The following is a 57,671-nucleotide window of genomic DNA, read 5'->3' as shown; positions in this document are numbered from 1 at the left end:
AATTCTAATGGGAATGAGGTAAAAAATGAAAAATAATGAGGTGGATTTAGATAACTTAGTATTAAGAGATTTACAATGGGATACAGAATATTTTGGTGTAAAATGCGGAAGAATTGATTTAATAAAAAATATAAATGAAAAAGATTCGGAGTATATATCTAAATTTTTAAATAGTAAAGATTTTGTTATATTAACAAATTCAAAGAAACTTCCGCATAATAGTGAGTATATAGGAAAAAATTTAAAAACGTTTATTACAGATATTAATGTTCAACTTAAAAAGAAACAAATTAAAGTATATGATGATTTTGATGATAGTAATATTGAAATATCTAATAATATTAATTTTGAAAATGAAATAGTTGAATTAGCTAAAAATGCATTTGAAAATTCTAGGTTTTTAAATGATAGTAATATTACAAAAGAAAAAGCAGAAGGAGTATATGCGAATTGGGTTAGCAATTCATTTAAAAAAGAAAGTAAGTATTTTATTACATATAAATTAGAAGAAAAAATTATTGGATTTATATTGTTTTCAATAAATAAATTAAATGAATTAGTTATTGAATTAATATGTGTTTCAAATAAGTTTAAAGGTAAAGGAATAGGAACAGTATTAATGAAAAAGCTAGATATGTTTGCTTTAGAAAATAAAATTAAATTAATTAAAGTAGGAACTCAAATTGAAAATATAAATGCTTTAAATTTTTATACATCTTGTGGCTATAAGATAGATGATATTAAGTATATATATCATTGGTGGAATAAATGCTAATAAGGGGGAATAGCATGAAAGTTTTATATATATCAACTTCATTTCCCAAGCCGGAAAAGGGAAGCACCATATATACAGATTTAGCAGAGGAAATGGCTAAAAATGGGCATGAAATAACTGTTATGGTAACAGAGGAAAGAAAAAATACTAATAAAACAGTATGGTATGAAGAACGTGGATGTAAAGTTTTGAGAGTTCGTACTGGAAACATATATGATGTGAATTTCATAGAAAAGGGAATATCTATTCTTACAATGGAGTATATTATGAAATTTGCTATAAAGAAATATTTAAAAGAAATGCAGTTTGATATGATTCTTTATGAATCACCACCAGTAACGAATGGTGGGATTGTTAAATATGCAAAAAAAATGTTTAATGCAAAGTCATATCTAATGCTTAAAGATATATTTCCACAAAATGCTTTAGATATTGGAATAATAAATAAAAATAGCTTATCATATAAAATGTTTAAAAGAAAAGAAGAGTTATTATATAGTATTTCAGATACTATAGGATGTATGTCAGAAGGAAATAGAGATTATATCTTGAAACATAATCCCAATATAAATTCTTCTAAGGTGGAAATATTTCCTAACACGAAAAAAGTACAACCTATTGTAGATCAAGAAATAGATTATTCAATAAGAGATAAATATAAAATACCTCAAAAAAGCACAGTGTTTTTATTTGGTGGAAATATGGGTAAACCTCAAGGTGTAAAATTTTTATGTAATGCTATTAAGAGGTTAAAAGATAATAGAAATGTATTTTTCTTATTAGTCGGAAGAGGAACAGAGAGAAATAATATAAAAAAGTTTTTACAGGATAATAATTGTAATAATGTATTGCAAATTGATAATTTACCTAGAAATGAATATGAAAAATTAGTAAGAGCATCTGATGTAGGTTTAGTTTTACTTGACTATAGATTTACTATTCCAAATTATCCTTCTAGGATTTTAGCATATATGGAGTGTGGAATTCCAGTGTTAGCTGCTACAGATAAAAATACAGATTTTAAAGAGTTAATAAAAGAATCAAACTGTGGTTTATGGAGTTATTCAAATGATATTGAAAGTTTTTGTTCAAATGTTAAGTTTTTAGCAGAAAATAATGAAGTTAGAATCAATATGGGTAAGAATGGAAGAAAATATATTGAAAATAATTTCGCAATATCAGTTGACTTATTAGAAAGAAATATGAATAAATTTAAGTAGGTGGATTAAATGGGAATATTTAAAGATAAAGTTTTATTAATAACTGGTGGAACAGGATCATTTGGACATACTGTTCTAAAGAGATTTATAGATACGGATATTAAAGAAATAAGAGTTTTTTCAAGAGATGAGAAAAAACAAGATGAAATGAGAAACAAGCTTAAAAATGATAAAGTTAAGTATTACATAGGCGATGTTAGAGATATTGAAAGTTTAAATTATGCAATGAAAGGGGTAGACTATGTTTTCCATGCTGCGGCTTTAAAGCAAGTTCCATCATGTGAATTCTATCCTATGGAAGCCGTTAAAACTAATATTGAAGGTTCTGATAATGTTTTTAAAGCTGCAACTGCTAATGGAGTAAAAAAAGTTATTCTTTTAAGTACAGATAAAGCGGTTTATCCAGTAAATGCAATGGGAATTTCAAAAGCAATGGCTGAAAAGTGTATGATTGCAAGAGCAAGAGCCGCAAGAGAAGGAGAAACTGTTTTCTGTGGAACTAGATATGGTAATGTTATGGCTTCAAGAGGTTCAGTTATTCCGCTATTTGTAGATTTAATGAAACAAGGAAAAGATTTAACAGTAACAGATCCTGAAATGACAAGATATATGATGACTTTAGAAGAATCTGTTGATTTAGTTTTATATGCCTTTGAACATGGAGAGCAAGGAGATATATTTGTTCAAAAAGCACCAGCATGTACTGTTTTAGAATTAGCTACTGCGTTAAAAGAACTTTTTGAATCAAATGTAGGAATAAAAATAATTGGAGCAAAACATGGAGAAAAAGCATACGAAACTTTATTAACTAAAGAAGAGTTTGTTAAGGCAGAAGATAGAGGAAATTATTTTAGAATACCAGCTGATAATAGAGATTTAAATTATGCTAAATACTTTACTGAGGGTGAAGGATCAAGAAGAAACCAAGAAGAGTATAATTCAGATAATACAAATAGAATAAATGTTGAACAAGTAAAAGAATTATTATTAAGAATTCCATATATACAACATGAGTTAGAAAATTTTAAAAATAATTCTAATGAAGTTTTTGAACTTGTTTAATAAAGGAGTATTTTATGAAAGTATTAATTACAGGAGCTAAAGGATTTATAGGAAAAAATTTAGTTTCAACTCTTGAGAGAGAAGATAAATATGAAATAATTTGTATAGATAGAGAAAATTCAAAAGAGGAATTAGAAAATGGTATTTTGAATTCTGATTTTATAGTTCATCTTGCAGGGATAAATAGACCTAAAAATGAAGAAGAATTTTTTGAAGGAAATACTGGATTAACTGAAGAGATAATAGAAATCTTAAAGAAAAATAATAAAAACACTTCAATACTAATTACATCTTCCATACAAGCAGATTTAGATAATGCTTATGGACAAAGTAAAAAAGGAGCTGAAGAAGCTTTAATTAGATATATGGCAGATACAAAGGGAAATGTTTTTATATTTAGATTACCAAATGTATTTGGTAAGTGGTGTAGACCTAACTATAATTCAGCAATAGCAACTTTCTGTCATAATATTTCTAGGGGAGAAGAAGTTTGGATTTCTGATCCAAGTAAAGAAATGACTTTAGTTTACATAGATGATGTAGTAAGAAATATAAAAAATGTTATAGACAATGAAGAAAACTACATTCCTGGATATCAGAATGTTGATATTGAACATAAAGCGACTTTAGGAGAAATTGTTGATTTAATAAATTCTTTTAAAGAAAGTAGAAAAAGTTTAATGATACCTAATATGGAAAATGAACTTACTAAAAAGCTTTATAGTACTTATTTAAGTTATTTACCAGAAAATGATTTTAGTTATCCATTAAAGATGAATGTAGATAATAGAGGATCATTTACTGAGTTTATAAAAAGTAAGGATAGAGGACAAGTTTCAGTAAATATATCTAAACCAGGAATAACTAAAGGAAATCACTGGCATGATACTAAAAATGAGAAGTTCTTAGTTGTTAGTGGAGAAGGTGTTATAAGGTTTAGAAAAGTAGATTCAGAAGAAATAATAGAGTACAAGGTCAGTGGAGAAAAATTAGAAGTTGTTGATATACCAGTAGGATATACTCATAGCATTATAAATACTGGAGAAAGAGACATGGTAACAATAATGTGGGTTAATGAAATTTTTAATCCGGAAAAGCCAGATACTATTTACTTGGAGGTAGAAAATGAGAAAGCTTAAAGTAATGACTATTGTTGGGACAAGACCAGAGATAATAAGACTTGCAGAAACAATAAAAAAATGTGATTTATATTTTGAACATATATTAGTTCATACAGGACAAAACTGGGATTATACATTAAATGATGTATTTTTTAAAGAGTTAGAGTTAAGAGAACCTAATCATTTCTTAGGGGTTGTTGGTAATAATCTTGGAGAAACAATGGGTAACATAATTGCAAAAAGTTATGAAATATTAGTACAAGAACAACCTGATGCATTACTTATATTAGGTGATACAAATAGTTGCTTAAGTGCAATTGCTGCTAAGAGATTAAAAATTCCAGTATTCCATATGGAAGCAGGGAATAGATGTTTCGATCAAAATGTTCCAGAAGAAATTAATAGAAGAATAGTTGATGTAACAAGTGATGTTAATTTAGCTTATACAGAGCATGCTAGAAGATATTTATTATCAGAAGGGATGAGAAAAGAATACACATTTGTAACAGGTTCACCATTACCAGAAGTATTTGCAAGATATATGACTAAGATAGATGAAAGTGATGTTTTAGAAAGATTAGGATTAGAAAAAGGTAAATTTATATTAGTAAGTGCGCATAGAGAAGAAAACATTGATAATGATGAAAACTTTAAAAGTTTAACAGATGCATTAAATGCAATTGCTGAAACTTATAATATGCCTGTAATATATTCAACTCATCCAAGAAGTTGGAAGAGAATAGAAGAGAAAGGTATTAAGTTCCATGAAAATATTAAACAATTAAAGCCTTTTGGATTCTATGATTATAATAAGCTTCAAAAAGATTCATTCTGTGTTTTATCAGATTCAGGATCATTAGCAGAAGAATCAAATATAATGGGATTTCCAGCAGTATCAATAAGAACAAGTACAGAAAGACCAGAAGCAGTTGATAAAGGATCAGTAATTCTTGGAGGAATAACTTTCGATTCAATAACTCAAGCGATAGAAGTTATAACTAAGGAAAAAGAATTAGGCGAAGAATTAGTTAAAGTACATGACTATACTGATATAAATGTTTCAACTAAGGTTGTTAATATTATTCAAGGATATACTTCAGTAATAAATAAATTTATATGGAGAAAGTAAAATGAAGGTATTACAGATAAACTCTGTTTGTGGAGTAGGAAGTACAGGAAGAATAGCAACTGATTTATATAAAGTTTTAGAAGAACAAGGTCATGAATGTGTAATTGCTTATGGAAGAGGAACTGCTCCAGAAGGAATAAAAACAATAAAAATAGGAACAGATTTTGATAACTATATGCATGTAGCAAAAACAAGACTTTTTGATAAACATGGCTTTGGTTCTACTAAAGCTACAAAAGAATTTATAAAAAAAGTAAAAGAATATGATCCAGATGTAATACACTTACATAATATTCATGGTTATTATATAAATATTGAAATTTTATTTAACTATTTAAAAGAAGCTAATAAAAAAGTTGTTTGGACATTACATGATTGTTGGGCATTTACAGGACATTGTGCTTACTTTGATTATGTAAGATGTAGTAAGTGGAAGAGTGTATGTGAAGAATGTCCGCAAAAAAAAGAATATCCAACAAGCAATATATTAGATAACTCTAAAGATAACTTTAAAAAGAAAAAAGAAATATTTACTGGAGTAAATGATTTAACTATAGTAACACCATCTAAATGGTTAGCGGGGTTAGTAAAAGAATCTTTCTTATCTGAATATAAGGTTGAAGTAATAAATAATGGAATAGATTTAGAGATATTTAAACCAACAAAAAGTAATTTTAGAGAAAAACATAATTTACAAGATAAAATTATTATATTGGGAGTTGCTAGTGCTTGGGATAGGCGTAAAGGATTAAAGTTTTTTTTAGAATTATCTCAAATGCTAGATGAAAACTATAAAATTATAATTGTAGGAGTTAATAAAAAACAAAAAAAACAATTACCAAAAAATATATTAGGAATAATAAGAACAAATAATTTAGATGAACTTGTAAAAATTTATTCAGTAGCAGATATATTTGTAAATCCAACATTAGAAGATAATTTTCCAACTACAAATTTAGAGGCTTTAGCTTGTGGAGTTAACGTAATAACTTTTGATACAGGTGGTAGTCCTGAGTCTTTAAAAAAAATTGTTGGTAGCAAAATTGTGGATCAAGGAAATTTAAATAAGTTATATAATGAGATTGTAAATTTTAAATGTGATCCAATAGATTTAGAAGAAATAAGTAAATTAGATAAATATAGAAGATTAAATTTGTATATAAATACTTATAAGATAGGTGAATAGAATTGAAAATAATACATGTTGAAGATAGATTTGAACCACAAGCAGGGTATCAAATTAATGAGTTGATAAAGGTGCAAGCTAAACAGGGAGATAAAGTTATAGTAATAACATCTCAAAATCCTATTTTTTCAGACAAATCCAAATTAAAGGAAGGTGATTTGGTTTTAAAGAATAAATATGACATAGATGTTATTAGACTTGATTATTATGCAGTTATATCATCTAGATATTTATTTAAAGGATTATTTAAAACCATAGATAATTTAAATCCAGACGTTGTATTTTTACATGGGATTGGTGACTTTAAAGATTTAATTTTATTTGGTAAAGCTCCTAAATATACTATAGTAAGAGATTGTCACATGTCATGGGTTGCATCAAAAAATAAATTTGCAAATATATATTATAAATTTTTTAAATTATTTTTTTCAAAGATTATAAATAAAAAGGATATATATAGTAAGGTATTTGCATTAGGGGTAGAGGAAGCAGAATACTTAGATGTTTTAGGGATAAATTCAGAAAAAGTAGATTTTCTATATCATGGATACAATAGTGATGTTATGTATTATGATTTTAAAGGGAGAAATGAAGTTAGATCTGAATATGGTTTTAATGAGGATGATATAGTAATAAGTTATATTGGTAAGTTTGATTTTAATAAAAGACCAGATTTAATTATTGACATATTGAATGAATTGTCTGGAAGTTTAATTGAGAAAAAAAACATAAAATTACTATTAATCGGTGGTAAAAACTTAAAATTTATGAGCTTATTTGATGAAAAGATAAATAACTTAAAAAAAGAAATAAAATTTATTATAGATGACAGCAAAAAGTTTGAGAGTCTTAGAAAATATTTTTCTGCTAGCGATATATGTATTTTTCCAAAAGAAACTACATTAAGTTCTATTCATGCTCAAGTTTGTAGATGCCCAGTTATAATGGAAAATCATTATTCAAATAAAGAAAGAGTAATAGAAAATAAGAATTTATATGATATAGACAATATAAAAGAAGCTTCAAATATATTAGAAAGAATAATTGTAAATCGAGAATATGATAAAGAAAACAATGCAAAATACGATAATATTTTGAGAAATAGAGACTATAAGGTTCAAATTTCTAAATTATATAACAGTGTAAAAATGGAGAAAAGATGAAAAATATAATTTTAGCAATTTCAATATGTACGACTAATTTATTTTTTATTGTTAGTTCTATAATTGGATATAGATTTACTGGAAGCGAGAGTAATCCAATATATAAAATATATAATATTATAATTTTTATATCAGTTTTATATATTTTTTTTAGTGAGTTTATTCGAAATAAATTAATTTTATTAAAAAAAGATATGTTTTTGATAATTATTTTACCTATATTCTTGATAAGTAATTTAATTACAACAAAAATCTTTAAAGGTTATATAAGTATTTTTGCATTAAATTATTATTTTAAATATTTTTTTCTATGGTCATATCCCGCTATATTGTCAGGAATTTATTTTGCTAGAAAAGAAAAATCTTTAAAAATTCTTTATAAATACATAGATATATTTATATTTATTTCTACAATTTCAATAATGAAAAGCACTATTGGACAATTTGTTTTAGCAGAAAATTTTAATGGCATAGCAGGAGCTTCATATCAAACATTATCATATATTTCAGCTTTTTCATATGGAATTAATTTGTATATGATTATTAATGGGAAAAATAATTTAAGATATAGTGTTTTTACTGGAAAGTTATATAAATGTATTGAGTATATATTTTTATTTATTCAAGTTTTTTGTGCTTTAATGTCTGGGGGAAGAGGCGGAATTGTATTAATCTTTATTTATACAATATATTATATATTTCTTTATACAGATTTTAGAGATATATATAAGTTTTTTAAGTTATTAATATTAATATTAATTTCGATAATTTTTATTATTTTTGCATTAGAATTACTTTTAAAAAATGATGTATTTAAAACATCATTTGATAGAGTTTTTCAATTTATATCGCCTGCTGGAGGAATAAATTGGAAGGGTACATCTGGAAGAGATATTATTTATTCAGAGGCTATTAAAGAAATTAACGAAAATCTTATGTTTGGAATAGGATTGTTTAATATGGAAGGATATTATCACAATATTTTTATAGATATTTTAAGAAGTGGTGGACTAATTTACTTAATTTTTGTATTTATATTTGCAATTATAACTTTAATGAAATTAAATTTAATAAACAAATATGAAGATAAAAATAAAGTTTTTTCAGTTATTTTAATATATCCATTGGTAATGTTAATGTTTAGTGGCTCATATACAACAGTAAGTGAGTTATGGTTTTGTATTTCATTTATAATTTCTTATAGAGTTAGGGGGGACTTAAAGAATGAAAAAGATAGCATTTGTAGTAAGTGATATTAATAATTTTGGAGGTGTTCAAAAAGTTACTAATATTATAGCGAATGAACTAGCGAAAGAAACTGACCTAAATATCAGTATTATCTCGCTTTTTAATTCTAAAAATAAAAATAATTTGATGTTTAATAAAAATATAGAATTAGATAATATATTTTATGAAAAAAAGGATATAAAAAAAAATTATATTTTTATTATGAAAGGAATTAGAGAGTATTTTAAGAATAATAAAATAGATATATTGATAGTATCTGGATCAGGATTAGTAACTTTATTTTTCACAGCACTTATAGGAGTTGATATAAAATTAATAGCATGGGATCATCAAGCTTTTAATTTTGGAAAAGTATTAGGGCTAGAGTGGTTTGGAAAAAGAATAGCATCTAAGTATTGTGAAAAAACTGTTGTTATTACAGAAGATTCACTGAATCAATATACACTTAACTTGAAAAGTAAAAATATAAATTTAATATATAATCCTTTAGAATGGAATTATAAAAAAGATAATATATATAATGAAAAGTCAAATAAAATAATAAGTTGTGGAAGATTAGAACATCAAAAGGGATTTGATATTTTAATAGATGTGGCTAATATTGTGCTTAAAAGAAATCCTAATTTTGAATGGCATATTTGGGGAGAAGGAAGTCAGAGAGAAATACTTCAAAACAAAATAGATTCATTAGGTTTAACAAATAAACTAAAGCTTTGTGGATATTCTGATAATATTAATGAAAAATATAAAGATTATTCATTATACGTTATGACATCAAGGCATGAAGGGTTACCAGTTGTTTTAATTGAAGCTATGAGTAATAAATTACCAGTGGTTAGTTTTAATTGTAAAACTGGACCAAATGAAATTATAGATGATATGAAAAATGGATTTTTAATAGATTGTTTTGATATTGATAAAATGGCTAGTTGTATAGATAAAATACTTAACGATAAAGAATTAAGACTAAACTTATCCAAAAATTCGTCTATGATTTTACATAAATTTAATTTAGGAAATATAGTTGAAAAATGGAAAAAAATTTTGGAGTAATTTTATGAAAAATTTAATTATTATATCACCGGGAATATTACCAGTTCCAGCTACTGAAGGTGGAGCTATAGAGAATCTTATACAAAATTTTATTAATCAGAATGAATATGAAAAAAGAGTTAAAATACACTTATTTAGTATTTATTCTAAAGAGGCATATAAAAAAAGTCTTAAATATAAATATTGTAAATTTTATTTTATAGAAATAGATAGGTATAAATATAAGTTAAGTAGATATACGAGATATTTAATAAATAGATTTTCTAAAAATTATTATGGAAATGCTTATATAAATGAAGTAGTTAAGAAGTTACGAAATATAAAAAAAATAGATAGAATATTGATTGAAAATAAACCAGAATATTCAATTATATTAATGAAATATGGATTTGAAAATATAAATTTACATTTACATAATGATTTAATAAATTCAGATACAAAACATTCTGATAAAATTTTGAGTTATAATAACAAAATTATAACTGTAAGTAAATTTATTGCTAATAGAGTTAATTCAGTAAAAGAATATACTAATATTGATGTAGTTTATAATGGTATTAATTTAGAAACTTTTACTAAGAATATTGAAGTAAAGAAAAAAATAGATATAATGAACAAGTATAATATTAGTGAAGAAGATAGAATAATAATATATTCTGGAAGAATAACAAAAGAAAAAGGGGTTAAGGAATTAATATTAGCATTTAATAAATTGAATGAAAAATTTAAAAATATAAAATTACTTATAATTGGGGGAATAAGCTATAGTAATAATTCAAGTAATAAATTTTTTGAGGAAATTAAAGGGATTAGTAATAATAATGTGATTTTTACTGGATATATAGATTATGATGAAATAAATAAATTATACTCTTTAGGATATTTTGGAGTTGTACCATCAATAGGAATAGATGCAGCACCATTATCAACTATTGAATTATTAGTAAGTAAAATGCCTGTGATAGTAAGTAGTTCGGGTGGTATTAAAGAATTGATAGATGAAAAATGTGGATTGGTGGTTAATATTGATGATGAATATATAGAAAATTTAGCTAAGAATATGACTAAATTGTTATTAGATAATGAGTTAAGGAGTAATATGTCATATTTTGCATATAAAAGAGGACAAAGATACTCGATATTAAACTATTATAATAACTTAATATCAAAGTTAATTTATTAATGGAGGGTAGTGGAGGATTGAGGACAAAGAAATCTATTATTAATGCAAGTGTTGGTAGTATCGGATTAATTATAACAACAATATTTAGTTTTATTACTAGAACTATATTTATAAAGAACTTGGGAGAAGTTTATGTTGGGTTGATGGGATTGTTTTCTAATATAATAGTTATACTATCATTAGCTGAATTAGGTATAGGAAGTGCAATTATTTTTAGTCTTTACAAACCAATAGCAGAAAATAATAAAGAAAAAATAAAATCATTAATGGATACTTACAAAAAATATTATCGGATAATAGGTTTATCTGTGCTTATTATAGGAAGTGCTGTGATTCCGTTTTTGGGGATTTTAGTAAATAGCAATGAAAAAATAGATAATTTAACTTTTTTATATATTTTAAGTTTGTTAAATACGGTATTTTCATATATGTTTTTTGCTTATAAAAGGTCATTATTGATTGCTGATCAAAGAGCATATATTGTAAATATAATTTCAAATTCGTTCACTGTTATCATGTATATAGTACAAATAATTGTGTTAATTTTATATAAAAGTTTTATAGGTTATCTTATAGTTCAACTATTAAGTAATGTATTTCAAAATATAATTATAGGAATAAAAGTAAATAAGGATTATCCATTTATAAAAGACAGTAATATAATAAAATTAGATAACTATGAAAAAATGAATTTATTCAAAAATATAAAAGCTATATTTATAAGTAGATTATCTTGGTCTATTTTAGTTGCAAGCGATAATATTGTGCTTTCTATGATTAAAGGTGTAAATTTAGTAGGTATATATTCAAATTATATAATGATAACTGTAACTATTGATAGAATAATAGCAAATATATTTAATTCAATTAAAGGAAGTATTGGAAATTTAAATACAATTAATGATAAAGAAAAAAAAGAAGAAATATTTAAGAAAACTTTTTTCCTTAATATATGGATATATGGAATTTGTAGTATATGTTTATATATATTGTTTAATGATTTAATAAATATTTGGATAGGAAATAGATTTTTATTAGATAATGGTACAGTTTTAGCAATAGTAATAATTTTCTTTTTAAATGGTACACAAATAACATGTTCTATTTATAGAGAAACAATGGGACTATTTAATCAGTATAAATATATTCCTATAATTTCTGTAATTCTAAATTTATTAATCTCAACAATTCTGTGTTTTAAGTTGGGAGTATTGGGGGTTTGTCTTGGTACTATAATATCTAAAGTACTAACTCAATTTTGGATAGATCCTTTTGTAATATATAAATTTGGATTTAATAAGCAAACTAAGGAGTATTTTATTAATTATTTTAAAATCTCTATAGTATTAATTTTTATTACAAGAGTAGTGAACTTTTTATTTAATTATATTGAAGTTGTTAATTGTGAGCAGTTAATACTTAAATCAGTTTTAGTTTTTTGTACATCAAATATAATATTTTATGCTATCTTTAGAAAAAATGAAGGGTTTTTATTTATTAAACATATATTAAAAAATTTAATTTTAAAAGTTAGGAGAATAAAATGAGTAAATTAAATATTATTGGATTAGGATATATAGGATTACCAACAGCTTTAATGTTTGCATCAAATGGGCTAGAAGTAGTTGGAACAGATTTAAATGAGAATTTAGTAAATACTTTAAACAAAGGAAGTTTAACTTTTGAAGAGGAAGGATTAGAAAAAGTTTTTAAAAAAGCTTTAAATAATGGAATTGAATTTAAAACTGAATATGAAAAAACAAATAAATATATAATTACAGTACCAACACCATATGTAAAAGAATCAAAGAAAATAGATGCAAGATATATAGAGAGTGCTACTAAGCAAATTTTAGAGGTTTGTGAACCTAATACGATATTAGTTATAGAATCAACTGTTTCACCAGGTACTATAGATAAATTTGTTAGACCTATAATTGAAGAAAAAGGTTTTGAAATTGGAAAAGATATACAGTTAGTACATGCACCTGAAAGAATAATACCTGGCAATATGGTTTATGAATTAGAACATAATTCAAGAACAATAGGAGCTGATTCAAAAGATATTGGAAAAGAAGTTAAATCATGGTATAAGTCATTTTGCAAAGGAGATATAGTTGTAACTGATATAAAAGTAGCTGAAATGAGTAAAGTTGTTGAAAATACTTTTAGAGATATAAATATAGCTTTTGCAAATGAACTTACTAAAATGTGTAATAGAGAAGGTATGGATGTTTACGAATTAATAAAAATAGCTAATAAACATCCAAGAGTTAATATACTTCAACCTGGACCAGGAGTAGGAGGACATTGTATATCAGTTGATCCATGGTTTTTAGTTGGAGATTATCCAGATATAGTTAACGTAGTTTTAGGCGCTAGACAAGTTAATGATGCTATGCCTCAATATGTGTTTGATAAATTACATAAAATAATGAAGGAAAATAATATTAAAGATTATTCTAAAATTGGATTATATGGATTAACATACAAAGAAAATGTAGATGATATGAGAGAAAGTCCAACATTACAACTTTTGGATATATTTACAAAGTATAATATGGAAAATATAAAAGTTTATGATCCATTTATAAAAGAGAAGAAATTTAATGGACAAGAAATGAGTTTAAATGAATTTTTAAATGATATAGAGATTGTAGTAATATTAGTTGCACATGATGAAATTAAAAATAATCAACATTTATTAGAAAATAAGATAATATATGATACTAGAAATGTAATTAAGATTGGGGAAAAAATATATAAAATATAAAAATTTAAAGATTATTTTTATGCAAAAGATTTCTTAAAAATAAAAGATAATGGAACTTTAGGAGGCTATGGAGAGCAATAGTAGATAAAGTAAAGCATATAAAAAACATTGCTTTATTTGTTATTGATGCTCCTAAGAGAAAAGTCGGTAGAAGTGATGCTATTATGATTCTTACTTTAGATGAGGAATATAAAGTTATAAAGTTAGCTTCTATTATGAGAGATTCTTATGTTGATGTTCCAGGGCATGGTGATGATAAGATTACTCATGCCTATGCCTTTGGAGGATCAGAACTTGCTATGAAAACTTTAAATGATAATTTTAAGGTTAATGTAGAAGATTTTATGTCTATTAATTTTACTTCTCTTCCAGAGATTATTGATAAATTAGGTGAAGTTAAGATTAATATAATTCCAGAAGAAATTCATCATATCCCAGAAATAACTTTTCTAGGAGAACAAGTTTTAAATGGAGAACAAGCTTTAACTTATTCTAGAATAAGATATGCTAATGGTGGAGATTATAAAAGAAAAGAAAGACAAAGAGTAGTATTAGAAGCCGTTTTTGAAAAGTTAAAAGTAACTCCTACAAAAGAGTATCCTTCATTAATTGATGACTTTTTATAATATATATAGACAAATATGTCTTCTATGGATATGATAAAACTTGCTACAGATACTGCACCATTAGTAAAAGGAAATTTAGAAACAGCTAGATTTCCATTAGATGGTTATTGTGATGGAAAAATAATTAATGGAGTTTGGTATTTAGTTTATGATAGACAAACTACTTTAAATCAGATTCAAGAATATATATATGATAATAAAAACTTGGATTCATTTAAAAAGCAATAATAGGAGATTTTAATTTGAATAAAGTTGTAAAATAGGTTTTTATTATTTTACAGCTTTATTTTTATTAATTAAATCTAAATGAATAAAATGTAGAAATTTGTTGGAAAAAATTTATTTAAGTAAAATTATTATGGTGTTAAAATATTTAAAGTAGGTTATTGTTAATTATTATAAAAATATAAAATCAAGGGGATAAAAAAGTGAATAAGAAAATAAGAAAAGCTATAATACCAGCAGCAGGTCTTGGTACTAGATTTTTACCTGCAACAAAGGCTCAACCTAAGGAGATGCTTCCAATAGTTGATAAGCCAACTATTCAATACATAATTGAGGAAGCTATAGCTTCAGGGATTGAAGAGATTCTTATTATTACAGGAAGAAGCAAAAAATGTATTGAGGATCACTTTGATAAGTCTGTTGAGCTTGAAATGGAACTTGAGAAATCAGGTAAGAATGAGCTTTTAGATTTGGTTAGGGATATATCAGATATGGTTGATATTCATTATATAAGACAAAAGGAGCCAAGAGGACTTGGACATGCTATACATTGTGCAAAGACTTTTGTAGGGGATGAACCTTTTGCTATACTACTTGGGGATGATGTAGTTTATAATGAGGAAAAGCCATGTTTAAAACAGTTAATTGATTGTTATAATGAATATAAAACTAGTGTATTAGGAGTTCAAACTGTTCCAGAAAATCATGTTTCTAAGTATGGAATAGTAGATGGAAAACATATTGAAGGAAAAGTCTATAAGGTTAAGGGATTGGTTGAAAAACCTTCTGTTGAAGAAGCACCTTCAAATGTTGCTATATTAGGAAGATACATAGTAACTCCAAGAATATTTGATATTTTAGAAAATACTAAGCCTGGAAAGGGTGGAGAAATTCAATTAACAGATGCTCTTCTAGAACTTATGGGACAAGAAGCAATGTATGCTTATGACTTTGAGGGAAGAAGATATGATGTTGGAGATAAACTTGGATTCTTAGAAGCTACTGTTGAATATGCTTTAAGAAGACCAGAGCTTAGAGAAGGATTTATAGAATATCTAAATAACTTATCAGAAAAAGAATCTTTATTCAAAAAAGAAGTTGAAAAAGAGATTATTACTGTATAATTTTCATTAATAGAATCCAGTAGAGAGTTAATTTAAATTCTCTACTGTTTTTTTTATATTTAATAAAAGTGGAATTTAGAATATTATAGATATATTTAAAGAAACTTAACATAATAATACAGCTTTTTCTTCTACTAAAGCATATTTAAATAGTGAAGAGGTTTTAATATGTATTTATTGTTAAAAAATAGAAAATCATTTGTTATTCTGTTGAAATGTAAATGTTTAAATGATAAGATAACTTTACAATAAATAACATAACTTTATATGTTATGAAAAATAAAAACTATCTAATTTAAAATTAAAAACATAACTAGGTATATTAATAGCTGTTTTAAAAATTCTGCATTTTAAGGGGGATAATTAGGTATGGCAGAAAAGAAGCAAAGATTTATTAATAAGACTGCTAGGGAACTTAGACTTTTAGGGGAAAAGGGAAATAAGGAAGCTTTAAATGAGTTAATTATTAGGGGTAAAAAGGGTGATAAGTGTGCTATGGCTGAGATTGTTTCTATTTATGAAGGGTTAATTCATAAATACTCTACTAGGTTTTTTATTAATGGTTATGATGTTGATGATTTAAAGCAAATAGCTAGAAGTGTTATTATTGAATCCATAAGTAAATTTGATGGGGATCATGGTTCTGAGTTTATATTTTTTATTAGTACAAATGTTAAGAATAAACTTGGAACTATGTGTAAGAAGAAGGAGAATAGACTTGATTTTTCAAGTTTAGATAGTCCTATAGGAGAGGGTATTACTATTGGTGAGACAATTAAGGATGACATTTCCATAGAGGATGAATATGTTGAGAGAGAAAAAATGAGAGCTTTCGTAAAAGCTTTAGCTAATATTTCAAAAAGCGATAGGGAATTTATACTTTATGTATACAAAGATAGAGGAAACTTTCAGAAATATTGCCAAGAGCATAAGCATATTACCACTTATTCAAAAGCAAGATGGAGAAAGGAAAGAATACTAAAGAAACTTAGGGAAGAAATGAAAAACTTTGAATAATATGATTTAACTATAAAGATCAAAGGAAAAATTATAGGAGAAACTTAATATGGATAAGATTTTTATGAATTATTAAAATAGGCAATATCTTTTTTAGAAGAGAATTGTCTATTTTTATTTTTTTCTTTTAAATAAGGAGTGCTTTTTAAGTAGTATTTTTATAAATAGAGTAAAGAAATAATTTATATTAATAGTTTTTATAGTTGCATCTAAAAATTTATATTGTTTTAAACTATTGGAGATTAAAACTATAAGCTTTAAATTTATTATTAATATTACACTGTGAGCATAATATACCTATATAAATTCATTATAATTTAAATTAGAAATTAGTTTATATTTTAGTTTTAATTTTTGTTTATATTCTAGTTAAGGATTAAGATATTAGCTATTTTTATTTGGATTATGGAAGGTGAATTTATGAATAAGTTAAAAGAAAAGGGAGTTTCATTACTAGAGCCAAAGAATAAGGGGGTTCTTACAGTAAACTTTAAGCACCCTATTTTAAAGGATTATAAGGGGAATGGAAGAATTATAACTAAAAGTTTAGGTGCTGATGTAGAAAAAGATTATGAAGCAGCTAACAAGTTTCTTAATGAAATTAAGAGCATTATAAATAATAGTGATTGTTATGAAAATTATTACGGCTTTTTAAAAAGCTTAGAAAAGTATAGTGAGAAATCTATGAAAATTGTTTTTGATAATACTCATTTTATGGAAGAGTTTTATTATGATTTTAAAAAAAGTATTTTAGAAAATTTTATTGGAATTTCTCATAATAATATTAATAAGAAATTAGAAGAGGAATTAAATGAGGTTTTGAAAGAAGTTGAATTAGGAGGCTCTGAATTAAACTACAAAGTCAATAAATCCTTTAAAGCTTTTATAGAAGAGGAGATTAGGTCTAGATTTAACTTTGAATTTAAAAAGAAAATTCAGTTATTAGGTGGGGATTATGAATATAGAAAGAAATTAATTTCTAATATTATTGGATCAAGTGGGGAGTTTAGTGAAGCATATAAAAATACTAATGAAGCAAAAGAAGATAAATTGGTAAATAAGTTTTTTAATAATATGGGAGCTCCAAATTTTGAAGTGATTTTTAAACAGGATTCTAATAAGTTTAAATTTGTTGGAACTCCATATTCAAAATGCATTATTAATAAAAAAATAGAGCTTAAGGGGATTTTGGAAGAGTTTTTATTTAGGATAAATAGTTTGGATAATATTTTTCAATATAAGATTGAGTTTAGGGAAAGAAAAAGCGGAAAAAGTTATGTTTTTAATAATAATGAGTTTTTAGTTAAGGGAACTTTGATTCATAATAAGGATTTAGATAAGCATTCTTTAGATAATATTAAAGATTTAGCTTATATTTATTTTCTTATAGGTTATAAAGAGAATTATAACGAAAAATCTCAAGAAGAATTAAAATTCAAGTTTTTCTATATATTAGAGAGTCTTTTTATTGAGAAGGATAATACTAATAGCAGCAGTTTAATATTTAGTGATATAAGATTGGAAGGAAATTTTAGGGGAGAAGAAATTTTACATAATAAAGAGAAGGATTTTATTTTAGCTGATTATAGTGGAAATATTAATGAGTTTAGAAATCAATTATTAAGTTATGAGACTAGGAAAAACTTAGCTAGTAGTGATGAGATAATATGGCTTTTTAATATTGAAGAAGAGGCTTTTGAAAGAAATTTAGAGGTTTTAAAATACTTAATTATAAATGGATATTTAAATAAAACTAATATATATATTTATGAAAAATCTATTTATAAGGATTATTTTTCTTCTGAATTTGACAATAGTGAAAGTGATTTTATAAGTGTATTAAATGAAAAAGAGGCACATCATATGCCTTATATTTTTAACTCTTTTTTGAAAGATAACTTTCAAAATTTATTGGAGGAATTAGGAGAGGAAGAGGCTTCAATAATAATTAGGGGAAGGGAAGAGTATTATTTAAATTTAATAATGGAGAGAGTAATATTTCCTTGTGATGAAGAGAAAAAGGTATTAAGTAATAAGGGCGTAACAGAAAAAATAATAAATCAAAGTGAAGAAGTTTTAATAAATAAAATAAAAGAAAAAAGTTTTCTAATAAATGAATATAAGCCATATTATAAATATGGAAGATTAACAATCTTATCTTTAGGAATTAACAGAAAAGTTAAGAGAGAATTTATAAGAAGAGTAAGAGGAAGCTATGATAAGAATCTTAAAGAGTTTTCCTTAAGAATGGCTTATAACTTTGGAGGGAGAGAGTATAAAAGCCTATGTCCAGAGAGACTATTAGAAACTTCAATAAAAAACAGTATAAAGACCTTTTTATTAAGCCCATATAAAATAAGAAAGGATATAAATATTTTAAAATTTGAAAAGTCCATAGAATATATTATGGAAAGTATAAGTGAGGAAATAATAGAAGAAGTGGAGATTTTAATAAGAGAAGATAACTTACTGAAATGGAAGGAAGCAGCAGAGCTTTTAAAAGATGATATTATAGAGGGAAGAAATTTAATAGAAGAGATAATAGAAGAGACATTTGTAGTAAGTAATGATATTTTTAGAGAAGATAAAGTATTAAAAATAATAAAAGAGTTATTAAAAAATAATAGTATATTTAAAGCAATAAAGGGAGAGTTTTCTATATAAATAGTATATAATTTGAAATTTTAAATAAATTTATGCTATAATTTAAGCTGTAATTTTTTGGTGAGGGAGAAGTTTAAATGAATATATTATTAACTGGTGGAATTGGCTATATAGGAAGCCATACAATAGTAGAATTATTAAGGGATGATAATAATTCTGTAGTTGTTATTGATAACTTAGTAAATAGTAGAAAAGAAGTTAAGGATATAGTTGAAAAGATAACAGGAAAGCATATAAAGTTTTACGAAGGTGACTTAGTAAATTTTGAAGATATAGATAAGGTTTTTAAAAATGAAAAAATAGATGCTGTTATACACTTTGCTTCTCTTAAGGCAGTAGGGGAATCAGTAGAAAAACCTTTAGAATATTATAATAACAATATTATTGGAACTTTAAATCTTTTGACAAGTATGAGAAATCATAATGTTAAGAAATTTATATTTAGTTCTTCAGCTACTGTTTATGGAGAAAGTGAAATAGTACCTGTACATGAAGGACTTCAAGCAGGTTTTGCAACAAATCCATATGGTAGATGTAAGGCTATGATAGAGGAGATTTTAAGAGATTTATATATTTCAGATAATTCATGGGATATTGTACTTCTTAGATACTTTAATCCAGTTGGAGCTCATGAAAGTGGATTAATTGGAGAATTACCTAATGGAATACCAAATAACCTTATGCCTTATGTTTCAAAGGTGGCTGATGGTGAATTAGACTACGTAAGAGTATTTGGAGATGATTATAACACTCCAGATGGAACTGGTGTAAGGGATTATATACATGTTGTAGACTTAGCAAGAGGACATGTAGCTGCTATGAAAAAGTTAAAGGATGGTTCTGGAATTAGCACATATAATCTAGGAACTGGACAAGGATATTCTGTATTAGATATAATAAAAGCTTTTTCAAAAGCATCAGGTAAGGAAATACCTTATAAAATAGTAGATAGAAGAGTAGGAGATATTGCTATAAGTTTTGCAGATCCATCAAAGGCAGAAAAAGAACTTGGATGGAAGGCTGAGAAAAACTTAGAGGACATGTGCAAAGACTTCTGGAAATGGCAATGCGTTGGAATGAAAAACTTTAAATAAACTTCATATTAAGTTTTATTTTTAGTTAGTTTTGATTTTGAAATAGCCTTCAAGACCTAACTTAATTTCGCAAAGAGTTGCTATTATCTACTTCAGAATAATAGCTAAAGCTTTTAAACTCGCTATGCTCAAACAATAAAAGCTTCTTAACGCTATTATTCTTACGTATATAATGCAACACTAATTGCTTATTAAGATGGTCTTACAGGTATATTTCAAAATCAAAGGCACTTTAAATTAGAACTTAATATTAAAATTTTGATTTACAAGGGGATAAGAGGATGAACAATAAAATAAGAAAAGCTATAATACCAGCAGCAGGTCTTGGTACTAGATTTTTACCTGCAACAAAGGCACAACCTAAGGAGATGCTTCCAATAGTTGATAAGCCAACTATTCAATACATAATTGAGGAAGCTATAGCTTCAGGTATAGAGGAAATACTTGTTATTACAGGAAGAAGTAAAAAATCAATTGAAGATCACTTTGATCGTAATGTGGAACTTGAAATGGAACTTGAAAAGTCAGGAAAAACTGAACTTTTAGATTTAGTTAGAGATATATCAGATATGGTTGATATCCATTATATAAGACAAAAAGAGCCAAGAGGACTTGGACATGCTATATATTGTGCTAAGACTTTTGTAGGGGATGAGCCTTTTGCTATACTACTTGGTGATGATGTAGTTTATAATGAAGAAAAGCCATGTTTAAAGCAATTAATTGATTGTTATAATGAATATAGAACTAGTGTGTTAGGTGTACAAACTGTTCCAGAGGAAAATGTCTCTAAATACGGAATAGTTAATGGAAAACACATTGAAGGTAGAGTTTATAAAGTAAAAGGCTTAGTTGAAAAGCCATCACCAGAAGAAGCACCTTCAAATGTTGCTATATTAGGAAGATATATAGTAACGCCAAGAATATTTGATATATTAGAAAACACAAAACCTGGTAAAGGTGGAGAAATTCAATTAACAGATGCACTTTTAGAGCTTATGAGCGAAGAGGCTATGTATGCTTATGACTTTGAAGGAAGAAGATATGATGTGGGAGATAAATTAGGATTCTTAGAAGCGACTGTTGAATACGCTTTAAGAAGACCAGATCTTAGAGATGGGTTTATTGATTACTTAAGAGAATTATCTGCTACAGAAAATATCTTTACTGAAGCAAATGGTAAAGAAAAAAAGGATAAAGAAGAAGAGCTTGTAACAGAAGCTTAATTTTAGAAAGCTGTATCAAAATAACTCATAAATAAACTTAAAAACCCTAATTAATTTCATTTGTTTTTTAGTTAGGTTTTGTAAGAGGTTTAAGGAGTTTTGATACAGCTTATTTTTGTAATTAATTTGATTAAAATAAAAATAAATAGGCTATACTTAATAAAGTAATATAAAGCTATTTATTTTATGAGGTTTTGATTTCTAAAGAATATTTATAAGATTATATTAATGAATAATAGAAGTTTTTTTAGTATTAATACTGTATTTAGAAGTCAACATTAACTTATATAATATATTAATTAAAACTAGAATTAAAAGGAGAATTTATGATTATTATTTCCCAAAACACATTTTTAGTAGTAGGAATTATACTCTTTTGTTTATTTAGAGGAGCAATTAAAATTAAAGGAATAATTAAGGAAGAATACACATATAAGCAAATATATTCTAATGAAGAATTTATCTTTGATTTATTTTGTATTTACTTAATTGGAGTTGCCTCTAAAGTTTACTTTCCACTTACCATAGCTTGGGGAAATAAGCTTGTTTATAATCCACCAGAAGTTTGGCTTAGTCCTTTGTGGAGTATAAAGCAAATATACCATCAAGGGGGAGTGGGAGATGTTATTTATCAGCTAATAGGAAACTCAATTATGTTAAGTCCAATGGCATTTTTTCTTTGCTATTTTTATAGTATAGATGAAGAAAAATTAACTTTAGGAAAAGGGATTATAGATAAAATCAATAAAATTTTAGAAGGCTTTGAGTTGCATAATAAAAAGAAGCTTAAAGAAGATTCATATATACCTTCATTAAATACAGTGTTGAAATTCTGCTTTTTTATGTCTTTATTCATAGAGAGTTCCCAGGTTATATTATCCTTAGTTTTTCCTAATACAAAAAGATTTTTTGAAGTAAATGATCTTATGTGTAATACTTTAAGTGGAGTTTGGGGATATTATATTTATATTAAAATTATTAAATTAGATATAATACCAAGAAAGATATTTAAGTTATAAAATAAAAAGTAAATTTCTTATTGAGGCTATAAGTAGGCTAAGAGTATTTAATATAGAAATAAAAAATATTTTCTTAAAATAACATTTGACTTATTAGAGAATTAGGAATATACTTAATACAAGTCAGAGAGACAATTTAATGACGCGGGATGGAGCAGCTGGTAGCTCGTCGGGCTCATAACCCGAAGGTCGTAGGTTCAAGTCCTGCTCCCGCAACCACAGAAAGTTCTACTTTTTTAAGTAGAACTTTTTTTATTTAGAATAAATAAAACTGTCTGTTATTAGGGGCCAATAAGTTCTTATAAAATTATTGCAAGCCACCAGTTTTACAGGTATTTATGACTTTGTTTGATTATAAATTAGAAGATTTTTTAGAGAGAATTTTTTATATATCTACTTTAAATGAATATCATAATATATTTCTTATTGAATTTATATGTAATAATATTACTTATAATAATATTAACGGAAAATATCTATATAATTAACTTTATTTACAATATTTAAATAAAATGTTAAAATAATATTTGGAAATTTTTAATATATTAGTTAAATTGAGTGGATTAATAGAGGTGTTTTATGAAAAAAGTAAGAGAGAAAGTAGCTATTGCCGTAGCTATAGCAAGTATAACTACTATATCTAGCTTTGTAATAAGCAATGGAAAGAAAGTTTATGCTGAAGAAGTAAGGGTTACAGCTACTGCTAATTTAGATAATATTAAGGATAATGGAAAACAATTAAAAAATGAAAGCCCTAAGGCAAATACGCAAGAAGATACAAATGTTAATAATGAAGATTTAAAAACTGATGAAAAAAAAGATATAAAAGAAGTTGAAAGTAATTTTGTAAAGAATGCTGAAAATAAAACAGAAAAAATCAATGAAGATAAAAGTTTAGAGAATAATAATAACAAGGTGTCTACTAAATTAGAGTCTAGTGATAAATGTGTAAAAGAAATTAAAAATGATAAAGATAGTAAAGACAAAGATTCTAAAGAAGTTAAAGATGAAAATGTAGAAAAAGTTCATAATAATAAAAAGGATACTTTAGAAGAAGTAGAAAATAAATCTGATCAAAATAATGAAGATAAAATAAATAGAGATAAGAAAGTAGAAGTAAAAAGTGAAGAAATAAAAAGTAAAGATAATGAAACTTCTAAAAGAGATGAAGAAAGCAAGAAAATAGAAGGCGAAAATAAGGAAGTTGAAATTAAGTTAGATAAAAATCAAGCTTTAAAAAGTGATTACATAAATATTAATGAATCTGGACAAGCGGTAATAGCACGTACAGAAAGTCAAAATAATAGTGTAACTGATGAAAATGAAAAGAATGGATGGCAAACAATAGGTGGTAAAACATATTATTTTGAAAATGGAAAGGTATCAACTGGAAAAAAAGAAGTATATGATACTAAGAATGGAGATTATAAAACATATTTTTTTAATGAGGATGGAACTCTTGTAAATAAGCCAGGAATTTGCACTTATACTGAATATTGGGGTGAAAAAAGAAAGGTCTATGTAAACAATAAAGGTGAAGTTGAAAATGGTTGGAAAACAATAGATGGTAAGACATATTATTTTGATCAATATAATGGTATGTTAACTAATGTTCATGAAATAGATAATGGTGATAAAAAAGAGTCATATTTATTTGATAATGATGGAGTTTTAAGAAAAGGCACTGGATTAAAAGAAATAGATGGGAAGTGGTATTACTTTAATAAGGATAATAGCTTAGCAAGTGGCTGGAAAACAATAGATGGTAAAACATATTATTTTGATACGTATAGTGGTAGAGCAAAGGGAAGTATAAGAATATATGATTCTAATCATGAAAAATACAAAGTGTACCTTTTTAATGAAGACGGAGCTCTTATAACTGAACCAGGTATTCACATTTATCATGAAAATTGGGGTGGAGAAAGAAAGATATACGTAAACAATAAAGGTGAAGTTCAAAGTGGATGGCAAATAATAGATGGTAAGACATATTATTTTGATGAAAGTAATGGTATGGTAACTTGGGTACATGAAATAAATGAGAATGATAAAAATAAATCATATTTATTTGATAAAGATGGAGTTTTAGTAAAGGGTTCTGGATGGAAAGAGATAAATGGAAATTGGTATTATCTTAATAATGATAATAGTTTATTAGAAGGTTGGAAAACAATAGATGATAGAACATATTATCTTGATAAATATAATGGAATGGTAAATGGGGTTTATGAAGTAAATAGTGGGGATAAAAAGGAAACTTATTTATTTAATAAAGATGGATCATTGGTAAAAGGCAATGGTTTAAAAGAAGTAAATGGTACATGGTACTACTTTAATAGTGATAATAGCTTAGAAAATGGCTGGAAAATAATAGATGGCAAAACATATTATTTTAATAAGTATGACGGTAGGTCAAGAGGATGTGTAAGAGTATATGATGATTTAAATCATGAAAAATACAAAGTATATTTCTTTAATGAAGATGGAGTCCTTATAACTGAACCAGGTATTCATACTTATCATGAAACTTGGGGTGGTGAAAGAAAAATATGCATAAATAATAAAGGTGAAGTCCAAAGTGGATGGCAAACAATAGATGGTAAAACATATTATTTTGATGAACATAATGGAATGGCAAAGGGAGTAAGTTGTATAAGTACCGGGGATAATTATGAAGTTTACTTATTTAATGAAGATGGAAGTTTAGTAACAGGAAATGGTTGGAAAGAGATAAATGGTAAGTGGTATTATTTCAACAATAATAATAGTTTAGCAAATGGGTGGAAGACTATTAATGGAAAGACATATTATTTTAGTTCTCACATGAGTATAGGACCAACTTTAATACAAGGTAATAGACCAGAAAAATTAGATTTATATTATTTTGGAGAAGATGGAGAATTAATAAATAGAAAAGGATGGGCAAAATTAAATGATGACTGGTTCTATTTCAATGATGATAGTTCATTAAAAACTAAGTGGCAAACAATAGGGGGAAAGACATATTATTTTAATGAAACAACAGGGGCTATGGCAACTGGTCAAAAAACTACTTATGATTACTTTAATCATGAGGAAAAAATATACTGTTTTACTTCTGATGGATCCTTGTTAAAAGGAAAAGACTGGTTTAGTAAATATGATGAATATAATAATTATAAAAAAGTTTGGTTCTATATAGATGAAGATGGAGTTTTAAAAACAGGTTATCAAACAATTAATGGTAAGGATTATTATTTTTATTGTGATGGAAAAATGGCTACTGGAATAGTTAATGTTGAAGGTGTTACAGGAAACCCTAAGTTCTATTATTTTGATAATAATGGAGAGTTATTTAAAAAAGAGGGATGGAAAAAAATAAATGAAAAATGGTATTATTTAAATGAAGATGGATCTTTAGTTAATGAATGGAAAAAATCAGGAAGTGATTGGTATTATTTAAATCCTAATTATGGAATGGCTATTGGTCCTACAAAAGTTCAAGATGACATGTGTTTAGGTATTAATGTATATTATTTTGAAGAAGATGGAAGATTAACTAATAGAACTGGATGGATTAACCATATAAATGGAGAATTTAGTGATTGGTACTATGTTGAGAATGGTGGAAAGGCAGCATTAGGATGGAATAAAATCAATGGAACTTGGTACTATTTTAATAGTGATGCAAAAATGGTTACAGCTCCAACTAGAATATTTGATAAAGATAGTTCAAAAGATAAGATTTACTTCTTTGACAAGAATGGTGCATATAGAAGATATTCAGGATGGTATGAACTTAAACCTGTAGATGGAGAGCCATGTTGGTATTATTTTGGAGAAGATGGTTTAGCTAAAACAGGTTGGCAAACAATAAATGGAAATAAGTATTGGTTTGCACCTAATGGAATAATGTGTAAAGGAACTAGTACTATTTTTGAAAATGAAGTTGAAGATGGTTGTTATAAAGTAGATTTACCAACATATTTATTTAATGAAAGTGGAGCTTTAGTAACTAGTGAAGGATGGCATAAGGTTACTTTATATGATGAAGATAAATGGTGTTATATAGATAATACTGGAGTATGTAAAAAAGGATTAGCAAAAATAAATAATAAATATTATTATTTTGAACCTCATAAGGCGTTAATGGAAACTGGAGTAATTTCTATATATGGGTTTAATGGAAATAAGGAAGCAAATTATTTCTTTGATGATAGTGGAGCATTAAATACTTCAAAAGGATGGCATAAGTGCAAAGATAGATATAATTCTTATTATATTTGGTGTTATATTGATGATAATGGTGAATTGGCAGAGGGATTTAAAGAAATAAATGGAAATAAATATTATTTTAAGAATGGAGTTATGAGTACAGGAAATACTCAAATAGAGGGAAACCAATATTACTTTAATGAATCTGGATTGATAGCAAAAGGTTGGAGCCAGAATAAAGATGGAGAATATTACTATACAGATAATAATGGTATTATTCAAAAAGGATGGCAAAAAATCAATGGAATTTGGTATTATTTTAATGACGGTGGAGTAATGGCAACTGGTCCTAAATATATGTTTGATGAAAACACTTATGACACAAAACTATATTATTTTGATAATAGTGGAGCTCTACAATATAAAAAAGGTTGGGTTAATCATATTGGGAAATATAATAATGATTGGTACTATATAAACTCAAATAATGAATTATCAACTAGTTGGCAAAATATAAATGGAACATGGTATTATTTTTATGAAAATGGAAAAATGGCAAAAGGTTCAACTGCAGTTACTTATTCAAATGGTGATAAAAGATATTATTGTTTTGATAATAGTGGAGCATGGGTTACTAATCCAGGATGGCATTCATGGCAAGATGAAGGTAATAAGACATGTTGGGCTTATATAAATAATGATGGAAGCTTGGCTGAAGGGTGGAAAGAGATAAATAATAAATGGTATTATTTCTACAAAGAAAATAAAGTTATGGCTAAAGGTGCTGTTAAGGAATGGGATTATAAGACTAATAAACCATATATTCAACATTTCTTTAATGAAGATGGATCTTGGGATGCTTCAGAAGGATGGAAGTCATTTAAGAATTTAGAATACTCACCAGATTTACAATGGGCTTATGTTGAATCAAATGGAAGATTAGCTTCTGGATGGAAGATGATTGGTGGACAATGGTATTATTTTGATGAAGGTAATGGTTTCATGGTTACAGAAAAGAGAGATATTAATGGTAAGTTTTATGAATTTAATTCTAATGGTACTTTAAAAAATTAATTATAGGGCTGTTTTAAATAATATTTAAATAAAAGAAATTCTGTAAAACATGGGTTTTATACTACTAAGTATTTACTTAGTAGAGTGAGGAGTTATATTTAAAGTAAGTTTATTAACTTTAAATATAACTTCTTTTTAATATTTTAAATGTTATCTAAAATATTGAAAGTTATATATTTAAATTTAATAAAATTACCTATATAATGCTATTAAAGGATAATTTGTATGTAGACTATTTAGATTTTTGATTTGACTTTTTATAATGAATTTAGTTTAATTAAGGCTTTTATTTATAGCCTTTAGTAGCTAATGTTAAGGTTTTCTTAAAAGGTTAAATTTTCTTTATAAGTTAAAAGGGATTTAGAAGAGTGCATACAAAATATTAGTATTAATATAGGGGGAAAGAGTTAATAGATAACTTTATGAGAATTATGAGTATAAATTATAATGAGAATTTTAAAACTTTTCATCTAAGGACAAAGAATACAAGTTATGTTTTGAAGGTTATGGAGACAGGACATTTAAGTCATTTGTATTGGGGAAGAAAGTTAAAAGCTGATAACTTAGAGTATTTTGTTAGAAGAAGAGGCTTTGGAAGTTTTGCCGCTGATACTGATAATATAAGTGGATTTCAGTTAGAGTTAATACCTCAGGAGTGTCCAACATTTGGAGCTACTGACTTAAGAAGTCCAAGTTTAGAGTTTCAATATGAAGATGGTACATCAGCTACTGATTTAAGATATAAGTCACATAGAATTTACGAAGGAAAGCAAAGACTTTCAGGTTTACCAGCTGTGTATGTTGAAAGTGAGGAAGAGGCTACTTCTCTAGAAATAACTTTAGTTGATTCTTTAAAAAACTTAGAAGTCATATTAACATACAATGTTTTTGAAAACTTTGATGCTATTACAAGAAGTTTAAAGATAGTGAATAATAGTGATGAAAAGATAAATATAGAGAGAGTTTTAAGTGCCAATGTAGATTTTACAACTGATGAATTTGATTTTATTCAGCTTTCAGGATCTTGGGGAAGAGAGAGACATATTCTTAGAAATCCTTTAAGAAGTGGAAGCCAAGTTATTGAAAGTAGAAGAGGGGCAAGTAGCCATGCTCAAAATCCATTTATGGCCCTATGTAGTAAGGATGCCAATGAGGAATATGGAGAAGTTTATGGTTTTAGCTTAGTTTATAGTGGAAACTTTTTAGCTAATGTGGAAGTTGACATGTATAGAAATGCAAGAGCTCAAATAGGAATAAATCCTTTTGATTTTAAATGGTTACTTGAGTCAAAGGAAGAGTTTCAATCACCAGAGGTTGTTTTAGTTTATTCCTCAAAGGGACTAAATGGCATGTCTCAAATTTATCATAATCTTTATAGAAAGAGATTGTGTAGAGGAAATTATAGAGATAAGGTAAGACCTGTGCTTATAAATAACTGGGAAGCCACATATTTTGATTTTAATGAGGTTAAGATAAAGGAAATAGCTAAGGAAGCTTCAAAGCTAGGAATGGAACTTTTTGTTCTTGATGATGGATGGTTTGGAAATAGAAATGATGATAAAAGTTCCTTAGGAGATTGGTTTGTTAATGAGGGCAAATTAAAGGGTGGACTTAGTAAACTTGCTAAAGATATAAATAATATGGGGTTAGAGTTTGGATTATGGTTTGAGCCTGAGATGATTTCACCTATTAGTAAGCTTTATGAAAAGCATCCAAATTGGTGTATTCATATTCCAGGAAGAACTAGATCACAGGCAAGAAGTCAGTTAATATTAGACCTATCAAGGAAAGAAGTATGTGACTATATAATAGAATCTGTTAGCAAAATTCTTGAAAGTGCAAATATATTTTATGTTAAGTGGGATATGAATAGAAATATGACAGAGGTGGGTTCTTTAGGATTGACTTCAGAGAGACAAAGAGAAACTGCACATAGATATATTTTAGGATTGTATAGGGTTATGGAGGAAATAACAAGTAGATTCCCTAATGTATTATTTGAAAGCTGCTCAGGTGGCGGTGGAAGATTTGATCCAGGAATCCTTTATTATATGCCTCAAACTTGGACAAGTGATAATACAGATGCCATAGAACGATTAAAAATACAGTTTGGAACCTCTATGGTGTATCCTCCTATTTCTATGGGATGCCATGTCTCAGCAGTTCCTAATCATCAAGCTAATAGAATAACCCCACTTGAAACTAGAGGGGTATCTGCCATGGCAGGAAACTTTGGATATGAGCTTGATATAACTAAGTTAAGTGAGGAAGAAAAGGAAGAACTAAAGGAACAAATAAGTTTATATAAAGAAATTAGAGAAACTGTGCAATTTGGAACTTTATATAGATTAAAGAGCCCTTTTAATAGTAATGAAGTAGCATGGATGATGATTTCAGAAGATAAGAATGAGGTTGTTGTAAGCTATGTTAGACAGTGGGCTTTAGTAAATGAAAGCTTTAGCAATTTAAAACTTACAGCCTTAGATAAGGATTCAGAGTATGAAATAATAGAAGAAGATATGGTGCTTAGTGGAGATGAACTTATGTATATAGGTTTAAACATTCCAGAGCTTTATGGAGATTATGTTTCAAAACTTTGGAGATTAAAGAGAAAAAATTAAAAATAACTAATAAGTGGCGTGTATCAAAATAACTTTTTATAAAACTTACAAACAGTATGAAGAGAATATCTAGATCTAGTAATTCTCGGAATATGTTTGTAAGTTTTATTATATTTTGATATATTACCTTAATCTTGTAATATATAGGCCTTTAATCAATTTCTTTTGCTACGACTACTATTCTAGCATTAACAAAATCATATCCACAGGTTATTAGAGTTAAGATTCTATCATTAGAATTTAAATCTATGCCATCTCTTTTAAATAGTGATTTTGATTCTTGTTCTTTTAAATATTTTTCATAATCTTCTTTATTTGAAAATTTTGTTTTTATTTCAGATTCTAAGTCCTTAGCATTTTCTTGGTAAACTGAAAAAATTTCGAATGTTGATTTTTTTCCTTCTCTATAAAGAGTTACATATTTATTTGCATTGAAGAAATTTTCATTTTTAAAATGTTTAATTTGGGCAAACATAGTATCATTTCTCATGTTATGACCATAAACAACTATATTAGAATCATCATTTAAATTATTTTCTGAGTCAACAAAAATTGAACCTGAGAAGCTTTTTTCTTTGTTAAAGTTATGATGCAAGTAGAAATCATTATCTTTTCCTTGAACCACTGGAAAATCTATATTAGTTCCTTCAACTTTTATCCAAAATCTATAGTCTGGATTAATATTTTTTAAGTTCTTTTCACTTTCTGCATCCTGCTTATGTTCCTCTGGACTTTTATTAACAGAAGAATCAGATAGAGGAGAAAGACTTCTTAAGTTATCATAATCTCTTGAATCAGTATAATATCCTAAACGTTTTTGATATATTTTCATTGCACAAAAGAAAATTATAATTAATAGAATTAAACTTATTATTTTTTTAATTCTTAATGAAATTTTCATAATACTCACCTCTAAATAACGAATTAAACTTTCCCAATAAAACTACGATAATTTCAATATTACACCAATTTATTAGTTAATACAACAATAGATTTTTATATTTAAAAATTTACATTTACGTAATAAAACATGCAATTCACGCTATATGTATTGAGATGATTTACTTAAGATGTTATAAATAATCTGCAAACAATATTTTACATATCTGTAAAGTTGAAAAGGAAGAAAAGGAATAATTATGAAAAAAGGTATAAAAATTTTTTATAATATTTTATTTTATGGTTTTTTAACTATACTTATAGCATTTTTACTTCTAGGCTTTTTTGCTAAGAAAAGTGATTCTGGAATTAGTATAGGAGGATATAGAGTTTATGATATTTTAACTGGAAGTATGAGTCCTACTATAAAGCCAGGAAATTTGGTAGTTGTAAAGGAGACATTACCCAATGAGGTGAAGAAAAATGATGTTATAACTTTTAAAAGTGACATAACTAATAATGTTACAACTCATAGAGCTATAGACATAGTTAATAGTGATGGAAAAACTGAATTTATAACAAAAGGTGATGCAAATAATACTCAAGATCCTGTACCTTTAGATGAAAAATTACTTGTTGGAAAGGTTGTTTTTCAAGTGCCATATTTAGGTGCATTTTTAAGTAGCTTACAAAAAAACAAGTTAATATTTATAGGTTTACTTGTAGTTATTATCTTAATTGATTTTATATTCAATAAATCTTTAGGAGCAAGAAAGAAAAGTTAGATTTAAATTATAAGAATAATATAAATAATTTATAAACTGGGAGGTAATTTAAATTGAGTAAGAAGAAAATAATAGGCTTATGTATAGCCGGTGTTTTAGCAGTAGGAAGTATAGGAGGATCTTTAGCTTGGTTTACATCAAGTGATTCTGTAACAAACCCATTTTCAACAGCAAGTACAGATAATCCTAGCGATCCAAATTCAGGAATAAAAATACATGAAGATTTCAAACCGGAAGATGCTGATAATACATTACCAGGGGATACGGTAACAAAACAAGTTAATGTAATTAATAAAGCTACATATGATCAATTAATTAGAGTTAAGATAAAAAAAGTATGGAAAGATGCTAAGGGAGAGGAAAAGCCTGATTTAGATACAAAGAATATAAATTTAAACTTTGAAAATAACTTAACTGATTCTAATAAGCCTGAAGAAGGAAAATGGATAGAAGGTTCTGATGGATATTATTACTATAATGGAATAGTTAATCCAGATGGACAAACTGCAAACTTATTAGAAAGTGTTACATTATCAAAAGATACTACAAATGAATTTAAAGGATTAAAATTTGATGTAGTTGTTGATTCAGAAGGTGTACAAGCTGCTAATGGTGCAGTAAATGATTCTTGGAAAGATGCACCACAAGTTATAAAGACTTTAGGTGCAGGTACTAATGCACATAAATAAGTAATATTTTAAATTAAGTTATAACCATGATGCAAGGAGTGAAAAGGATGAAGAATCTAATAAAATCCTTTTTATTTACTATGGCATTTCTTTTAATAATATGTAAGCCAGGGGTTGCAAGTACATTTGCAACCCCTAATGTTGAATTAGAAGGAAATGCTGATGGTATAGTATTCATTCAGGGGGATGAGCCCTTTTTATGGTCAGATAATATTCTTCCAGGAGATAAGCTTGAAAGAAATATTTTATTAAATAACAAGCATAAGGATTCTTATAAAATATTTATGAGAGCTGAAAGAATCAATAAAAAGGAAAGTTATGATTTATTAGAGAAGATAGAACTTAAGGTAATATATGATGGGAATTGTATATATGATGGATTTGTTAGTGGGCAGAATGGATTAGAAAATAACATTTATTTAGGAGAAGTAAAGCCTGGTGAGTCTAAAAAACTTGAGGCTTTTGCAGAGTTTCCTGGAAAAGAAGCAGGAAATGAATACAAAAATAAGAAAGCGCAAGTTGATTGGATTTTTACTGCTGTTAAGGATAGTTATAGTGGAGAAGAAAGTCTTTTAGGTGGTAATAAATTAAATGAAGGTAATATAGATTCTAGTCAAAATAATATAAAAAATACAATAGACAATATAATAGTTCCTAAAACTGGAGATAGTAGTTTAGGAATATATTTTGTTATTTTTATAATATCTTCTATTGCTATTTTAACTTTAAATTTCGATTTTATAAAAAATAAATTAAAGATTTTCAAAAAAGAGGAATGATTATGAAAAGAAGAAAAGGATTAGTTAAAGCTCTTTTATTAATTTTGATAGTTATAAGTATTATATCAGTAACGGTATTAGGAAAAGGTTTCACGTCTATAGATAGTGTAAATAATAAATTTTCTATAGGGAGTGTAGAAACTGAAATTGATGAAAACTTTGATGCGCCAAAGGAATGGGATGGAAGTAATATAAGCAAGTTGGTTTCAATTAAGAATACTGGGAAAAGTGATGAATTTGTTAGAGTCAGTATAATACCTAGATGGATAGATGAAGATGAAAATCCTTGGACTGGAGATTCAAATTTAATTCAATTAAATCTAGATGAAGATAATGTAATAGCTTTAAATAAAGATGATATTAATAATCTATGGGTTTATGGTGAAGATGGATATTTTTATTACATGGCAAAATTAAAAAGTGGAAAATCAACAAAAGAACTATTGAAAAGTGTAGAAATAAAAAAAGATTCCATAGAAGATTCTTTAAAGGAAAAATATAATGGAAAAAAGATTAAGATAGATGTAAATGTTGAAGCTATTCAACCTAATGAAGACGCTTTAACAAAAAAATGGACAGGAATAAATGAAAAGATAAAGGATAAGTATGTAGAAATTTTATCTAAATAGTTAGGTGGGGAGAGATATGAAGAATATAAGAAAAATTTTTTGTGTATTCCTTATAATAAGTTTGTTTATAAGTGTCCCAGTCCTAAATGCTAGCGGTATTGAAAATAAGGGCTTTGATGATCAGTTTAAGGATATTGGTAACGAAAGCAAAGGAAGAATTTGTGATTATGACGGAACTGAAATTCTTAAAGAAGTATCACAGAAGCCAGATGAAGATGGAAATTATGAAATAACTTTAACTGTAAAAGGGAAACCTAAAAAGGTTACTAAACCTGTAGATATATTATTAATTATGGATGCCTCTAATAGTATGTACTATAATATGGATGAGTTAAAAGAATCTATGAATTCTTTAGTGGATAAGGTTATTGATAATATTCCTGATTCTAGAATTGCAGTTGTTGCCTTTGGGACATATTCTGAGGAAGTTTTTTCGTTTAATGATAAAAATAATTTTACTTCAAAGGAAGAGTATAAGAAAGCTATAAAAAAATCTTACAATAATATAGAGGGAATGGGAAATACCAATATAGAGAGTTCATGGAGGCTAGCTGACGAGATATTTAATAATGAACTTAATAATAATTCTAATTCAAAGAAAGATGTAATATTCTTTAGTGATGGTTATCCAAATGAGAGTATGAATATGTTGCTTGAAAGTAAATATTTAGAAGGTGGTAGGGAATATTATGAACAATATAAAAAACACTTGGAACAAATTTACAAAACAAAGATTAAAAAAGATTCTGACTATGAAAAGATTTTAATGGACGAATTAAATAATGGTAATTATAAAAGTATAGACGAATGGGCGTTGTATGAATATGAAAAATTTTACAACAATTATCCAGATACTAATATTTTTTCAGTAGCATTAATTGATAATATTCCTTATGAAGATAAAAATAGTGCAAAAGAACTTTTAAGTAAAATGCAAAATTCAGGATATTTCACTATTGATTCAAGATTTGGTCAAGATAATAATGAAAATAATAGTAAAAGTTTAAAAGAAATATATGATAAGATTGCAAATAATATTATATTAGATAAAGAGATGGCCAAAGGATTAAAAATAACAGATGTTGTTTCTAAGGATTTTGAAATTGTGAAAAATGGAGCTTATGATGGAAAAAATTCTAAAATAGTAAACCTTTCAGATAATTCTGTAATTTATTTAAAAGAAAATATTGAAGAGGATAAAATAAGTTGGGATAGAGGCGAAAATATAATTGATAGTACAGATGGAATTCAATTTAAATTTAAAATAAAACCTAAGGATCAATATTGGGGAACTGGAGAAAATAAAGTTTATACTAATGATATTGCTACTATTAGTTATAAAAAACCTAAAGAAAAAAATAAAATTATAACAGGAATTTTTAATAAGCCAAACCTATCTGTTCCTTATAAGCTAGGAAAAATAAAAGTTACTAAAAAATTCTTTGATGAGAATGGAAAAGAAATTAAAGTTGATGATAAAAAAACATATACTGTTTGTATAGATGGTGGAGACTTAGGAAAATATTATTTAAAAGTAGATGGTAATGGAAATGCTAAAGTTCTAGATTTCTATATGAGAGATGAAAATACTGATATATCTAATAATACTGATACTGAAAAAGGATATTTAAAGGTTACAGAAAGTTCAGAAAACAAAAGAATATATAAGGTTAGTGAAATTGATACTATGGATTCAGAAATTAAATCAATTTTTGTAAATGATTCTAAAAAGGATAGCTTTGAATTAAATATGAAAAATAATAATATTGATATAGTTATAAATAGTTCAATAAAGGATGAAAAATACTTCTATGATAATAAAGAAAAAATCAATGATTTTGGTATATTAAAATTAAATTAAGATGGAAAACTTTTTATTTAAAAACATTTTTTTATTTTTAAATAAAAAGTTTTTTATTTTTGTTTTATGACTTTAAAGATGATTTTTCTATAATCAAAAACTTTATAGAAAAAATTAAATTTCATTGATGATTTTAAAGAAATTTAAAAAATCAATGTGATTTTACCAATATTAATTTAAATAATAATTTAAAAATATATATTTTTTGTGAAATAATTGAATAAATTTTGAATAATTATTATAATTTATATGTAATATAATGTTATGGAGGTAAAATTATGTTAAATATAGCAATATGCGATGATGAAAAAGTCCAGCGCAATATATTAAAGGATATGTTATATAAAATATGCAATAAAAATAATATGGATGTCATCATTGATGAATTTTGCTCAGGAGTAGATTTGTTAAATGTATATAAAAGAAATACAAAAAAATATAGTATAGTTTTTTGCGATATACTCATGGATGAAATGAATGGAATAGAATTGTTAAGAAAAATTGGAGAATTAGATGCGTTCATACAAGCTATTTTGATAACTGGAAGTGAGGAGTATGTTTTTCAAGGGTATGATGTGGGAGCATTAAATTATTTAATGAAACCTGTTTCTTTTGAAAAATTAGAAAAAGAATTTTTAAGAGCTATAAAGAGTTTAAATTTTACTAGCCCATCTAGATATGCAATAAATATAAATGGAAAAACTAATTTTATAGACCTATCAGAGGTATTATTTTTTGAGGTTAATAACAAGACCATTACTGCCAATTTAGAAAAAGAGAGTATAGATTTCAATATGAAAATAGCAACATTAGAAGAAGAACTGAAAAGTAGAAATTTTTTAAGATGCCATAGGAGTTATTTAGTCAATATTTCACATATAGATTCTATTTTGCAAAATAAAATTATATTAAAAAATAGCGTTGAAATACCTGTTGGAAGAGTTTATAAAAAAGAGTTAAAAACATTCTTAATGAATAGAATAGGCGATATGTAATTTTATGTACGTACGGAATGTTATAGAATTATTTTATGTAATATATATTTTTTTTATTGGTATTTCTAGCTTTTTTTATTTAGACAAGAAAATTGATCTGAAAAAGAGAGTGTTCACTACAATTATTTTAAATTTTTTTCTTTTACTTATTAATTATATTTTTTATATTAATGAGCTTTCCTGTTTTTTTGAAGCTTTAATTATATATATATACTATGTATATTTATATAAAAAAAATACAACGTCTATATTAATGTCTTCCATATATTTATTAAATCTTTCATTGGGAAAATACATACTAATGTTTATATATTCAGTTATGATTTTTGATTTAGAAGTGTTGAAAATCATGAATAATATTATGTTTCTTTGCTTCATAATACTTTTAATATTAATGATTACAGTAGTTGTATTCATAGTAAACTTCTTTAAAGAGTGCATTATAAATGTAAATGACTTAACAATAAAAAAACAAACTAAACTGGTATTTGCAATTGGAATAGCTGTTTTATTATCTGAAAAAGTTTTTGATAATATTGCATTAAATGTAGGCTTAGTATATAGAGTTAATATAAGTACAATTAGTATAGCTGTTAATTTAGCAATAATACATTTTATTACATACAAGAGGTTTAAGGAATATAAGGCTAATTCTCAAATAAATATTTTGGAGAAACAATTAGATTATCAAAAAAATTATTATGAGAAGGTAATTAATAACTATGGTGAGGCGAGAAAAGCTCTTCATGATATGAATAATCATATGAGTGTTATTAAGTATTTTTTGGAAAATAAAGATTATAAGAATATGGATGATTATATACAATCCTTAAGTGAGAGGATTGTTACAAATAAGGATAATAATATATGTAGCAATAAGGTTATAAATGCTATATGTCTTGATAAATGTGAGAGGTGTAAAAAAGAAGGAATTAATATAAGATTTGATATTATTATAAACAAGAAGCTAAAGATTGATGACTTAGATTTATGCATTGTCCTAGGAAATTTAATTGATAATGCTATAGAAGCTTGTGAAAAAATAAATGATAAAGAGGTTCAAAAGGTTATTCAAGTTAGTGCTAGAATTTATCTAAATCAAATTTATATTAAGGTAATTAATTCAAAGAATAATAAAGTTGAAAAGAGAAACAACAAATTTTTAACTAGTAAAAAGGATAAGAAAAATCACGGAATAGGCTTAGAAAATGTAAAAGAAGCAGTGCATAAAAATCATGGAGATATTGAAATTAAAGATTCAAAGAATACTTTTGAAGTAAGTTTATATATGAAATGTTAAGTTTGTATTTTACATAAATTAATCAAGAATATTTATAAGATTATTTTAGAAATTTTTGGCTAAAGTTCATAAATTATAAATATAAATTGCAATTTATACTGTAAAAAAGACCAATTTTTATGTAAAATATATAGTATATAACAATTTATCTCACAAATAAAAATATGGAGGAAAAATATGAAGAATGGAAGAAGAGTTAAAAATCCTAAAAGAAATTCTTCTAGTAGAAGTAAATCTAAGGTTCTAGATATTTCAATAATAATTTTAATAATAGCTTTAGCATTAGTTATAGCTGTTGGAACCATAAGGGATAAGAAGACTTTAGCTAAAAATATGGAAATTTATAGCTCAGATTCAAGTAATAACTCTGAAGATAATAAAAAGCAAGCGACCACATCAAATCCTTATGAAAAAATAAAAAAAGGTGAAGAAGTAAATATTTTAGTTTTAGGTAATGGTGTAGGACTTAGTGAAGGAAAAACAGATGAAAGTGGTAATTGGACAAGTAGTCTTTCTAAATGGTTAGAAGAAACATATAAATCAAAGGCTAATATAACAAATTTATCACAAGATAAAGCTACAGTTAAAGTAGGTTTAGAGGAACTAGAGAAAAATAAAGATAATTTTGATTTAGCTTACATAATATTTGGTGAAAATGATCAAAAGGAAATTAAACCTAATGAATTCAAAGAAGATTATGAAAAAATAATTAAGAATTTAAAGGAAAGAAATAAAAATATTTCTATAGTTCCTATAATAGAGAATTCTCTTAGAAAGAAAAATGAATATACGACTATAATTGAAGACATTGGAAAAGATAATGATATAAAGGTTTTAGATATGGCTACAGTATTTACAAAGGATCCAGCCCCTTATGCTAAATTAACAACTAAGGGTGGAATATATCCAAATAATGTAGGATATAGCTTATATTTTTCTAATGTAAAATCTTTAATAGAAGCTAATATAGCAGCTTTAAATTAATATAATTTATATTTTAGAAAAGATTAAGTTTAGAGGGGAATTTAAGAAAGTAAAATATCTTTTATTAAGTGAATTATAAGTATCACATTTATAGTATATTAATTATTCTAGTTAATAAAGAATAGTTAGTATATAAATGTGATATTTTTTTATTTAAGTAAAATTTAATTTTTATAGGAATATTAAATTTAAGATGGTTAAATATTTATCTTTGTATTTTGTATTTAAAAGGGTTATTTTACTTAAATATACTTTAAAATTGACTTTAAATGCTTTGGAATGATAATATACTTAGGTAAATTTAACATATTTATAAAGTAATTAGGGGTTTTTGTTTGTATGATGTTAAATTAACGTAAGGAAAGTTGGTGAATTTTATTAGGGATTTATTAAATGAGAATAATATAATTCTCAAGGCTAAAGCTTTTAACAAAGAAGAGGCAGTTAGATTGGCTGCGGAGCCTCTTTTAAAAGATGGAAGTATAACAGAGGAATATGTAAAAGATATTTTAGAGAAGATCAATGACTTAGGACCATATATGGCAATTATGCCAGGAGTGGTTATTGCTCATTCTAGACCAGGTGATTATGTGTTTAAAGAGTGTATTAGCATGCTTACTTTAGAAAATCCAGTTGAATTTGGTCATGAGGATAATGATCCAATAGAAATAATTTTTGTTATTGGAGCAAAGGAAAACACAGGTCATTTAGATGCTCTACAAGATTTAGCAAGGGTCTTAATAAATGAGGATTCTGTTAATAAAATTAAAAATGCTCAAAATAAAAAAGAGATAATGGAGCTTTTTATGTAATTTATTAAACTTTTCAAAAAGTAACTTATAAAATATTTTAAATTAGTATATTTTATAAGTAATATTTATTTGTAGATAAGTTTTAAGAGATGAATTGACTTCTAAGGGATAAGTATTAAAAGGATCTTTTGAAATTTAAATCTATCTATATACTATGGAGAGGAGGGGATATAGGTGAAAATTATGACTGTATGTGGATTTGGAGTTGGAACAAGTTTGCTTTTAAAAATGACAGTTGATTCAATTCTTGAAGAGGAAGGAATAAATGGTGAGGTTGAAGCTAGTGATATGACTTCAGCATGTGGAAATTCTGCGGACTTAATTTTAACATCAAAAGAAATTGGAGAAGAGATAGAAGGGCAAGTAAGTGGAAAACTTGTTTATATATCAAACTTTATGGATAAAGAAGAAGTAAAGGAAAAGATTTTAAAAGCTATAAGAAATTAAGAAAAATTAAATTAGATTAAATAAAAAGGAATTATTAAAAATGAAAGAAATATTAGATTTTTGTGTAAGTTTTTTTAGAAATCCAGCTTTATTTATGGGGCTTGTAGTAGCAATTGGTTTAATACTTCAAAGAAAATCAATAGATGCTATTTTAAAAGGCATATTTAAAGGAATAATAGGAATGGTAATTCTACTTAAGGGGGTAGATATAGTAGTTTCTTCAATTACTCCTTTAGCTAATGCCTTTTCAGGATTATTTAACACTCAAAGTAATAGTACATTAGGAGATTTTAATGTATTTTTAGGTCAGTATGGAAGCTATGTTGGATTAATACTTCTTTGCGGATTTGTAATCAACATAATCATTGCTAGATATACAAGATTTAAGACTATATACTTAACAGGAAATATATTATTTTGGTATCCAATGCTTTTCTTAGCAGTTGGTATTGAAAATAATGTAAGTGGATTAAAGTTATTCATATTCACATTAATTATGTATATTTTAGTTATAACAATATTCCCATATATACTAAGAAAACATGTTAAGTATGTAACTGGAAATGATAGTTTTACTATTGGACATACTGCCTCAATATATTGTTTATTAGGTTCTTATATAGGAAAACTTGTTGGACAAAAAGATAAAAATATAGAGAATTTAAATCTTCCAAAGTCTTTAAGTTTCTTTAGAGATACAAATATAACAGCGGCAATAGTTATGTTTATAGTTTATATAATAGTTGGTTTATTTATAGGAAAAGAAAGTAGAATAGCTATATATGGAAGTGAGCCACTTATTACTTATTCTTTAATTCAAGGAATAACTTTTGCAGCAGGTATGATAATACTTTTAACAGGGGTAAGAATGATCTTAGGAGAAATAATACCATCATTTAAAGGTATAGCAGATAAATTAGCGAAGGGTTCAATTCCAGCTTTAGATATTCCTATGATATTCCCATATGGACCAAATGCTTTATTAATTGGATTCATAATAGCACTTATAACAAGTATAGGTACTTTATTCTTATTAGGAGCATCAGGAGTATTAACCTTTGCTCTTATACCACTAGTGGTTGCATGTTATTTTGATGTTGCACCAGGAGCTATCTTTGCCAATGCAAGAGGTGGGTGGCCAGCAGCTATAATTACAAGTGCTTTAGGAGGAATAATCCTAATGGTATTAGCGGCTATTTCCTTAAATTTAGTAAGTGGAACTGTAGGAAACTTCATTCAAACATATGGAGGAAATGAATTCTCAATATGGGTAATAATAAGTGACTTAGTAGGAAAGCTTTTTAGCATATAATAAAAGAGTTTAATTTAGAGATTAATATATAATATTTATTATAGGTAACAAATAAATAGGCCTTTATAAAACTTACAAACAGTATCAAGAGAATATCTAGATGAGCTTTAGTAATATCTTCGGAGTAATAATTATCCAAATGACTCCAATGTAACTAAAGTTCCATTGGATAAGTTCAAGTTTCCAAATTAAAATTTGGACTTTCACTTAAAATCTAGTAATTCTCAGAATATGTTTGTAAGTTTTATTTTTATATTTTTATACAGGGTTACATTTCCTTTAATTATGTTGAAAAGATTTATAATCTGAAAAAAAGTATGTTATCATAGTAATTATTAAAAGGAGGAGGGTACTTATGAATAATTTAAAAGGAATAGTATTTTTTGATGTAGATGGTACATTAATTGATTGTGGCAAAGGGTTATATAAACCTTCAAATAAAACTAAAGAGGCAATTAAAAAATTAAAAGAAAATGGATATTTAACAATTCTTGCTACAGGACGTCCAATGAGCTTTGTTGATGATGGATTAAAGGAATTAGAGTTAGATGGGTATATAGCATCTAATGGAACATATATAGAGTTAAATAATGAAGTCATTCTTAATGATGATATAAAATTAGAGAAATTAAAAGAGATAATGGATTATTGCGTTGAACATAATATTAACTTTATTTTAGAAGGACAAAAAACAAGTTATGTTTTAAATAATGATGTGGCTAAAAAAATGGTAGAAAATTTTTCTCTTCCAGAGGAAAGTTTTACTGGTGATTGGACAGAAGAGGAGCTTTCAGCAAATAAGCTTGTTATTGTTGATAATAATAAGGATGATTTTAAAGACATATTTGAAAGATTTAAGGATGAATTTGTGTTTATGCAACATCCAGGACATTCATCTTATGATATGTATAGAAGAGGGTGCACAAAGGCTCATGGAATAGAACATTTAATAAAGGAGCTAGGCTTAATTGATAAGGATACTTATGCCTTTGGAGATGGAGAAAATGATATAGAAATGTTCCAAAGAGTTAAATATGGAATAGCAATGGGAGATGCCCATGAAACTTTAATACCACATGCATATAAGCAAACAGAAAATGTTCCAAATGAAGGAATATATAAGGCTTTATTAGAATTAGGCTTAATATAATAAAAATTATGAAGTGCGTGTATCAAAATAACTTTTAATAAAACTTACAAACAGTATGAAGAGAAATCTAGTAATTCTCTGAATATGTTTGTAAGTTTTATTTTTATATTTTGATATAGCTCTAGTAGCCACTTTATTCTATTTTAGAAAAAATGCTATTAAGTTCTTTAGCTAAATCTTTTATTCTTTCTAATTCCTCTGGTGAAAGGGATGATATTTTTTCTTCAAGATGCTTTTTAGTTTTTTCTCTTTGTTTTAAACAAAATTCATGCCCTTTTTCCGTTACTCTAACTCTGATGATTCTTCTATCATTAGGATCTGTAAATCTTTCAACTAAATTTTCTTGAATAAGTTTATCTATAATTGGAGTCATATTTGATTTTGATATAGATAAATTTTTGGCTATTTCTGAAACAGAAGCTTCCCCACCACAATGTAAATGAAATATAACTTTGGCATGTGATGGAGGAATAGACAATCTTTTAATAATATCATCATGACTAAATACTTTTCTATTTAAACACAATAATAGTGTGTAAAGTTCTTCAGTAGCTCCCATTAAATTTTCTATGGTATTCATTTTTACCTCCTATTGTATTAAGTTTATAAATTTTAGTTGATGTATAATATAATAAATGAATAAATTTTTAAAGTTTTTAGTATTGTAGCAAAACACTTTATATTATAACCACATATAACTATTATACACCAAAAATAGTTATTGACATAGAATAGTTATGAAAATATAATTAATATTAAAATATAACTATTTATAAAGAAATAGATTTGAAAACTTTGTTTTAGTGAGTATTTATTTTTAAACATATTTTTAGAATTAACTTAATATCAAAGACAATACAAATTTAAAACATTATAAATTAAAAAAAAGAAAAGAGGGAAATACATGTCAAAGCTAATTAAATACTTAAAACCATTTACGGCATCAATTTTAGCTGTTATAGTACTTCTTTTTGCTCAGGCAATGTTTGATTTATCTTTACCAGATTACATGTCAAACATAGTCAATGTAGGAATTCAGCAAGGTGGTATAGAAAATGCTGTTCCAAAAGTAATTAGTAAATCAGAATTTGATAAACTGACACTTTTTATGAGCAAAGATGAAAAAGAAAAAGTAGAAAGCAATTATACGTTGTTAGATAAAGGTAACCTTTCTCAAAGTGAGTATGATGAATATGTAAAAGATTATCCAGCTTTAGAGAAGGAGAATATTTGTAAATTAAACACTAAAGATAAAGAGATAATTAATGAATTAAATCCTATTATGGGTAAGGCAATGATAGTTGTAGGTGGAATTGAAGAAAAGGGCCTACAAGGAGTAATGGGAAATCCATCTCTTACAGGAGCTTCTGATAATTCCAAGGCTAATATGGAAGAAAGTGCTCCTAAAGAAGGACAAATACAAGGAATGCCTGCTAATACAGATCCATTCTTTATGATTAAGAATATGCCAGAGGCGCAAAAGAATGATATGCTTAAGCAAATTAATGAGAAATTTGAAAGTATGCCAGAGAGTATGGTTACTCAAACAGCGACTACTTTTATTAAAGCTCAATATACTGATTTAGGCATGAATATAGAGAAGATACAAAGTCAATACATACTAAAAACTGGAGGAATAATGATTCTTTTAGCCTTTGGAAGTATGATTGCAGCAGTATCAGTAACATTAATAGCCGCAAGAGTGGCAGCAGGATTTGGAAGAAATCTTCGTAGTAAAGTTTTTGGTAAAGTTGTTAGATTTTCAAATGCAGAATTTGATAAGTTTTCAACAGCTTCCCTTATAACTCGTAGTACAAATGATATTCAACAAATACAAACTCTTATGGTTCTACTTCTTAGAATAGTTTTCTATGCACCTATCTTAGGTCTAGGAGGTATTTTTAGAGTTGTAAAAACAGATACTGGAATGTCATGGATAATAGCTGTAGCCTTAGCTGCTATACTTTCTTTAGTAATAGTTTTATTTGGACTTGCTATTCCAAAATTCAAGTTAGTTCAAAAGCTTGTTGATAAACTTAACTTAGTAGCTCGTGAATCACTTACAGGAATGTTAGTAATCCGTGCCTTTAATACAGAAAAATATCAAGAGAATAAGTTTGATGGAGTAAATAAAGATCTTACTAGAACAAATCTTTTTGTTAGTAGAATAATGGGTGGAATGATGCCACTTATGATGCTTATAATGAATCTTATAACTATTCTTATAGTATGGGTTGGTGCTCATAATGTAAATGATGGAGTTATGCAAGTTGGGGACATGATGGCATTTATTCAATATACAATGCAAATCATAATGGCATTCTTAATGATATCTATGGTATCAGTAATGCTTCCAAGAGCATCAGTTTCAGGTCAACGTATAGCTGAGGTTTTAGAAACTAAAGAAAGCATAAAAGACCCTGAAAAGAATGATGAGTTTAATAAAAATAAAAAAGGATATGTTGAATTTAAAAATGTTTCATTTAAATATCCTGGTGCAGAGGAATATGTTTTAAAAGATATTTCATTTACTGCAAAGCCTGGTGAAACAACTGCCTTCATTGGAGGAACTGGTAGTGGTAAATCTACTTTAGTTAATTTAGTACCACGTTTCTATGATGTTACAGAAGGTGAAATCTTAGTTGATGGAACAGATATAAGAAAAGTTTCTCAACATGATTTAAGAGAAAAAATAGGTTATGTTCCTCAAAAGGGAATATTATTCTCAGGTACTATAGAAAGTAACTTAAAATATGGTAATGAGGATGCACTTTTAGAAGAATTAGAAGAGGCTGCAAATATTGCTCAAGCTTCTGAATTTATAAATACTAAAGCTTTAAAATATGCAGAGGAAATTTCACAAGGTGGTACTAACGTATCTGGTGGACAAAAACAAAGACTTTCAATTGCTAGAGCTTTAGTAAAAAATCCTGATGTATATATTTTTGATGATAGTTTCTCAGCTCTTGACTTTAAAACAGATGCAGCTGTTAGAAAAGCCCTTAATGAGAAAACATCACATAGCACAATGCTTATAGTTGCACAAAGAATAAGCACAATTATGGGAGCTAATCAAATAATCGTACTTGATGAAGGTAAGATTGTTGGTAAGGGAACTCATAAAGAACTTCTAGAAAATTGTGAGGTTTATAAGCAAATAGCTTTATCTCAACTTTCAAAGGAGGAGCTAAGTAATGAGTAAAGAAAGAAAAGGCGGAATGGGCGGCCCAATGGGTAGAATGGGCGGAGGCCCAAGAGCCGTTGAAAAAGCAAAAGATTTTAAAGGAACAATGAAAAAGCTTGGGGTTTATTTAAAACCTTATAGTTTATCTATAGCTATTGTAATATTATTTGCTATAGGAAGTGCTGCCTTCTCAATAGTTGGACCTAAGATTTTAGGTAAAGCCACTACTAAAATATTTGAAGGTTTAGTTCAAAAGATAACCGGGGTACCAGATGCTTCTATAGATTTTGGATACATTGGAAATATAGCAATGATTTTAGTAGCTCTATACTTAGTAAGTTCATTATTTGGGATTATACAATCTTTTATAATGTCAGGAGTTGCTCAAAAGGTTTCTTATAATTTAAGAAAGCAAATATCAGAAAAAATGGATACTTTACCTCTTAATTATTTTGATACAAGAACAAATGGAGAAGTTTTATCAAGAATTACAAATGACGTTGATACAGTGAACCAAACTTTAAATCAAAGTTTATCACAGATAATAACTTCAGTGGTTACTTTAATTGGAGTATTAATAATGATGTTCTCAATAAGTTGGATTATGACTTTAGCAACATTTATAATACTTCCAGTTTCAATGGTTCTTATATCTTTAGTTGTTAAGAAATCTCAAAAATACTTTAAATCTCAACAAGAATACTTAGGTCATCTTAATGGTCAAGTAGAAGAGGTTTATGGTGGACACAATATAATGAAAGCTTTCAATAGAGAAGAAGCTTCAACTAAAGACTTTGATGAATTAAATAACACTTTATATAAATCAGCTTGGAAATCTCAATTCTTATCAGGTATGATGATGCCAATCATGTCTTTTGTAGGAAACTTAGGATATGTTTTAGTTTCAATACTTGGTGGATGGTTAACAATTAAAAGTGTTATAACAGTTGGGGATATACAAGCATTTATCCAATATGTACGTTCATTTAACCAACCAATATCTCAAATGGCTCAGGTTGCAAATATAATGCAATCAACAGCGGCTGCTGCTGAGAGAGTATTTGAATTCTTAGATGAAGAGGATGAGGTTAAAGATCCAGTTAATTCAGTAGATCCTTCAGAAATAAGAGGAGAAGTTGAATTTGAAGATGTTCATTTTGGATATAATGAAGATAAGATAATAATAAATGATTTCTCAGTAGATGTTAAACCAGGGCAAAAGGTTGCTATTGTTGGACCTACAGGAGCAGGTAAAACTACAATAGTTAAATTATTAATGAGATTCTACGATATAAATAGTGGAAGCATTAAGATTGATGGTCATGATATAAGAGACTTTAAGCGTGCTGATTTACGTAACTTATTTGGTATGGTTCTTCAAGATACATGGTTATTTAATGGAACTATAATGGAGAATTTACGTTATGGAAGACTAGATGCAACAGATGCTGAAGTTAAAGAAGCTGCTAAGGCTGCCCATGTTGATCATTTCGTAAAAACTTTACCAGAAGGATATAATATGGTCTTAAACGAAGAAGCAAGTAATATATCACAAGGACAAAAGCAGCTTTTAACAATTGCTAGAGCTTTCTTAAAAGACCCTAAGCTATTAATACTTGATGAGGCTACAAGTTCAGTTGATACTCGTACAGAGCTTTTAATCCAAAAAGCTATGGAAAAACTTATGGAAGGAAGAACAAGCTTTATTATAGCTCACAGACTTTCTACTATACGTGATGCAGACTTAATCCTTGTTATGAAGGATGGAGATATAGTTGAACAAGGAAATCATGAAGAGCTTCTAGAAAAAGGTGGATTCTATTCAAGCCTTTACAATAGCCAATTTGAACAAAGTAGTGCTTCATAAGAAATATAAACTTTAAAATTTAAGATTATGAGACTTTAAAATAAGTTATTTTAAATTAGAGTTTTATAGAAGTATGTAATAAATTATTTAGGTTAAATAGTGTTAAAAAGTATTTTTTCTTAAAAATAGTATAAATAAAATATATGAATAATGTAGCTGATATGAATTTTAAGAATTTTAAATTTGTATCAGCTATATTTTTTTATTTTAAAGTAGCTTATTTAATTGAAAGTAAGTTAATAAATTAAAAGTAATTAAAGTAAGATATTAATTTAAAGTAACTTATTTACTTTAATGCAAGCTATTTAATTTAAAGAAATTTATTTTAAGATAACTTTTTAAAGATTTAGTTTGATAGATGTAATTTAATTTACTAGAGAATGCAAAGAATCTAATATGATATAATTATATTTAGCGAGATAAAATAATTATTAATAGCTTTTATTGCCTAGGTTTTTATTAAATAATTTTAATGAAAATAAGGTATTAAAAGTGAAATTTGTGAGGTTTTTTATGAAGTTTAGGTTTTTATATGTTGGTGATAAAATCTTAAGTCATAGAGAAGAGGGGCTTTTTAGGGTTTTAAATTGTGAGGAATATTCTTTAAATAAAAAGGTTTTAGATTATAAAGAAATTTGTAATAGAAAAAAATATAAAAATGGATTTAGTGAAGAGAAGTTTAATAGGATTTATCTAAGTAAAAGAGGTTCTGTAATTAACTTTTATTCATTAGGAAGCAAAGAATTCAATGAAACTTATTTAAATGATACAAATAGGTTTAAGGATATATTTGATTTAAATAAAAATGGTGAAAATGAAGAGATTAAAATAATTTTTTTTGATTTATTTAATAAAGATGCTAATAAGGATCAATTGTTTATAACTTCATTCATGAATAAATTAGGTGAAATTTCAAAGGATATAAATTGGGACAAGATATTAATCATATTTAATGAAGAGATTATATTTAATAAAATTACTAATATAGATTCAAGATTTAGGGAGTGCTCTTTAGTATTAAATAATTATGATGTTAATTTAAATGAGTTTATTCATATTTTAATAGATTTCCTATTATTAAAGGATGATTTAGGAGATAAATGGACTGAATATAGAAAAAAAATAGCTAACTCTAAATTAACTCTTGGAAAGGTTAAGGGAGAGGATTTTTCAGGAGAAGTAATTATGAGGATTTTAGGGGAGTTTTCTAAAATACAGAGAGATAATTTATTTAAATTAATATTAATGAGCAAAGAAGGAATAAATTTAAATGAGATAGCTCTTATAGAGGATGCTTTAAAAGAATACATATCCTTAGATTCTAAGTTGATAATTAAACAATTAACAAAGGATTTTTTTAATGATGAAGTAAGATACATACTTCTTTCTAAATAAAAAGAATAATAATTTTATAGTTGAAAGTTCTTAAGATGGCTTATAAAGCTGTTTTGAGGACTTTTTTTAGCTTTTAATAAATTTTGATTTTGTTAAATATTTAACTTAAATAACTTAAATAATTATTTAAAAACTTAAATAAATTGTTTGAAAAGGGCAAGGCTTGTACAATAATTCTTGTGAGAAGAAATTTCGACAAAAATCAACACAACTTTAAATGTTAAAAAAAACACAAAATAGGAGGAAGGTTAGTAATGTTAGAAATCATTCAAAAAACACTTACTGATAATGCAATCATAGGTGCAATATTTTCATCAATAGCAATTATATTCTTAGGATTTTATATTAGAAAAAGAAATATATTAACAGGGGCTGCATCTAAAATATTAACTAAGGTTGTATTAACAGTTGCAATTCCAGCATTAGCATTTACTTCATTCATGAAAGATATTAATCAAAAAGAATTACATGAAGGTATTAATATTCTAATATGGGGATTTGTAATTTACATATTATTAATTGTATTAACAAAGTTTATCTTTGCAAGAGTTAAAGGGGACAAGCAAGACGTATTTAGAGTACTTACTATATTTGGATCAACAACTTTCTTTGGAGTTCCAATAGTTAAAGCAGTTTATGGTTCAGTTGGAGCTATGTACTCATCAATATTTAACATAGCATATAGAGTTTTCTTATATTCATATGGATACATCAAAATGTCAGGTGTAAAAATGGACAAAGAAAACTTAAAGAAAAATTTAAAAGAAATGTTATTAAACCCAGTAATTATAGCTACATTCTTAGGATTATTTATATGGTTATTCCAAGGTATGTTACCACAAGTTCAAATAGGTGATAAGAGTTATGCATTCTTAAGAATAGATCAAACATTACCTTGGTTATATAAACCACTTACATACTTAGATAAATTATGTTCACCACTTGCATGGTTAGCTATAGGTATTACTTTAGCAGAAGTACCATTTAAGCAAGCAGTAGGACAAAAAGAACCTTGGGTTTACAGTTTAATAAAAATAATATTAGTTCCAGTTATAAACTTAGGATTATTAGTAGTATTAAATAAAACAGGTATATTACCAGTTTCATTCGAAGGAATGGCTACTACAGTTATCATGTTAGCTACTCCAACTGCTACAGTGGCAGCAGCTTACGCAATAAGTTTTGATAAGGAAGCTTTATTAACATCAAACTGTTCATTACTATCAACAGTGGTTGCCGTAGTAGCAATGCCATTCTGGATAGTAATATTACAAATAATCAAAAACATAGGATTATTCGCTTAATAATATAAGCATTTAAAACTAACAAACTTTTTAAAACTAAAAACATATTTTTCATATTAAATATAGTTCAATAATTATTGAATTTCGTGGAGAATTTCTATTCTTTATTCCATAGATTCAGCTAAAGCCCAAAAACTTGCTTCGCTTCAAACAGTTTTCGCTTTTTAATGCTGAATCTATTCCATAAAAAATGAAATTCTAAGCACTCATTCAAATATTATTTCACTTATATTTAATATGAAAAATTTAATTAGAAATTTAAATTAAAAGGATAAATAGATATTTAAATAAAATAAAAAGATGGGGAAAAGAGGAGGTTTTTCGTATGATAAAATTAGTATGTTATGGAGTTAGAGAAACAGAGGTACCATACTTCCATAAGTTAAATGAAGAGTTCGGATATGATTTAACTTTAGTTGAAAAAAACTTAAACCATGAAAATGTAGAGGAAGCTATAGGGGCTGAGGCTATAATGGTAAGAGGAAACTGTATGGCTGATAGACAAAACTTAGAACTATTAAAGAGTAAGGGGCTTAAATATGTTTTAACTAGAACTGTTGGCTTTGATCATGTTGATTTAGAAGCTGCTAAGGATTTAGGATTACAAGTTGCTAGAGTACCAGGTTACTCACCAAATGCTATAGGAGAATTAGCTGTGAGTTTAGCTATGATGCTTTTAAGACATACAGCTTACACTACTAATAGAACAAGCAATAAAAACTTTGTAGTAGATGGATTTATGTTTAGTAAAGAAATAAGAAACTGTACAGTTGGAATATTAGGGGCAGGTAGAATCGGATTAACAACTGCTAAATTATTTAAAGGACTAGGAGCTAAGGTTGTAGCATACGATGTATTCCAAAGTGATGCTGCTAAGGAAATAGTTGAATTTATGCCTTTAGATGAAGTTTTAAAAGTTTCTGATGTAATATCAGTACATATGCCATATATAAAAGGGCAAAATTATCACATGATAAATGAAGAATTCATATCAAAAATGAAAAATGATGCTATTATAATCAATACTGCAAGAGGAGAATTACAAGATATAGAAGCTATAGTAAAAGCTCTTGAAGAAGGAAGATTAGGCGGATTTGGAGCTGACGTTTTAGAAGGTGAGTCAGCAGTATTCTTCAAAAACTTAGAGGGACAAAAGTTAGAAAATGAGTCATATGAAAAATTAATAAGCTTATACCCAAGAGCTTTAGTAACTCCTCATATGGGTTCATATACAGATGAGGCTTTAAGAAATATGATAGGAATATCATATGAAAACTTAAAGGAGTATTTAGAGGGAAATACTTGTAAAAATGCAATAGCATAATAAATAGAGTATCTTTAAATTGCTTTAATTAAGGTTAAAATTAAATAAGTTTAATAACAAAAGAAGTATATCAATAATTATGTTCTTAAGAAAATATAATCTATATTTTCTAGAGCTATAAATTATGATATACTCTTTTTTTATGAGATTTCCTAAGTTTAATTTAAATCTAAAATATATTTAAAAATTAAAAAAGTTAAAAATATGGGTTTAGAAAAAAAGATTAGTGAAAAGTTAAAAATAGAATTGGAGTAATCTTTACAATATGATATAATTCCTTCACGGTGGTGAAAAATATGAAAGTAAAATTTGAAAATAAAATATTATTATGGGCTATACTTATAACTTTCATTCCACTAGCATTATCTTTTACTTTATTTATAGAAGATAAGCTTTCATACATGGATGAAGATGTAAGAAACACCTTAAAAGAGACTGCTTTTAGTATAAGTGAGATTCCTTTTATTCAGGAGGACCTTAATAATGGAGAAATAAACTCAAGAATACAAGAATATACCAAACATTTTATTGAAGCCATAAATGATGTTGATATTATTGTTGTTGCTGATATGAGAGGGGTTAAGTATTCTCATTTAGATGAAAAGCAAATAGGACAGGTATTTGTTAATGAGGATAAGAAAGAGGTTTTAACACAAGGAAGTAGTTATTATTCTTTGATGAAGGGCTCTATGGGAGAAACCTTAAGGTGGTTTCAACCTGTAATGTACAATGGAAAACAAGTCGGTTTTATTATGGTAGGTAAGTATTATAATGAGATTCAACTTTTAACTCATAAGACTTTAATAAAATATATGGGGCTTTTTATTTTAGTTTTTTTAATTACTATATTAATATCTAAACTTTTTGCTAGAAAGGTTAAAAAGGCAATTTTGGGAATGGAACCAGAAGAAATTGCTGCCTTATATAAAGAAAAAAAGATAATATTAAATACGGTAAGCGAAGGTATTATTGCCTTAAATAAAAACAATGAAATAACAGAGATAAATGATAATTGCTATAAGCTTATAGATGGATTTTCAAAGTATAAGGTATTGAAAAAATTATTACCTTATATAGAAGAAAATAAACCTGTAGAAATGAAAGAAATTATACTTCAGGGGAAGAAGGTATTTGTAACTATACAACCTATTATGAAAAAGGGTGAATATTTAGGTTCTGTAATAACTTTAATGGATAGAAATGATATTAGAAAAATTGCAAAAGAGATAACTGGAGTTGATGAGGTTGTTAAGAATCTAAGAGCTAATGTCCATGAATTTAGAAATAATCTACATGTAATTTTAGGATTAATTCAACTAGGTGAATATGAAGAAGCTAGAAAATACATATTAAAAACTCAAAAGGTTCATGAAAATAACTCTTTAAAATTTTCAAACGTAGAGGATTATTACGTGAGAGGATTACTTTTAAGTAGAGAGTTAGTTGCTAAAGAAAGAGGAGTAAACTTTATTTTAACAGAGGAATCATTTTTATTTGGAAATCATAATTATGTTGATTCCTATGATATTGTTACTATTTTAGGTAACTTAATAGAAAATGCTTTTGATTCTTGTGTATGTTCAAGTATTGAGAACAAGGAAGTTGAAGTTACCTTATATGAAGATGATGAAAAGATAGAATTGCAAGTTAGGGATAATGGGAAACCTATAGATAATAATATAAAGGAAAGAATATTTGAATTAGGAGTTTCCTCAAAGGGAGAAGGAAGAGGAACAGGATTATCATTAGTTAAGAATAGAGTTGAGCTTTATGATGGTTGTATTGATATTGAGGAATTCAATGAAGAGAAAATATTTATTATAACTATTTTAAAAGGAGAAAAATAATGGGAAAGAAAATACTTATAGTAGAAGATGATCCAATGGTGGCTCTTATTAATAAAAGATTTTTAGAAAATATGGGCTTTAAAGATATATTAGGACCAGTACAAACTGAGGAAGAAATAATAAAGGTATTAGATAAAGAAAATATTGATTTAATTCTTTTAGATGTATATCTTCCTAAGAAAAATGGTATTGATATATTAAAAAGTTTAAGATACAAGAAGTATTTAACTGATGTAATAATGATAACTGCTGCCAATAGTGTTGAAGAGGTGAAAAGAGCCTTTGCTTATGGGGTAACTGATTACTTAGTTAAGCCTTTTGAATTTGAAAGGTTTGAGGAGGCTATAAATAAGTATAAACAAAAAAATAATCTTTTAAATAAGAGAGAGGCTTTAAGTCAGCAGGATATAGATGTTATTTCAAAATCTTTAGAGGAAAAGATTGAATTACCTAAGGGATTAAATCAAAAAACTTTAGATAGGATAATGGAGTTTTTAAAAGAAAACCAAGGAAAGGTTTGGACACTAAGAGAAATAGCCTATGAGTTAAAAATAAGCAATGTAACAATAAAAAAATATATGGATTACTTAGAGGATGTTAAAAAGGTAAATGTAACCCTAACTAGTGGAAATGTTGGGAGACCTGAATATAAATATACTCTAGGCTAATAAATAAATAGTTTCATAGAAAATATTTCCTGATTTGTATAGTATAATTATATTAGAAATACTTATTAGGAGGGGATAGTGTGGAATATAACAAGCATAGATATTTAGGATTTTTAGGATTACTTTCACTAATTGGACTTAAGGGATTTACAGGAGGAAATGCCCTATGGTATATTTTCTTTCTTAATTTCTTATGGTTTACACTTTTTTATGAGAACAGTTGGTTATATGTAGGAGCTCCCTTTAAGTTTAGTAAATAAAATATTTTTGTTTAGAGTATATTTTCTTAATTAAAAGAGCTTAAAAATAAGTTTTGTAATTTTTCCTTGGGGAAACTATACTATAATTAGATGAAGATGCAAATCATACACATTTGCATTTAAAAAAACACATGAAAAATAGGTGGGGGAGAAAAAAATGAATAAAAGAAAGATTGTTGCTAGTATTTTAACGACCTCTTTATTAGTTACATCGCTGGTTGGGTGTGTTGGATCAAATAATAAGGCCAATACAAGTAGTAATGATTCAAAAGTTCAAGAAAGTGTTGAAAATCAAAGTGATTTTAATGATTTAAGAACTTATGTAGGAAAGACTTACAATGAGGTTTCAGAAAATAAGGGAACTGGAAATGAAAATATAGAAGAGGTTGCAGGAAAAAAAGTTATTGTTTCCTCAAGCTATTCTACAAGAATGTTTAATTATAATGCAAACTTAATACTAGAACTTGATGATTCAAAAAATATAAGTGCAGTAAGTGTTCACTTTAAAGGAATAGAGCCAGAAAATATATTAGAAAACATAAAGAAGGTATTAGGTGAGCCGAAAATTAGCAAGGATAAGGAAAATGGTGATTCTAAAGTTTATTCATGGGAAAAAGATGGATACCAATATAAGCTTTCACAAGTTGGAGAAGAAACTATAATCACTGTAAATAAGAGTGCTATTTAATTTATTTCATTTTTAATATTTAAAAATAAGAATAGCATATATCAGTATTGATTTTAGATAGAACTTTAAGTATGAAGTAAAGAGCTATCTAAAATAAAACCTAAAATAAAATTATGGTAGAAATGTAGAGAATTAAGGGGTTTATAGTTTTAGACTATAAATTTCTTAATTTTTTTATGCTTTAAAGATAATAATTCTAATAAAATAAATAATAGTTTATTAGAATTATTTTTATTTTAGAGGGTTTTTAAAAATAGTGCAGGATATGGCTTAATACATAGAAAATATATTGAGTATTAGGTAAAATAAGAAATTTCAACTTTAAATCATAATAAATGAGACTTTATTAATTTTTACAAAGACCTAGCTTCAGAGTAACATGGTGGTAAAGGTAAGGATAAATTTAATCCAATATCTTTAATATAAAAATTTACCTATGCAATAAAAAATAAGGAGGATTTTATATGTCAAAACACCATAGAATAAGTCATTGTGATGCAGAACATACAATGAAAATAGAAAAAGAAAAAATGGCCGAAGTAAGAAAAGAAGAAGAAAAAATGGCTAATAAAGTTAAATGCCATAAAAAATCTTGTGGCAAATAATTAAGTTCATAAACCTAAAAGTCAAAGCATGTTATGTAAGGATAGAGATAAATTTATTAAATAGTAAATTAATCTCTATCCTTAATTTTCTTAATAAGAAATGAATTTTTAAGAGTTAGTCAATTTAACTTTTCATATAAAAAATCAATATTACACTAATTGAAATTATAATTTTCATAAAATTTTGTTATGGATATTTTAAGATGTTATATAAAAATAAATATAAAATTAGTGAAATAAATTTACTTAAATTGGAGTAAAATATAAAGAACATATTTATGTTAATAAATTTTAATAGTAATATACCATTGATTTATGCAAATATTTATGATAAAGTTTTAAAGTGTTTAACAAACTTTGTTTCCATATGAGGGAGTAGTTAGCTCAAGTTGAATGAGTGATTAAGTCAACAAATTGACCAAAGAGCTTTGGTCTGGCTTAATCTTAAATAGCGAGACTTATATGCAGTTTTTTGCTGCATATAGGTCTTTTTTTATAAAGTTTTTATAAGTAGGAGGATATATTATGAGTATTTTATCTATTGTTTTAACTGGTTTTGGCCTTGCTATGGATGCTTTTGCCGTATCAGTTGCTAAGGGAATAACCCTTACTAGAGTAAAAGCTAAAGATGCATTAAAAGTTGCTTTATTCTTTGGAGGATTTCAAGCACTTATGCCTTTAATAGGATGGGGAGCTGGGAGATATTTCGCTGATTATATAAAAGCCTTTGATCATTGGATAGCATTTATATTATTAGGTTTCATAGGGGGAAAAATGATTTTTGAAGCTTTAAAAGAAGATGATGAAGAAAAAGCTGAGGTTGCAGTATCAATGGAAGTTAGCAAAAATAAAGAGAGAGAATTTGCTAATATGAAACGCAAAGAGGAGCTAAGTGCTAAAAATCTTACAGTATTAGCTATTGCAACTAGTATTGATGCTTTAGCAGTTGGTGTTAGTTTTGCATTCTTAGGTATTTCTATAGTTCAAACTATAATAATAATTGGTATTATAACTTTTGTTTTATGTTTTTTAGGGGTAATAATAGGTGAAAAATTAGGAGATATATTTAAAAACTATGCTGAAATAGTAGGTGGAGTTATATTAATT

General features: G+C 26.5%; 48 protein-coding genes and 1 tRNA gene (2 of these 49 running past the window's edge). 47 read left to right on the top strand and 2 right to left on the bottom strand.

Annotation, left to right across the window (positions count from 1 at the left end; translation table 11 throughout):
* The 24 genes from I6G60_RS14045 to I6G60_RS13930 form a co-directional block, all read left to right on the top strand.
* Nucleotides 1-36 carry the 3' portion of a sugar transferase gene (locus tag I6G60_RS14045; protein ID WP_197925467.1) on the top strand. It extends 591 nt beyond the left edge of the window, so the window shows 36 of its 627 coding nt (coding positions 592-627); the start codon falls outside the window, past its left edge; it ends in the stop codon at nucleotides 34-36.
* Nucleotides 26-775, top strand: a complete 750-nt coding sequence (locus I6G60_RS14040) for a GNAT family N-acetyltransferase (RefSeq protein WP_197925466.1) — start codon at nucleotides 26-28, stop codon at nucleotides 773-775. Before I6G60_RS14045 ends, I6G60_RS14040 begins: the two co-directional genes overlap by 11 nt.
* 14 nt (nucleotides 776-789) lie before the next feature.
* Entirely contained in the window at nucleotides 790-1,995 is a 1,206-nt protein-coding gene (locus I6G60_RS14035; RefSeq protein ID WP_197925464.1) for a glycosyltransferase family 4 protein, read from the top strand.
* Between the two features lie 15 nt (nucleotides 1,996-2,010).
* The gene (locus I6G60_RS14030) at nucleotides 2,011-3,057 is read left to right on the top strand and encodes a polysaccharide biosynthesis protein (protein WP_197925711.1); all 1,047 of its coding nucleotides are present in this window, start codon (nucleotides 2,011-2,013) and stop codon (nucleotides 3,055-3,057) included.
* Between the two features lie 14 nt (nucleotides 3,058-3,071).
* The gene (locus tag I6G60_RS14025; RefSeq protein ID WP_197925462.1) at nucleotides 3,072-4,196 is read left to right on the top strand and encodes a polysaccharide biosynthesis C-terminal domain-containing protein; all 1,125 of its coding nucleotides are present in this window, start codon (nucleotides 3,072-3,074) and stop codon (nucleotides 4,194-4,196) included.
* On the top strand, nucleotides 4,183-5,307 hold the full coding sequence (gene wecB / locus I6G60_RS14020) for a non-hydrolyzing UDP-N-acetylglucosamine 2-epimerase (RefSeq protein ID WP_139932794.1): 1,125 nt from the start codon (nucleotides 4,183-4,185) through the stop codon (nucleotides 5,305-5,307). Before I6G60_RS14025 ends, wecB begins: the two co-directional genes overlap by 14 nt.
* A 1-nt stretch (nucleotide 5,308) precedes the next feature.
* On the top strand, nucleotides 5,309-6,493 hold the full coding sequence (locus I6G60_RS14015; protein ID WP_197925460.1) for a glycosyltransferase: 1,185 nt from the start codon (nucleotides 5,309-5,311) through the stop codon (nucleotides 6,491-6,493).
* Nucleotides 6,494-6,495: 2 nt separating this feature from the next.
* Nucleotides 6,496-7,656 carry a glycosyltransferase family 4 protein gene (locus I6G60_RS14010; protein ID WP_197925458.1) on the top strand — a complete coding sequence of 387 codons (1,161 nt, stop codon included), beginning with the start codon at nucleotides 6,496-6,498 and terminating at the stop codon, nucleotides 7,654-7,656.
* A gap of 329 nt (nucleotides 7,657-7,985) precedes the next feature.
* Nucleotides 7,986-8,909: a hypothetical protein gene (locus tag I6G60_RS14005; RefSeq protein ID WP_197925456.1), complete on the top strand. Its 924-nt coding sequence runs from the start codon at nucleotides 7,986-7,988 to the stop codon at nucleotides 8,907-8,909.
* The gene (locus I6G60_RS14000) at nucleotides 8,881-9,957 is read left to right on the top strand and encodes a glycosyltransferase family 4 protein (protein WP_197925455.1); all 1,077 of its coding nucleotides are present in this window, start codon (nucleotides 8,881-8,883) and stop codon (nucleotides 9,955-9,957) included. The genes I6G60_RS14005 and I6G60_RS14000 overlap by 29 nt, the downstream gene beginning before the upstream one ends.
* A 4-nt stretch (nucleotides 9,958-9,961) precedes the next feature.
* A complete protein-coding gene (locus I6G60_RS13995; protein WP_197925453.1) occupies nucleotides 9,962-11,140 on the top strand; it encodes a glycosyltransferase family 4 protein in 1,179 nt (392 codons plus the stop codon).
* Nucleotides 11,141-11,157: 17 nt separating this feature from the next.
* Nucleotides 11,158-12,687: a lipopolysaccharide biosynthesis protein gene (locus I6G60_RS13990; protein ID WP_197925451.1), complete on the top strand. Its 1,530-nt coding sequence runs from the start codon at nucleotides 11,158-11,160 to the stop codon at nucleotides 12,685-12,687.
* Complete coding sequence (locus tag I6G60_RS13985; RefSeq protein WP_197925449.1) at nucleotides 12,684-13,913, top strand: nucleotide sugar dehydrogenase; 1,230 nt, start codon at nucleotides 12,684-12,686, stop codon at nucleotides 13,911-13,913. The genes I6G60_RS13990 and I6G60_RS13985 overlap by 4 nt, the downstream gene beginning before the upstream one ends.
* 164 nt (nucleotides 13,914-14,077) lie before the next feature.
* Nucleotides 14,078-14,539, top strand: coding sequence for an LCP family protein (locus I6G60_RS13980; RefSeq protein ID WP_197925447.1), 462 nt, complete (start codon nucleotides 14,078-14,080; stop codon nucleotides 14,537-14,539).
* Nucleotides 14,540-14,563: 24 nt separating this feature from the next.
* Complete coding sequence (locus I6G60_RS13975) at nucleotides 14,564-14,767, top strand: hypothetical protein (protein ID WP_197925445.1); 204 nt, start codon at nucleotides 14,564-14,566, stop codon at nucleotides 14,765-14,767.
* Nucleotides 14,768-14,967: 200 nt separating this feature from the next.
* On the top strand, nucleotides 14,968-15,888 hold the full coding sequence (galU, locus tag I6G60_RS13970) for a UTP--glucose-1-phosphate uridylyltransferase GalU (RefSeq protein ID WP_164814873.1): 921 nt from the start codon (nucleotides 14,968-14,970) through the stop codon (nucleotides 15,886-15,888).
* Between the two features lie 369 nt (nucleotides 15,889-16,257).
* Nucleotides 16,258-16,905, top strand: a complete 648-nt coding sequence (locus tag I6G60_RS13965) for a sigma-70 family RNA polymerase sigma factor (protein WP_003471487.1) — start codon at nucleotides 16,258-16,260, stop codon at nucleotides 16,903-16,905.
* A 420-nt stretch (nucleotides 16,906-17,325) separates the two neighbouring features.
* Complete coding sequence (locus I6G60_RS13960; protein WP_197925443.1) at nucleotides 17,326-19,569, top strand: hypothetical protein; 2,244 nt, start codon at nucleotides 17,326-17,328, stop codon at nucleotides 19,567-19,569.
* Nucleotides 19,570-19,646: 77 nt separating this feature from the next.
* Nucleotides 19,647-20,663 carry a UDP-glucose 4-epimerase GalE gene (gene galE, locus I6G60_RS13955; protein WP_110071008.1) on the top strand — a complete coding sequence of 339 codons (1,017 nt, stop codon included), beginning with the start codon at nucleotides 19,647-19,649 and terminating at the stop codon, nucleotides 20,661-20,663.
* 281 nt (nucleotides 20,664-20,944) lie between these two features.
* Complete coding sequence (gene galU, locus I6G60_RS13950; protein ID WP_003455278.1) at nucleotides 20,945-21,889, top strand: UTP--glucose-1-phosphate uridylyltransferase GalU; 945 nt, start codon at nucleotides 20,945-20,947, stop codon at nucleotides 21,887-21,889.
* Nucleotides 21,890-22,215: 326 nt separating this feature from the next.
* Nucleotides 22,216-22,908, top strand: a complete 693-nt coding sequence (locus I6G60_RS13945) for a VanZ family protein (RefSeq protein ID WP_110071009.1) — start codon at nucleotides 22,216-22,218, stop codon at nucleotides 22,906-22,908.
* 143 nt (nucleotides 22,909-23,051) lie between these two features.
* A tRNA-Met gene (locus I6G60_RS13940) sits at nucleotides 23,052-23,127 on the top strand.
* 360 nt (nucleotides 23,128-23,487) lie between these two features.
* The gene (locus I6G60_RS13935) at nucleotides 23,488-28,179 is read left to right on the top strand and encodes a cell wall-binding protein (RefSeq protein WP_197925441.1); all 4,692 of its coding nucleotides are present in this window, start codon (nucleotides 23,488-23,490) and stop codon (nucleotides 28,177-28,179) included.
* Nucleotides 28,180-28,601: 422 nt separating this feature from the next.
* Nucleotides 28,602-30,800: an alpha-galactosidase gene (locus I6G60_RS13930; RefSeq protein WP_197925439.1), complete on the top strand. Its 2,199-nt coding sequence runs from the start codon at nucleotides 28,602-28,604 to the stop codon at nucleotides 30,798-30,800.
* Nucleotides 30,801-30,951: 151 nt separating this feature from the next.
* On the opposite strand, the gene srtB is transcribed toward I6G60_RS13930, so the two are convergent.
* Complete coding sequence (gene srtB, locus I6G60_RS13925; RefSeq protein WP_138329839.1) at nucleotides 30,952-31,701, bottom strand: class B sortase; 750 nt, start codon at nucleotides 31,699-31,701, stop codon at nucleotides 30,952-30,954.
* A 238-nt stretch (nucleotides 31,702-31,939) separates the two neighbouring features.
* On the opposite strand from srtB, the gene I6G60_RS13920 reads away from it, so the two are divergent.
* The 12 genes from I6G60_RS13920 to I6G60_RS13865 all read left to right on the top strand — a co-directional run bounded on the left by I6G60_RS13920 (nucleotide 31,940) and on the right by I6G60_RS13865 (nucleotide 43,422).
* Complete coding sequence (locus I6G60_RS13920; protein WP_003471303.1) at nucleotides 31,940-32,464, top strand: signal peptidase I; 525 nt, start codon at nucleotides 31,940-31,942, stop codon at nucleotides 32,462-32,464.
* A 53-nt stretch (nucleotides 32,465-32,517) separates the two neighbouring features.
* A complete protein-coding gene (bsaA, locus tag I6G60_RS13915) occupies nucleotides 32,518-33,153 on the top strand; it encodes a SipW-dependent biofilm matrix protein BsaA (RefSeq protein WP_138329837.1) in 636 nt (211 codons plus the stop codon).
* A gap of 47 nt (nucleotides 33,154-33,200) precedes the next feature.
* Entirely contained in the window at nucleotides 33,201-33,932 is a 732-nt protein-coding gene (locus I6G60_RS13910) for a hypothetical protein (protein WP_096071658.1), read from the top strand.
* Nucleotides 33,933-33,934: 2 nt separating this feature from the next.
* On the top strand, nucleotides 33,935-34,561 hold the full coding sequence (locus tag I6G60_RS13905) for a BsaA family SipW-dependent biofilm matrix protein (RefSeq protein ID WP_096071657.1): 627 nt from the start codon (nucleotides 33,935-33,937) through the stop codon (nucleotides 34,559-34,561).
* A gap of 16 nt (nucleotides 34,562-34,577) precedes the next feature.
* Nucleotides 34,578-36,422, top strand: coding sequence for a vWA domain-containing protein (locus I6G60_RS13900; protein WP_096071656.1), 1,845 nt, complete (start codon nucleotides 34,578-34,580; stop codon nucleotides 36,420-36,422).
* Between the two features lie 278 nt (nucleotides 36,423-36,700).
* The gene (locus I6G60_RS13895) at nucleotides 36,701-37,417 is read left to right on the top strand and encodes a LytR/AlgR family response regulator transcription factor (RefSeq protein ID WP_003455670.1); all 717 of its coding nucleotides are present in this window, start codon (nucleotides 36,701-36,703) and stop codon (nucleotides 37,415-37,417) included.
* 301 nt (nucleotides 37,418-37,718) lie between these two features.
* Complete coding sequence (locus I6G60_RS13890; protein WP_223932422.1) at nucleotides 37,719-38,717, top strand: sensor histidine kinase; 999 nt, start codon at nucleotides 37,719-37,721, stop codon at nucleotides 38,715-38,717.
* A 177-nt stretch (nucleotides 38,718-38,894) separates the two neighbouring features.
* Entirely contained in the window at nucleotides 38,895-39,701 is an 807-nt protein-coding gene (locus I6G60_RS13885) for an SGNH/GDSL hydrolase family protein (protein ID WP_003471250.1), read from the top strand.
* A gap of 368 nt (nucleotides 39,702-40,069) precedes the next feature.
* A complete protein-coding gene (locus I6G60_RS13880) occupies nucleotides 40,070-40,513 on the top strand; it encodes a PTS sugar transporter subunit IIA (protein ID WP_003455279.1) in 444 nt (147 codons plus the stop codon).
* A gap of 174 nt (nucleotides 40,514-40,687) precedes the next feature.
* Nucleotides 40,688-40,960, top strand: a complete 273-nt coding sequence (locus I6G60_RS13875) for a PTS sugar transporter subunit IIB (RefSeq protein ID WP_003474464.1) — start codon at nucleotides 40,688-40,690, stop codon at nucleotides 40,958-40,960.
* A gap of 40 nt (nucleotides 40,961-41,000) precedes the next feature.
* Complete coding sequence (locus tag I6G60_RS13870; RefSeq protein WP_197925435.1) at nucleotides 41,001-42,272, top strand: PTS ascorbate transporter subunit IIC; 1,272 nt, start codon at nucleotides 41,001-41,003, stop codon at nucleotides 42,270-42,272.
* A 355-nt stretch (nucleotides 42,273-42,627) separates the two neighbouring features.
* Entirely contained in the window at nucleotides 42,628-43,422 is a 795-nt protein-coding gene (locus I6G60_RS13865; protein ID WP_197925433.1) for an HAD family hydrolase, read from the top strand.
* Nucleotides 43,423-43,555: 133 nt separating this feature from the next.
* On the opposite strand, the gene I6G60_RS13860 is transcribed toward I6G60_RS13865, so the two are convergent.
* Complete coding sequence (locus tag I6G60_RS13860) at nucleotides 43,556-44,002, bottom strand: MarR family winged helix-turn-helix transcriptional regulator (protein ID WP_003461042.1); 447 nt, start codon at nucleotides 44,000-44,002, stop codon at nucleotides 43,556-43,558.
* 324 nt (nucleotides 44,003-44,326) lie between these two features.
* On the opposite strand from I6G60_RS13860, the gene I6G60_RS13855 reads away from it, so the two are divergent.
* The 11 genes from I6G60_RS13855 to I6G60_RS13805 form a co-directional block, all read left to right on the top strand.
* Nucleotides 44,327-46,624: an ABC transporter ATP-binding protein gene (locus I6G60_RS13855; protein ID WP_197925431.1), complete on the top strand. Its 2,298-nt coding sequence runs from the start codon at nucleotides 44,327-44,329 to the stop codon at nucleotides 46,622-46,624.
* Nucleotides 46,617-48,473 (top strand): ABC transporter ATP-binding protein, encoded by a 1,857-nt coding sequence (locus I6G60_RS13850; protein ID WP_003478776.1) that lies wholly within the window; start codon nucleotides 46,617-46,619, stop codon nucleotides 48,471-48,473. Before I6G60_RS13855 ends, I6G60_RS13850 begins: the two co-directional genes overlap by 8 nt.
* A gap of 513 nt (nucleotides 48,474-48,986) precedes the next feature.
* Nucleotides 48,987-49,868, top strand: a complete 882-nt coding sequence (locus tag I6G60_RS13845) for a hypothetical protein (RefSeq protein ID WP_197925429.1) — start codon at nucleotides 48,987-48,989, stop codon at nucleotides 49,866-49,868.
* Nucleotides 49,869-50,122: 254 nt separating this feature from the next.
* Nucleotides 50,123-51,172, top strand: coding sequence for an AEC family transporter (locus tag I6G60_RS13840; protein ID WP_003449992.1), 1,050 nt, complete (start codon nucleotides 50,123-50,125; stop codon nucleotides 51,170-51,172).
* Nucleotides 51,173-51,497: 325 nt separating this feature from the next.
* Complete coding sequence (locus I6G60_RS13835) at nucleotides 51,498-52,496, top strand: 2-hydroxyacid dehydrogenase (RefSeq protein WP_003455390.1); 999 nt, start codon at nucleotides 51,498-51,500, stop codon at nucleotides 52,494-52,496.
* A 296-nt stretch (nucleotides 52,497-52,792) separates the two neighbouring features.
* A complete protein-coding gene (locus I6G60_RS13830; RefSeq protein ID WP_110071015.1) occupies nucleotides 52,793-54,343 on the top strand; it encodes an ATP-binding protein in 1,551 nt (516 codons plus the stop codon).
* A complete protein-coding gene (locus I6G60_RS13825) occupies nucleotides 54,343-55,011 on the top strand; it encodes a response regulator (RefSeq protein ID WP_003471331.1) in 669 nt (222 codons plus the stop codon). The genes I6G60_RS13830 and I6G60_RS13825 overlap by 1 nt, the downstream gene beginning before the upstream one ends.
* 80 nt (nucleotides 55,012-55,091) lie before the next feature.
* Nucleotides 55,092-55,271 carry a hypothetical protein gene (locus I6G60_RS13820; RefSeq protein WP_003467068.1) on the top strand — a complete coding sequence of 60 codons (180 nt, stop codon included), beginning with the start codon at nucleotides 55,092-55,094 and terminating at the stop codon, nucleotides 55,269-55,271.
* Nucleotides 55,272-55,428: 157 nt separating this feature from the next.
* Complete coding sequence (locus I6G60_RS13815; RefSeq protein WP_003461219.1) at nucleotides 55,429-55,959, top strand: hypothetical protein; 531 nt, start codon at nucleotides 55,429-55,431, stop codon at nucleotides 55,957-55,959.
* A gap of 464 nt (nucleotides 55,960-56,423) precedes the next feature.
* Nucleotides 56,424-56,564, top strand: a complete 141-nt coding sequence (locus tag I6G60_RS13810) for a hypothetical protein (protein WP_011590237.1) — start codon at nucleotides 56,424-56,426, stop codon at nucleotides 56,562-56,564.
* A gap of 525 nt (nucleotides 56,565-57,089) precedes the next feature.
* A protein-coding gene (locus I6G60_RS13805; RefSeq protein ID WP_011590238.1) for a manganese efflux pump MntP crosses the window boundary here: on the top strand, nucleotides 57,090-57,671 show its 5' portion. It continues 60 nt past the right edge of the window; only the first 582 of its 642 coding nucleotides appear in the window; it begins with the start codon at nucleotides 57,090-57,092; the stop codon falls past the right edge of the window.

The organism is Clostridium perfringens, from assembly GCF_016027375.1.
Taxonomy (GTDB): domain Bacteria; phylum Bacillota; class Clostridia; order Clostridiales; family Clostridiaceae; genus Sarcina; species Sarcina perfringens.
The sequence above is the reverse complement of the archived record's forward strand: the minus strand, read 5'-3'. Positions and strand labels throughout refer to the sequence as shown.

What these genes read in the sequence shown, in the direction of transcription:
- I6G60_RS13865 (WP_197925433.1), top strand. Translation starts at nt 42,628, where the DNA reads ATGAATAATTTAAAAGGAATAGTATTTTTTGATGTAGATGGTACATTA.
- I6G60_RS13995 (WP_197925453.1), top strand. Translation starts at nt 9,962, where the DNA reads ATGAAAAATTTAATTATTATATCACCGGGAATATTACCAGTTCCAGCT.
- I6G60_RS14025 (WP_197925462.1), top strand. Translation starts at nt 3,072, where the DNA reads ATGAAAGTATTAATTACAGGAGCTAAAGGATTTATAGGAAAAAATTTA.
- I6G60_RS13845 (WP_197925429.1), top strand. Translation starts at nt 48,987, where the DNA reads ATGAAGTTTAGGTTTTTATATGTTGGTGATAAAATCTTAAGTCATAGA.
- galU (WP_003455278.1), top strand. Translation starts at nt 20,945, where the DNA reads ATGAACAATAAAATAAGAAAAGCTATAATACCAGCAGCAGGTCTTGGT.
- I6G60_RS13945 (WP_110071009.1), top strand. Translation starts at nt 22,216, where the DNA reads ATGATTATTATTTCCCAAAACACATTTTTAGTAGTAGGAATTATACTC.
- I6G60_RS14000 (WP_197925455.1), top strand. Translation starts at nt 8,881, where the DNA reads ATGAAAAAGATAGCATTTGTAGTAAGTGATATTAATAATTTTGGAGGT.
- I6G60_RS14040 (WP_197925466.1), top strand. Translation starts at nt 26, where the DNA reads ATGAAAAATAATGAGGTGGATTTAGATAACTTAGTATTAAGAGATTTA.
- I6G60_RS13935 (WP_197925441.1), top strand. Translation starts at nt 23,488, where the DNA reads ATGAAAAAAGTAAGAGAGAAAGTAGCTATTGCCGTAGCTATAGCAAGT.
- I6G60_RS13855 (WP_197925431.1), top strand. Translation starts at nt 44,327, where the DNA reads ATGTCAAAGCTAATTAAATACTTAAAACCATTTACGGCATCAATTTTA.
- I6G60_RS13885 (WP_003471250.1), top strand. Translation starts at nt 38,895, where the DNA reads ATGAAGAATGGAAGAAGAGTTAAAAATCCTAAAAGAAATTCTTCTAGT.
- I6G60_RS14035 (WP_197925464.1), top strand. Translation starts at nt 790, where the DNA reads ATGAAAGTTTTATATATATCAACTTCATTTCCCAAGCCGGAAAAGGGA.
- I6G60_RS13920 (WP_003471303.1), top strand. Translation starts at nt 31,940, where the DNA reads ATGAAAAAAGGTATAAAAATTTTTTATAATATTTTATTTTATGGTTTT.
- I6G60_RS13895 (WP_003455670.1), top strand. Translation starts at nt 36,701, where the DNA reads ATGTTAAATATAGCAATATGCGATGATGAAAAAGTCCAGCGCAATATA.
- I6G60_RS13930 (WP_197925439.1), top strand. Translation starts at nt 28,602, where the DNA reads ATGAGAATTATGAGTATAAATTATAATGAGAATTTTAAAACTTTTCAT.
- I6G60_RS13825 (WP_003471331.1), top strand. Translation starts at nt 54,343, where the DNA reads ATGGGAAAGAAAATACTTATAGTAGAAGATGATCCAATGGTGGCTCTT.
- I6G60_RS14015 (WP_197925460.1), top strand. Translation starts at nt 5,309, where the DNA reads ATGAAGGTATTACAGATAAACTCTGTTTGTGGAGTAGGAAGTACAGGA.
- I6G60_RS13835 (WP_003455390.1), top strand. Translation starts at nt 51,498, where the DNA reads ATGATAAAATTAGTATGTTATGGAGTTAGAGAAACAGAGGTACCATAC.
- I6G60_RS13910 (WP_096071658.1), top strand. Translation starts at nt 33,201, where the DNA reads ATGAAGAATCTAATAAAATCCTTTTTATTTACTATGGCATTTCTTTTA.
- I6G60_RS13815 (WP_003461219.1), top strand. Translation starts at nt 55,429, where the DNA reads ATGAATAAAAGAAAGATTGTTGCTAGTATTTTAACGACCTCTTTATTA.
- I6G60_RS13810 (WP_011590237.1), top strand. Translation starts at nt 56,424, where the DNA reads ATGTCAAAACACCATAGAATAAGTCATTGTGATGCAGAACATACAATG.
- srtB (WP_138329839.1), bottom strand. Translation starts at nt 31,701, where the DNA reads ATGAAAATTTCATTAAGAATTAAAAAAATAATAAGTTTAATTCTATTA.
- I6G60_RS13830 (WP_110071015.1), top strand. Translation starts at nt 52,793, where the DNA reads ATGAAAGTAAAATTTGAAAATAAAATATTATTATGGGCTATACTTATA.
- I6G60_RS13890 (WP_223932422.1), top strand. Translation starts at nt 37,719, where the DNA reads ATGTTTATATATTCAGTTATGATTTTTGATTTAGAAGTGTTGAAAATC.
- I6G60_RS13960 (WP_197925443.1), top strand. Translation starts at nt 17,326, where the DNA reads ATGAATAAGTTAAAAGAAAAGGGAGTTTCATTACTAGAGCCAAAGAAT.
- I6G60_RS13985 (WP_197925449.1), top strand. Translation starts at nt 12,684, where the DNA reads ATGAGTAAATTAAATATTATTGGATTAGGATATATAGGATTACCAACA.
- galE (WP_110071008.1), top strand. Translation starts at nt 19,647, where the DNA reads ATGAATATATTATTAACTGGTGGAATTGGCTATATAGGAAGCCATACA.
- I6G60_RS13965 (WP_003471487.1), top strand. Translation starts at nt 16,258, where the DNA reads ATGGCAGAAAAGAAGCAAAGATTTATTAATAAGACTGCTAGGGAACTT.
- I6G60_RS13870 (WP_197925435.1), top strand. Translation starts at nt 41,001, where the DNA reads ATGAAAGAAATATTAGATTTTTGTGTAAGTTTTTTTAGAAATCCAGCT.
- I6G60_RS13905 (WP_096071657.1), top strand. Translation starts at nt 33,935, where the DNA reads ATGAAAAGAAGAAAAGGATTAGTTAAAGCTCTTTTATTAATTTTGATA.
- I6G60_RS13980 (WP_197925447.1), top strand. Translation starts at nt 14,078, where the DNA reads ATGATTCTTACTTTAGATGAGGAATATAAAGTTATAAAGTTAGCTTCT.
- I6G60_RS13850 (WP_003478776.1), top strand. Translation starts at nt 46,617, where the DNA reads ATGAGTAAAGAAAGAAAAGGCGGAATGGGCGGCCCAATGGGTAGAATG.
- I6G60_RS13840 (WP_003449992.1), top strand. Translation starts at nt 50,123, where the DNA reads ATGTTAGAAATCATTCAAAAAACACTTACTGATAATGCAATCATAGGT.
- I6G60_RS13860 (WP_003461042.1), bottom strand. Translation starts at nt 44,002, where the DNA reads ATGAATACCATAGAAAATTTAATGGGAGCTACTGAAGAACTTTACACA.
- I6G60_RS13975 (WP_197925445.1), top strand. Translation starts at nt 14,564, where the DNA reads ATGGATATGATAAAACTTGCTACAGATACTGCACCATTAGTAAAAGGA.
- wecB (WP_139932794.1), top strand. Translation starts at nt 4,183, where the DNA reads ATGAGAAAGCTTAAAGTAATGACTATTGTTGGGACAAGACCAGAGATA.
- I6G60_RS13900 (WP_096071656.1), top strand. Translation starts at nt 34,578, where the DNA reads ATGAAGAATATAAGAAAAATTTTTTGTGTATTCCTTATAATAAGTTTG.